The sequence below is a fragment of the Bacillus sp. MUM 13 genome, assembly GCF_001866725.1.
In the GTDB taxonomy this organism is placed as follows: Bacteria; Bacillota; Bacilli; order Bacillales; family DSM-1321; genus Peribacillus.
Map to the genome: position 1 here is coordinate 1 of NZ_MLYQ01000090.1, position 51,156 is coordinate 51,156.

General features: G+C 43.5%; 47 protein-coding genes, 1 rRNA gene, 2 pseudogenes and 1 riboswitch. Of the genes and pseudogenes, 10 read left to right on the top strand and 40 right to left on the bottom strand.

Annotation, left to right across the window (positions count from 1 at the left end):
* Positions 1 to 77: 77 nt before the first annotated feature.
* The gene (locus tag BIV59_RS18240; RefSeq protein ID WP_071352888.1) at positions 78 to 866 is read right to left on the bottom strand and encodes a hypothetical protein; all 789 of its coding nucleotides are present in this window, start codon (positions 864 to 866) and stop codon (positions 78 to 80) included.
* Positions 867 to 1,194: 328 nt separating this feature from the next.
* Between BIV59_RS18240 and BIV59_RS18245 the strand changes: the two genes are divergently transcribed.
* From BIV59_RS18245 to BIV59_RS18250, 3 genes are all read left to right on the top strand, one after another.
* Positions 1,195 to 1,497 (top strand): helix-turn-helix domain-containing protein, encoded by a 303-nt coding sequence (locus BIV59_RS18245; RefSeq protein WP_071352889.1) that lies wholly within the window; start codon positions 1,195 to 1,197, stop codon positions 1,495 to 1,497.
* A 708-nt stretch (positions 1,498 to 2,205) separates the two neighbouring features.
* On the top strand, positions 2,206 to 2,355 hold the full coding sequence (locus BIV59_RS23815) for a hypothetical protein (RefSeq protein WP_170846192.1): 150 nt from the start codon (positions 2,206 to 2,208) through the stop codon (positions 2,353 to 2,355).
* A complete protein-coding gene (locus BIV59_RS18250) occupies positions 2,355 to 3,902 on the top strand; it encodes a recombinase family protein (protein WP_071352890.1) in 1,548 nt (515 codons plus the stop codon). Before BIV59_RS23815 ends, BIV59_RS18250 begins: the two co-directional genes overlap by 1 nt.
* Here BIV59_RS18250 and rlmD read toward each other — a convergent pair.
* Positions 3,899 to 5,281, bottom strand: a complete 1,383-nt coding sequence (gene rlmD, locus BIV59_RS18255) for a 23S rRNA (uracil(1939)-C(5))-methyltransferase RlmD (protein ID WP_071352891.1) — start codon at positions 5,279 to 5,281, stop codon at positions 3,899 to 3,901. The genes BIV59_RS18250 and rlmD overlap by 4 nt on opposite strands.
* A 246-nt stretch (positions 5,282 to 5,527) precedes the next feature.
* Between rlmD and BIV59_RS18260 the strand changes: the two genes are divergently transcribed.
* Positions 5,528 to 5,743, top strand: coding sequence for a hypothetical protein (locus BIV59_RS18260; RefSeq protein WP_071352892.1), 216 nt, complete (start codon positions 5,528 to 5,530; stop codon positions 5,741 to 5,743).
* A gap of 55 nt (positions 5,744 to 5,798) precedes the next feature.
* On the opposite strand, the gene BIV59_RS18265 is transcribed toward BIV59_RS18260, so the two are convergent.
* The 7 genes from BIV59_RS18265 to BIV59_RS18295 all read right to left on the bottom strand — a co-directional run bounded on the left by BIV59_RS18265 (position 5,799) and on the right by BIV59_RS18295 (position 10,992).
* The gene (locus tag BIV59_RS18265) at positions 5,799 to 6,512 is read right to left on the bottom strand and encodes an alpha/beta fold hydrolase (RefSeq protein ID WP_071352893.1); all 714 of its coding nucleotides are present in this window, start codon (positions 6,510 to 6,512) and stop codon (positions 5,799 to 5,801) included.
* Between the two features lie 12 nt (positions 6,513 to 6,524).
* The gene (locus BIV59_RS18270; protein WP_071352894.1) at positions 6,525 to 7,082 is read right to left on the bottom strand and encodes a GNAT family N-acetyltransferase; all 558 of its coding nucleotides are present in this window, start codon (positions 7,080 to 7,082) and stop codon (positions 6,525 to 6,527) included.
* 169 nt (positions 7,083 to 7,251) lie between these two features.
* A complete protein-coding gene (locus BIV59_RS18275; RefSeq protein ID WP_071352895.1) occupies positions 7,252 to 7,809 on the bottom strand; it encodes a TVP38/TMEM64 family protein in 558 nt (185 codons plus the stop codon).
* Positions 7,810 to 7,893: 84 nt separating this feature from the next.
* Positions 7,894 to 8,694, bottom strand: a complete 801-nt coding sequence (locus BIV59_RS18280; protein WP_071352896.1) for a DUF4097 family beta strand repeat-containing protein — start codon at positions 8,692 to 8,694, stop codon at positions 7,894 to 7,896.
* Positions 8,687 to 9,247, bottom strand: a complete 561-nt coding sequence (locus tag BIV59_RS18285; protein ID WP_071352897.1) for an HAAS signaling domain-containing protein — start codon at positions 9,245 to 9,247, stop codon at positions 8,687 to 8,689. Before BIV59_RS18285 ends, BIV59_RS18280 begins: the two co-directional genes overlap by 8 nt.
* Positions 9,240 to 9,563, bottom strand: a complete 324-nt coding sequence (locus BIV59_RS18290) for a PadR family transcriptional regulator (RefSeq protein WP_071352898.1) — start codon at positions 9,561 to 9,563, stop codon at positions 9,240 to 9,242. The genes BIV59_RS18285 and BIV59_RS18290 overlap by 8 nt, the downstream gene beginning before the upstream one ends.
* Before the next feature lie 514 nt (positions 9,564 to 10,077).
* Entirely contained in the window at positions 10,078 to 10,992 is a 915-nt protein-coding gene (locus BIV59_RS18295; protein ID WP_071352899.1) for a diacylglycerol kinase, read from the bottom strand.
* 342 nt (positions 10,993 to 11,334) lie between these two features.
* Here BIV59_RS18295 and BIV59_RS18300 point away from each other — a divergent pair, with 342 nt between their 5' ends.
* Genes BIV59_RS18300 through BIV59_RS18310 form a run of 3 tightly spaced genes read left to right on the top strand, consistent with a single transcriptional unit; the run spans position 11,335 to position 14,563 of the window.
* Positions 11,335 to 12,618, top strand: coding sequence for an ABC transporter substrate-binding protein (locus BIV59_RS18300; RefSeq protein WP_071352929.1), 1,284 nt, complete (start codon positions 11,335 to 11,337; stop codon positions 12,616 to 12,618).
* Positions 12,619 to 12,677: 59 nt separating this feature from the next.
* Positions 12,678 to 13,703 (top strand): carbohydrate ABC transporter permease, encoded by a 1,026-nt coding sequence (locus tag BIV59_RS18305; protein WP_240501946.1) that lies wholly within the window; start codon positions 12,678 to 12,680, stop codon positions 13,701 to 13,703.
* Positions 13,700 to 14,563, top strand: a complete 864-nt coding sequence (locus tag BIV59_RS18310) for a carbohydrate ABC transporter permease (RefSeq protein ID WP_071352900.1) — start codon at positions 13,700 to 13,702, stop codon at positions 14,561 to 14,563. The genes BIV59_RS18305 and BIV59_RS18310 overlap by 4 nt, the downstream gene beginning before the upstream one ends.
* 58 nt (positions 14,564 to 14,621) lie before the next feature.
* Here BIV59_RS18310 and gatB read toward each other — a convergent pair whose 3' ends face one another.
* The 11 genes from gatB to BIV59_RS18365 all read right to left on the bottom strand — a co-directional run bounded on the left by gatB (position 14,622) and on the right by BIV59_RS18365 (position 30,126).
* Positions 14,622 to 16,052, bottom strand: a complete 1,431-nt coding sequence (gene gatB / locus BIV59_RS18315) for an Asp-tRNA(Asn)/Glu-tRNA(Gln) amidotransferase subunit GatB (protein WP_071352901.1) — start codon at positions 16,050 to 16,052, stop codon at positions 14,622 to 14,624.
* A gap of 12 nt (positions 16,053 to 16,064) precedes the next feature.
* Positions 16,065 to 17,522, bottom strand: a complete 1,458-nt coding sequence (gene gatA, locus BIV59_RS18320; RefSeq protein ID WP_071352902.1) for an Asp-tRNA(Asn)/Glu-tRNA(Gln) amidotransferase subunit GatA — start codon at positions 17,520 to 17,522, stop codon at positions 16,065 to 16,067.
* Positions 17,523 to 17,536: 14 nt separating this feature from the next.
* Positions 17,537 to 17,827, bottom strand: coding sequence for an Asp-tRNA(Asn)/Glu-tRNA(Gln) amidotransferase subunit GatC (gene gatC, locus BIV59_RS18325; RefSeq protein ID WP_071352931.1), 291 nt, complete (start codon positions 17,825 to 17,827; stop codon positions 17,537 to 17,539).
* Positions 17,828 to 18,485: 658 nt separating this feature from the next.
* Positions 18,486 to 20,033, bottom strand: coding sequence for an L-glutamate gamma-semialdehyde dehydrogenase (gene pruA, locus BIV59_RS18330; RefSeq protein ID WP_071352903.1), 1,548 nt, complete (start codon positions 20,031 to 20,033; stop codon positions 18,486 to 18,488).
* A 278-nt stretch (positions 20,034 to 20,311) separates the two neighbouring features.
* Entirely contained in the window at positions 20,312 to 21,481 is a 1,170-nt protein-coding gene (locus BIV59_RS18335) for a CamS family sex pheromone protein (RefSeq protein WP_071352904.1), read from the bottom strand.
* Positions 21,482 to 21,494: 13 nt separating this feature from the next.
* A complete protein-coding gene (ligA, locus tag BIV59_RS18340; protein WP_071352905.1) occupies positions 21,495 to 23,501 on the bottom strand; it encodes an NAD-dependent DNA ligase LigA in 2,007 nt (668 codons plus the stop codon).
* Between the two features lie 103 nt (positions 23,502 to 23,604).
* Entirely contained in the window at positions 23,605 to 25,845 is a 2,241-nt protein-coding gene (pcrA, locus tag BIV59_RS18345; RefSeq protein ID WP_071352906.1) for a DNA helicase PcrA, read from the bottom strand.
* Positions 25,846 to 26,017: 172 nt separating this feature from the next.
* The gene (gene pcrB, locus BIV59_RS18350; RefSeq protein ID WP_071352907.1) at positions 26,018 to 26,701 is read right to left on the bottom strand and encodes a heptaprenylglyceryl phosphate synthase; all 684 of its coding nucleotides are present in this window, start codon (positions 26,699 to 26,701) and stop codon (positions 26,018 to 26,020) included.
* 247 nt (positions 26,702 to 26,948) lie between these two features.
* Positions 26,949 to 27,242 (bottom strand): YerC/YecD family TrpR-related protein, encoded by a 294-nt coding sequence (locus BIV59_RS18355; RefSeq protein ID WP_071352908.1) that lies wholly within the window; start codon positions 27,240 to 27,242, stop codon positions 26,949 to 26,951.
* A gap of 31 nt (positions 27,243 to 27,273) precedes the next feature.
* Positions 27,274 to 28,311: a DUF3048 domain-containing protein gene (locus BIV59_RS18360; protein WP_071352909.1), complete on the bottom strand. Its 1,038-nt coding sequence runs from the start codon at positions 28,309 to 28,311 to the stop codon at positions 27,274 to 27,276.
* 72 nt (positions 28,312 to 28,383) lie between these two features.
* Positions 28,384 to 30,126 (bottom strand): adenine deaminase C-terminal domain-containing protein, encoded by a 1,743-nt coding sequence (locus BIV59_RS18365; RefSeq protein WP_170846193.1) that lies wholly within the window; start codon positions 30,124 to 30,126, stop codon positions 28,384 to 28,386.
* 179 nt (positions 30,127 to 30,305) lie between these two features.
* Between BIV59_RS18365 and BIV59_RS18370 the strand changes: the two genes are divergently transcribed.
* The gene (locus BIV59_RS18370; RefSeq protein WP_071352910.1) at positions 30,306 to 30,563 is read left to right on the top strand and encodes a YgaP family membrane protein; all 258 of its coding nucleotides are present in this window, start codon (positions 30,306 to 30,308) and stop codon (positions 30,561 to 30,563) included.
* A gap of 129 nt (positions 30,564 to 30,692) precedes the next feature.
* Here the strand turns inward: BIV59_RS18370 and BIV59_RS18375 are convergent, their stop codons facing one another.
* Entirely contained in the window at positions 30,693 to 31,535 is an 843-nt protein-coding gene (locus tag BIV59_RS18375) for an aldo/keto reductase (RefSeq protein WP_071352911.1), read from the bottom strand.
* 267 nt (positions 31,536 to 31,802) lie between these two features.
* Between BIV59_RS18375 and BIV59_RS18380 the strand changes: the two genes are divergently transcribed.
* Positions 31,803 to 32,423 (top strand): NAD(P)-dependent oxidoreductase, encoded by a 621-nt coding sequence (locus BIV59_RS18380; protein WP_071352912.1) that lies wholly within the window; start codon positions 31,803 to 31,805, stop codon positions 32,421 to 32,423.
* A gap of 34 nt (positions 32,424 to 32,457) precedes the next feature.
* Here BIV59_RS18380 and BIV59_RS18385 read toward each other — a convergent pair whose 3' ends face one another.
* From BIV59_RS18385 to BIV59_RS24540, 17 genes and pseudogenes are all read right to left on the bottom strand, one after another.
* Positions 32,458 to 32,727 carry an excalibur calcium-binding domain-containing protein gene (locus BIV59_RS18385; protein WP_071352913.1) on the bottom strand — a complete coding sequence of 90 codons (270 nt, stop codon included), beginning with the start codon at positions 32,725 to 32,727 and terminating at the stop codon, positions 32,458 to 32,460.
* A gap of 257 nt (positions 32,728 to 32,984) precedes the next feature.
* Positions 32,985 to 34,259, bottom strand: a complete 1,275-nt coding sequence (purD, locus tag BIV59_RS18390) for a phosphoribosylamine--glycine ligase (protein WP_071352914.1) — start codon at positions 34,257 to 34,259, stop codon at positions 32,985 to 32,987.
* A 402-nt stretch (positions 34,260 to 34,661) separates the two neighbouring features.
* The gene (gene purH / locus BIV59_RS18395) at positions 34,662 to 36,200 is read right to left on the bottom strand and encodes a bifunctional phosphoribosylaminoimidazolecarboxamide formyltransferase/IMP cyclohydrolase (RefSeq protein WP_083392252.1); all 1,539 of its coding nucleotides are present in this window, start codon (positions 36,198 to 36,200) and stop codon (positions 34,662 to 34,664) included.
* Positions 36,201 to 36,219: 19 nt separating this feature from the next.
* The gene (purN, locus tag BIV59_RS18400; protein ID WP_071352916.1) at positions 36,220 to 36,786 is read right to left on the bottom strand and encodes a phosphoribosylglycinamide formyltransferase; all 567 of its coding nucleotides are present in this window, start codon (positions 36,784 to 36,786) and stop codon (positions 36,220 to 36,222) included.
* A 101-nt stretch (positions 36,787 to 36,887) separates the two neighbouring features.
* Positions 36,888 to 37,916 (bottom strand): phosphoribosylformylglycinamidine cyclo-ligase, encoded by a 1,029-nt coding sequence (purM, locus tag BIV59_RS18405; RefSeq protein ID WP_071352917.1) that lies wholly within the window; start codon positions 37,914 to 37,916, stop codon positions 36,888 to 36,890.
* A gap of 100 nt (positions 37,917 to 38,016) precedes the next feature.
* Positions 38,017 to 39,432, bottom strand: coding sequence for an amidophosphoribosyltransferase (gene purF, locus BIV59_RS18410; protein ID WP_071352918.1), 1,416 nt, complete (start codon positions 39,430 to 39,432; stop codon positions 38,017 to 38,019).
* The gene (gene purL / locus BIV59_RS18415; protein ID WP_071352919.1) at positions 39,417 to 41,639 is read right to left on the bottom strand and encodes a phosphoribosylformylglycinamidine synthase subunit PurL; all 2,223 of its coding nucleotides are present in this window, start codon (positions 41,637 to 41,639) and stop codon (positions 39,417 to 39,419) included. Before purL ends, purF begins: the two co-directional genes overlap by 16 nt.
* A complete protein-coding gene (purQ, locus tag BIV59_RS18420; RefSeq protein WP_071352920.1) occupies positions 41,623 to 42,309 on the bottom strand; it encodes a phosphoribosylformylglycinamidine synthase subunit PurQ in 687 nt (228 codons plus the stop codon). The genes purL and purQ overlap by 17 nt, the downstream gene beginning before the upstream one ends.
* Entirely contained in the window at positions 42,306 to 42,560 is a 255-nt protein-coding gene (purS, locus tag BIV59_RS18425; protein ID WP_071352921.1) for a phosphoribosylformylglycinamidine synthase subunit PurS, read from the bottom strand. The genes purQ and purS overlap by 4 nt, the downstream gene beginning before the upstream one ends.
* The gene (gene purC / locus BIV59_RS18430) at positions 42,553 to 43,272 is read right to left on the bottom strand and encodes a phosphoribosylaminoimidazolesuccinocarboxamide synthase (protein WP_071352922.1); all 720 of its coding nucleotides are present in this window, start codon (positions 43,270 to 43,272) and stop codon (positions 42,553 to 42,555) included. The genes purS and purC overlap by 8 nt, the downstream gene beginning before the upstream one ends.
* 91 nt (positions 43,273 to 43,363) lie before the next feature.
* Positions 43,364 to 44,656, bottom strand: a complete 1,293-nt coding sequence (purB, locus tag BIV59_RS18435; RefSeq protein ID WP_071352923.1) for an adenylosuccinate lyase — start codon at positions 44,654 to 44,656, stop codon at positions 43,364 to 43,366.
* A complete protein-coding gene (gene purK, locus BIV59_RS18440; protein WP_071352924.1) occupies positions 44,653 to 45,813 on the bottom strand; it encodes a 5-(carboxyamino)imidazole ribonucleotide synthase in 1,161 nt (386 codons plus the stop codon). Before purK ends, purB begins: the two co-directional genes overlap by 4 nt.
* Positions 45,797 to 46,285 carry a 5-(carboxyamino)imidazole ribonucleotide mutase gene (gene purE, locus BIV59_RS18445; RefSeq protein WP_071352933.1) on the bottom strand — a complete coding sequence of 163 codons (489 nt, stop codon included), beginning with the start codon at positions 46,283 to 46,285 and terminating at the stop codon, positions 45,797 to 45,799. The genes purK and purE overlap by 17 nt, the downstream gene beginning before the upstream one ends.
* Before the next feature lie 133 nt (positions 46,286 to 46,418).
* Positions 46,419 to 46,521: riboswitch (purine riboswitch) on the bottom strand.
* Positions 46,522 to 46,599: 78 nt separating this feature from the next.
* Positions 46,600 to 46,782 (bottom strand): NETI motif-containing protein, encoded by a 183-nt coding sequence (locus tag BIV59_RS18450; protein ID WP_071352934.1) that lies wholly within the window; start codon positions 46,780 to 46,782, stop codon positions 46,600 to 46,602.
* 10 nt (positions 46,783 to 46,792) lie between these two features.
* A complete protein-coding gene (locus BIV59_RS18455; RefSeq protein ID WP_071352925.1) occupies positions 46,793 to 47,338 on the bottom strand; it encodes a DUF2179 domain-containing protein in 546 nt (181 codons plus the stop codon).
* Between the two features lie 758 nt (positions 47,339 to 48,096).
* Positions 48,097 to 48,435 (bottom strand): annotated as a pseudogene (locus tag BIV59_RS24535) (transposase); the annotation flags it as partial.
* Entirely contained in the window at positions 48,396 to 48,638 is a 243-nt protein-coding gene (locus tag BIV59_RS24540) for a hypothetical protein (protein WP_071352927.1), read from the bottom strand. The pseudogene BIV59_RS24535 and the gene BIV59_RS24540, both read right to left, overlap by 40 nt.
* A gap of 309 nt (positions 48,639 to 48,947) precedes the next feature.
* On the opposite strand from BIV59_RS24540, the gene BIV59_RS18470 reads away from it, so the two are divergent.
* A complete protein-coding gene (locus BIV59_RS18470) occupies positions 48,948 to 49,439 on the top strand; it encodes a GNAT family N-acetyltransferase (RefSeq protein ID WP_071352928.1) in 492 nt (163 codons plus the stop codon).
* A 452-nt stretch (positions 49,440 to 49,891) separates the two neighbouring features.
* Here BIV59_RS18470 and BIV59_RS23320 read toward each other — a convergent pair.
* Positions 49,892 to 50,812, bottom strand: a pseudogene (locus BIV59_RS23320) (IS1595 family transposase).
* A 153-nt stretch (positions 50,813 to 50,965) separates the two neighbouring features.
* A 5S ribosomal RNA gene (gene rrf, locus BIV59_RS18480) occupies positions 50,966 to 51,082 on the bottom strand.
* Positions 51,083 to 51,156: the final 74 nt, after the last annotated feature.

A 51,156-nucleotide genomic window follows, 5' to 3' on the forward strand; every position in this document is an offset into this window, starting at 1 on the left:
ATTTAGGGGTGTCAAAAACAATTGTCCTAGTAATCAATTATGAATAATATGTTATTTTTTAAGAACAAAGTGTTTCATCAAGGGGTTGGGAGTTGTTTGTCAATATTCTGTTGAGTAATATTGTACCAAGCTACATCCTTTTTCCCATCTTGAATCTTGCTAAATGAAGAGTAGGACGCCTCAGAAACTGATTTATTGTTTATGAAATAAGATAATTTCAAATTACCCTTTGTGTCGTAACTCGATTGACGATGTCCCAACTCAATTTCTTTATAGACGCCTGATGAATATCGTAGTTTTGAATAACCATTGTCCGCTGCACCATTTGACCAACTATAGGTGCCGTCGGTCTTTATTCCCATCAAGCCTCTGTAGTTATAGTTGAATCCATTAACTTTTCCATTACTATAATGCAATACTTCAACAAAATCAGGGTAAGGGTAGTCATTCCCGTAAGATAATTGAACAATTACTTCTGGAGTTTTATCTCCATCCATATCAAGAACGGTAAAGTTTATCACTTTTGATGGTGAATTTAATTTATTCAAATATACATTTTTATTATCATTCACGCTGAAAAAACTAACTTTATTTAAGAGAACTTTTTTATATGCATCGTACGAAGGTTTATAATCCTTTGATGTTATTGAATATTTATTTTTAGCTTTGTCATAAGATACTTTACCGCCGAACAAGGCGGTCAAATCATTTAACGCTACATAAGCTTTTTTGTTAATGATTTTTACATCCATGTTTTTTGCTTTACCATTAAAGTAGAATGAAAGTTTTGGAGAAGCCATGACTCCTAATCCAAAACTAAATGTTAATGCAAGTGCTGAAACCCCTGCAATTAGCTTCTTTTTCATTTGTGTTCCTCCTCATATTTTTAATAACCACAAGTTTAATTTTACTATTTTTTGTTATCTCAAAACATTAGAAATATATTAAATTTTCACGATTAGGAGGTTTGGCATAGACGGAAAACAAAAAAAGCTACCAATACCCATTTGGGTTGTATGGGGGCAAGAAAGAGATTGAGTAGTAATTATCTAAATCTCCCACAAAAATAAATACAACTTTTTTTGGAGCACAATAAATATTCCCTTAACCTCCGCAACTTATGTATGAGATGAAACGACTACTAGTTTGAGAGGTCAGATTGACCTACTAATCTTGATAAGTGAGGGAAATACTATGAACAAACTTGAAAAACTTTACACTGTACAACAAATTGGGGAAATGTTTTCAGTTAATACTGACACTGTATACGAATGGGTTTATATGCAATGTGTTGATGCTTATAATATCAATGGATTGATAAGAATATCGGAGAATAGCTTAAAAGAGTTAATGCAGGAGTGTATAATAATTGCTGATAGCATGTATGATTTTAGCAACGAGGATGTTGATTATTTTCCAGAGTTCCTAAAATGGGCTAAATTGTATGATAAAGAAAGTTTACAGTCGGATCCCCTTAAACTATGGGAAAAGGATTAAAAACCAGAGAGATTTTTGGACATGCAATCTATGGTATATACAACGTAGAAGGTTGCCGTTCTCTTGTTAGAGTGATTCATGATAATGAACATTTCAACATCCTTAATGTCAAAGAAAAATTCATCCAAGTTCAATTGGAGCTTAAAAATATGAATTGAACATGATACCAGGATGAATTGGTTGCTATTAATTAACTATCAGGCTGTCGATAAAGTCTCGATAGCCTTTTCGCCTTTATTTAGACACCATATAGAATCCCAATAGAGAAACCCAATTTTTTTAAAAGCTCATAGAGAAAATGGGGTTCTATTCATTCTGAGTAACAAGAAAAGTAATACAAAATAGAACTCTACACCGAGACCCCACCGGGTGCCTACCCGATAGATGAAGACTCTCATAGAATAGATTGCCTCTGTAAGACCAACGAGAAAAAATTTCAAATATATTTCAAGACGTACAGCTACTAAACCCATATAATCCTAATCGATATATACCCTAATTGGTATTTATTTTAACCAATCTAGATCATAGCTAGATACCACCATTTACTAGCTGTTTTACCATCATTCATTACCCTTACTTATAAAAATATTTTATTTTCAAAGTAGCTGCTTTAGGTGGAATTGTTACTAAGGCATGGACTTTCTTTCAGATTAATCGCAACTATCCCCCCACCTACAGCGACTACTAGGTTGAGGGGGATTTAGCATGATAATTGAAAGAGAATTTACAGGAACAGAAACAGTCGAAGGGGTTTTATTATCTTTTGTAGATTATGTAATTGACAAAATGTTAATTAATTCCTACGATAATGATAGAACTAATGTCACTTCTGAAAACAAGGGAGTGGCTGAATAATGAAATGTGTAATCTATGCTCGTGTAAGTACAACGAGAGAAGAACAACAAAACAGTTTACAAAATCAGATTTCTTTAGCTGAAAGTGTAGCTAAAGACAAAGGCTTTACCGTTGTTGATAAATACATTGATAATGGTATTAGTGGAGCAGGATTAAAAAATCGTTTAGGGCTTAACAAGTTATTAATTGACCTTGAAAAGAAGGACATTAATGTTGTTATTGCAAAATCAGTTTCAAGATTAGGAAGGAACACTGTTCAAAGTTTACAAACTGCGGAACAGATTGAAAAGCAAGGTGTTCGATTAATCCTGCCCGAAGATTTTTACGACTCTGCTACAAGTGATAGTTCAATGTCATTTGAACTAAAAGCTGTATTTGCTAAAGAAGAGGCGCTTAAATTATCTCAAAGGGTAAAACTCGGTTTATATGAAAGTGCAAAACGAGGGAAATACAAAGCGTCTATTGCGCCCTATGGGTACAAAATGAACCCTTATACACGACAATTAGAAATAGAAGAAATAACTGCTCCTACCATCAAAGAGATATTTCATCTTTACCTTTATGAAGGGTGGGGGATGTTTAAAATCACTAATGATTTAATGTCTAGAGGTATTCCCACTCCAAGAGCAGCAGCAGGAGCAATTAATGCAGGTACTAAGTGGCACCAAAATACTATTAAAGGTATTCTCAATAACCCAGCTTATATAGGAAATTTAGTGCATCATCGAGAGGAAACTACAAAGTTCCTTAGCGACTCCGAACTATTCAAGGTTAGAAAAAAGGTTGATCATGAGAAACAAATTGTTGTTGAGAATGCTCATCCCCCAATCATTTCAGAGGAAGACTTTAAAGCCGTTCAGGAACTCATGAAGAATAAGGGGAAACGAAAAAGCAACGGTAAAGAGAGTCTGTTTGCCCATATTGCCAAATGTCCTGATTGTGGAAGTGGAATGCATTTTAAGCCTGATAGAAGAAAAGGTGCTTACGTTTGTGGGGGCTATGTAAAATATAAGAGCACATATTGTTCCTCACATATTATTGAAGAACAAACACTTCTCCAAGCAGTCAAGGAAGACATCAGAGGTTTTATGAAAAGTAGTCTTAAACTCGATCAACTGTGTGGTATTGCTGAGAAAAAAGCTCGTTCATTCAATTCCTGTATTGAAAAGGAATTAAAGCAAATTGAAAGAAAACTAACGAAAGTTAATAAAAGGTTTGATAATATTTTATCGCTTCACATACAGGGTCACATTACTGTAGATCAGTTTAAGTCTCAAAATGAACGTATTGCCCAACAACAGCAGGAGCTAGCAAACAAAGAAGTTGAATTGAACTCCGCTTTAGAAATTAAAAAAGATACCTCCGAACAACTTCAAGTTTTTAAAAATGAAATAGCACGGTTTTTAAACCTTGATATAGACGATAGTAAGGTTTTAAAGCAAGTCCTACAAAGGCTAATTAATAAGATAGAAGTATTTGAGGAAGGAAAGATAAAAATACATTACAATCTTTCCCCCTCTCACTCATCTTTATCAGGTACAGTTTAATCGACTGTACCTTTCAAAATAAGTTTCACTATCACCTCTACATGTGTAGTCTGCGGAAACATATCCACAGGCTGCACTTCTATTGTTTTGTAGCCGCCGTCTTCGAGGATGCGCAGGTCGCGGGCGAGTGTGGCCGGGTTGCAGGAGACGTAGACGACTTTTTTGGGCTTCATTTGTATGATTGTGTTCAGAAGTGCCTCGTCACAGCCTTTGCGCGGCGGATCTACGACAAGGACATCTGCTGTGTTGCCTTCTTCATACCAAGCTGGGATGACCTTTTCTGCTTCGCCGACTGCAAATTCGGCATTTGTGATGCCATTTAGCTCAGCGTTTCTTTTTGCATCAGAGATGGCTTCCGGCACGATTTCCACACCGAAGACTTTCTTCGCTTTTTGGGCAAGGAAAAGAGAAATGGTGCCTATGCCGCAATAGGCGTCAATGACGGATTCTTCCCCTGTGAGCCCTGCGTATTCAAGGGCTTTACTGTAAAGAACCTTTGTCTGGTCCGGGTTCACCTGGTAAAAGGATCTTGCAGAGATAGCGAATTTCACGTCTCCGATATAATCGTAAATAACCTCGCTTCCCCAAAGCACCTTTGTTTTCTCGCCTAGAATGACGTTTGTTTTTTTGGAGTTGATGTTATGGACGATGGATTTTACCTTCGGCAGACGCTTGATGATTTCTTCGACGATTTTATTTCTTTGCAGAAGCTCTGTTGTTCTCGTGATAATCACGACCATGAGCTCGCCTGTTTCTTTGCCGTACCGGGCCATAATATGTCTAAGAACTCCTCTGTGGGTTTGTTCGTCATAGGCCGGAATTCCGAGTTCGCTGCAGATTTCCTTTACAGTCTGGACAGCCTCGTTAATGACAGAATCCTGGATCAGGCTTTCATTCGTATCCACGATTTCATGTGTGCGGGGTTTGTAGAAGCCTGCTATCAGCTCTCCGTCTTTTTCGCCGACCGGCACCTGGGCTTTGTTTCGGTAATGCCAGGGATGCTCCATGCCTAAGATGGGGTGAATGCTGACATCCTCAAGCTTGCCGATCCGGGTGAGGACCTGCTTCACCTGGTTTTCCTTGAACTTCAGCTGCCCTTCATAGCTGATGTGCTGAAGCTGGCTGCCGCCGTATTTATGGTTTTCCAAAGCGGGAATATGGACGCGGAATGGACTTTCTTCATGCAGCTCAAGAAGCCTGCCGAACGCATAGCCTTTGTTTACTTTGATAATCTTGATTTTTGCTTTTTCTCCGGGAAGTGTATTTGGAACAAATACCGGATACCCATCAATCTTGGCTACGCCTGCTCCGTCGTGCGTCAAATCTTCAAATACTGCATCTATTGTTTCATTTTTAGCAACTGGTGCTGTTTTTTTCATGTTATACGTCCTTTTCTATTGAAATGCAAAGCACCTCTTCTGTGCTCCAGCAAGTGTTTGTCTAGCTTCAAATAGTTTATCATAATTACCTGTTTGAAAACAAAATCCGCTTTATTTTCCTCACATGCGGCAGTAATTTTTCATAGGATAATAATAAGCCATTTTTTCAGCCATTCCTTAGTCCCAGCTTGTATAAATTGCTTATTTTTGAAACAAAATAAGAAAAAAACAGTTGAGGTGAACAGAATGGGATTATTCAGTGCGATTGCTTCATGGAATGCTGCCCGTCAGGCCAAATTTATCTCTGAGATGGAATCCAAAGGCTGGTGCCCGGATTGCCGTGGAAAAGGCTTTAGCGCCTATGCACCAAATGAGTATTACTATAACAGTGTATTAGACTGTCCAGGCTGTGACGGAACTGGCAGCTATGCCAGCTGGTCTGACACGAACGGGTTAAGCTAGAACGCAATCATGCCATGAAAAAAATACGGCCTTAAACCGTATTTTTTTGTTGCAGTCAGTTTTCTATTTCCTGAAAGAAATCATCCAATGCATGTACAAACTCCTCTGCCACAGGTTCTTCCCCATCTTCATCAAGTATACGGATCCGCCCGTCCGGCACCGCTGCAAGGTACTCTTTGGCCCCTTCTTCAGTAAGACCCGCTTTTCCGCTGCTGCTGCGCAGAATCAGCACGGGGAAGTCCATATTTTTCAAATCCTCAAGAAAGCTGACTTCTTCGGAATCCTTTTCTATTTCCTTTAATGTTTCCATCGTCATCCGGTCAAGCACATTTCCGTGGCGGCCTGGGATTTTAGCAAAAAACTCACTCCACCCCTCCTGGAAATCCAAAGACACTGCAGGATAATCTCCGATAATAATCCCGCTGATCCCGCTCATATGATCTGCGGCATAGCGAAGGCTGTAGATGACTCCGGCCCCATAGCCAAACAACACGAATTTTCCGATATCCACATGATTAATCACACTGCTGATATCCTCTGCATGGTCACGAAGGGTATACCCATGGGGAGGCGTATCGCTTTGGCCCCTGCCTCTCATTGTGATCACAATGACCCGCCTCGGCAGCAGCGCTTCAAGGACATCCCTGTAATCCTCTCCTGTTTCGGCCAAGCCGGGAACCATCACAAGCGGGATGTTTTCATTGGATGAACCAGTGTTATCCAGATAGTGAATCCGTACGTCTCCGTTTCTCACCCAGCCCTCAATCATGCTTTCTCCTCCTTAAAGAGTTTTTACCATATATTCATAACTGTGATGATTGATTGTAATAACCTTTGAAGCAGTGTAGCCGAGCCTGCTATAAAGCTTCCGTGCTCTTATATTGTCCTCTTCCACGTTTAAGGATATGGTTTTATAGCCTTTTTCCTTAGCCAGCTTTTCCGATTCCTCCACAAGGCATGTTCCTACCCTTTTCCCCCAATGCCCGGGGTTTACACTCAATGTATCAATATAATAATCTTCATCTTCCGCTTCCTTTTCAACAGCACCATTTGTGCTTCCTTCTGAATGTAAATAAGCGATAATCGGGGCATCGAGCACACTAGCCTCACTACCATGATAGGAGATAATAATGCCTGCGGCCATACCCTCAATTTCTGCAACAAGTGTATTGCGGTAACTCAGCCGGTTTACTTCCTGAGTGAAATAACGACGCAGTACACTTCTTATTTTCTCTTCCTCCGTTTCCCCTGTCAGTGCCTCCGCAATGTCCTTGATGGCCAGGTGGATCAGTTCTGCAGCCTGTGCTGCATCTTCTATTCTTGCTTGTCTGACTAGCATGTCCTTCTCTCCTTTTTATTCTTTTTCTCTACTTTACCATAGTTAAAATAGGAGAAAAAAATTTAATCAAACGTTTGATTAAATGTGCTGTAATCCTTTTATATAAAGAAACAGCCCTGCATCTTCTGCAGAGCTGCCCTTCTTCGAATCTTTATCACATTATAATATTTTAACGCTCGCCGATCACTTTACGAATTCTGGCCGCGGCCAAAAGTATGACAAGTAGATAAAGGCCAACAAGAACTAATATCGGCCAATTTCCTTTTTCGAGCTGATTTCCTGCAAGGGTAAATGTCAGCATGGCCGGCAGCTTCCCAAGCAAAGCAGCAAGAAGAAAGGTTCTCGTTTTAATTCCAGAGATTGCCGCTCCGAGATTAATCACAGCTGAAGGAAATATCGGCAAGAGCCTTACAATCATAAGAGAAAGAAAAGCATTATTCTCGATAAAATGAAGCAGGGCATCTGCTTTCTTATATTTTTTAATCATCCCATATGCTTTATTGCGGAATAGGAAACGTGACAGTATAAACATCAAAAGTGCGCCAAAAACAGCTCCGCCCCAGCTGATCAGAAAGGCAGGCCAGAATCCGAAAACAGCCCCAATTGCACCTGCTGCAGCTGGTATTGGCATAGCAGGAATGAAGGCAAGGACCACCATCAGCAAAAAGCTGAGCACTCCTGACAACAATGTTCCTTCCTGCAAAAACAGCAATATATCTTTATCCATTTTGTCTTCCTTTCTAACTGGGCAATAAATCCATTATACAAAAAAACTGCAGGCATATCCCGCAGTCTTTTCATTCTATGAAAATTACCGTTTCACTTCAATACTTCCATTATTCGTTGTTAACCTAATTTTATACTTTCCGCTGCCAAGTACAGCATCATGCTGATACTTATCAAGGATGTTGATTTTTCCGTTATCGGCTCTAACGTGGAAGGCTGCATTCCGGGGCTCTTTTTCTGTTTTGATAGAAATTTTGCCATTATCGCAGTCAAGTGTGATATTGCGTTCAAGGTCACTAGTAATCATCTTGATTTCCCCGTTATTTGCCGCTGCCTTCACATCGCCCGTTACTTTATCTAAAAACATCCTGCCATTGTCTGCAGAAATGGATGAGTGTTTTGATTGAATATTCTTCAGGTCGACATAGCCGTTATTTACAATTAAAGTCAGGCTGTCCGCCTTCATATCTTTTGCCTTAATAAGTCCATTATCATTATGAACGGTCAGTGATCTGTACTGCTTTTGCGGAATATACACCTTCAGCTTTAAAGAAGTAAAGGAAAAGTCAAAGTTATAGAACTTCCTCTGCTTTTCTTTTACTTTAATTTTCAGTGTGGAGCCTTCTTTTTTCATGGTAAAGTCCAGCTGCTTTTGTTCCGAGCTTTTGCCGCTCAGTACTGCTTTTGCCGGTCCTGAAGAAACAGGCTGAATCTCCACACCCGCATTGTCAGTATCAATGACCACGTTTTTGTAGTTTGAGTCTGCTGCAGTTTTGTTCTGTGAAATCCGTACTTCTTTTCCTGATTGATACGTTAAAAGTGCCCCTGTAATTCCAATGATCAAAAGAAGAGCTGCCAGTATACTTAGTTTTTTTATTTTACCCACGATTCAGACCGCCTTTCACAACAGAAGCATTGAATTTCAGATAACGGATCAGCCCGCGGACCAATGCATATGTGGCGTAGTACATGCCAATTAAAATGAAGAGCCCGGCTCCGCATAATCCTATGGAAAAGAATAAATCATACCATTCGAAGGTACCCCGGTTTACCGCTGAACCCACAAGTACCATAAGAGGGCTGAGGATAAAAGCTGCTCCTGAAATCCATCCTGTGGCCATTGCAGCTGCTATGCCGATGACAGGTCCCAGGATAAATACGATATTGAAAAATCCAAGCCCGAGCGCAGCCCATGTTGCCCGCAGGATATTTCCGGTTGTAACCTTCTTTTCAGCCTTTCCTATATGATAAGACGCAAGCAGCTCCTTGGCGTTTTGCTGGGGAGACCCAAGTGAAGCTGAAATCCGCTCCTCACTTTTGCCTTCCTCGATTCCGTTTGCGAAGTGTTCTTCATAATCCCAAAGGATATCCTTTCTCTCATGAGCAGGGAGACGCTTCAGGGCCACATCCAATTGATGCAGATATTGTTCTTTATTCATGGTTCACACCTTCTTTAATCAATGTATTGACTCCATTTGTAAATTCATTCCACTCTGCTATCAGTTCTCTCAAATAAATACGCCCTTTATCTGTAAGCTTGTAGTACTTACGTGACGGACCCTCGCTCGATTCCTGCAAATATGTCGTAAAATACTCTTCCTTTGTGAGCCTTCTAAGCAAGGGATACACAGAGCCCTCTGAAATTTCTATCTGATCGGATATTTTTTGCACAAGCTCATATCCATAGCGGTCTTTTTTATCTAAAAGCACGAGCACGCATAACTCCAAGACGCCTTTTTTAAATTGTACGTTCACCTTTCACACCCCTTATCGCCGTTTAACTACTATACATTGTATGGTACTGTTCCATAATATGTACCTCTGTTTCATAATATACCACCCGCTATTGTTTATTGCAAGGTACTGGCTTATATTTTTTCATATTTATTCCAACTATAACGTAAACGGCATGAGCCAGGCTCTAAGTGATGTTCTCACGCCTCGCCCATTCTTGCTTCCCAGCCATCATTTTTGGTGCAGTTTTATAAATATTGGCTCTTTTCTTAAAGATTGTTTTTTTTTATTGTTCTGTGAAGCAATCCTGTTGTTAAACCGGGTTGATTGGAGTGTAAGGTGCGAGACTCCTGTGGGATTAGCGGGAAGGTGAGACCCCGCAAGCTTTGCTTGTGAGGCTCACCGCCCGCCCCACGGAAAGCGAGCATCCTGGAGCGGAAATCAACCCCTTGTTCAGATAGCAATAAAGTTTACGAAAACAGCCTACATATAAAACACCCCTGAGACCGCTGTCCCAGGGGTGTAGTTTTCAGCATTATTGATTAGCCGGATCATCAGCAAGCTTGCCTTTAGGCACAAACACATTGAAATGGCGGTACTGGTTCACAAATTCTGCAGGTGCAAGCCCGCCGAATTCCCCATCCAGATTCAGCTGCATTTTGTCCTTAGTAATGACCTTGATTCTGTTGGCTTTGGCATAGATGACATTCCGGTCATTCACATGCTCGCCTCGGATGGCCAATGAAGCGATCCTGATGAAATCAGCCAGGTTCGTTTTCTTAAGAATCAGCATGGTGAACATTCCGTCATTCAGTGATGCATCCGGGGCAAGTCTTTCAAAACCGCCGACTGAATTTGTATTCGCCACTAAAAACAGCATGATTTCGCCTTCGAAGATCTTTCCGTCATATTCAATGCTAACTTCTGTCGGCTTGATAGATGGCAGCATCTCAATACCTTTTAAGTAGTATGCAAGCTGTCCGATCATTGTTTTCAACTTGCTTGGCACTTCATATGTGAGCTCAGTCAGGCGTCCTCCGCCAGCAATATTTATAAAGTATTTTTCGTTCATTTTCCCGATATCTATTGGCATGGTATGGCCAGCTGCAATAATATCCACAGCATTTTCAATGGACCTTGGCACATGGATGGCACGCGCAAAGTCATTGGTTGTCCCAACCGGAATGATTCCAAGATTAGGACGAACCTCAGCATCGGCTAGCCCATTAACAACCTCATAAATCGTGCCGTCACCGCCTGCTGCAATTACCGTATCATAGCCCCGCTCAATGGCAATCCGTGCAGCATTCGTGGCATCGCCCTCACACGTCGTGGCGTGGCAGGAGGCTTCATAGCCTGCCATTTCAAGCTTTGCCAATACTTGCGGCAGATGCTTCTTGATTGCTTCCCTGCCTGAAGTCGGATTGTAAATCAATCTTGCTCTTTTCATTTCCATCATCCTATTTTCAAAATCAAGACTTTGTCTTTTTATGGTAACGATTCACATCTAAAAATGCAATGTCCCGGTGGCAGCCAGTCCATCCTGGCGCCTATCTTTTCATATCCGCTCATATCCGCTTTTTTCAATCAGCATTCCCGCTAAAAATTATACTGCATTTCACTCCATAACTCCAGTTCAAGCAATGATTTATGGGTGCGGAGCCACTAACAGATTCCACAAAAAAACCTGCCGGATAAACTTAGCAGGTTTCATTTGTTTATATTTGTGGTAAATGCAAGGTTGGAATACTTTCTTGAAATATCAACTATGGAGGTACATATTGTGAGAAGAATGAAATGGGTTTTGCTGATGTCAGTCGCTGCCTGCTTGATGCTCTCTGCATGCTCAGGCGGATCGGGCGGTGCATCTGATAAAACAAAGGACGGAAAAGTGATCGTAAGCTTCCAGACTTTCTGGGGCTCTGAAACAAGAAAACCGGTAATTGAGAAAATTGTGAATGATTTCAATCAGTCACAAGATAAAATTGAAGTTAAACATACATATGTGCCATGGGGAGATATTTGGACAAAGAACCTGGCAGCAGTCGCAGCGGGAAATCCCGCAGATGTTATCGTCAATGACATAAACAGTGTTTCCCACCGGGCACAAAACAAGCAATCTGAGGACCTGTCTCCATACATAAATGAAAGCATCAAAAATGAGTTATATCCGAACCTTTGGAAGACCGTTGAATACAAAGGGAAATTCTACGGCGTTCCCTTTACAACAGATACACGTTTGCTTTTCTACAATAAAAAAGATTTCAAAGAAGCGGGACTCGACCCTAACCGCCCTCCTTCCACTTGGAAGGAGCTTGAAGAGTATGCTAAGAAACTCGATGTAAAAAAAGGCAGCAGCTATGAGCGCATCGGCTTTTATCCGACATGGGGAAGCTTTGGTGCAGGAAGCTGGATGGCCAATGCAGACAACGGAAAAGGCTTTATAGAAGGTGACAAGCTTGAGATTGCGACTCCAAGAAAGATAGAAACACTGAAATGGATCGCCGATTGGAGAAAACGCCTTGGAGATAAAAACCTGCAGAAATATGAAGCGGACTTCGGCAGCGGCCAATCCAACCCATTCATATCCGGCAAGGTTTCCATGTGGACAGATGTTGCCACATTCTATACGCAGATCCGCGACTCTAAAACAAATATGGACTTTGGCGTAGCTCCTATGCCTGCCTATGACAGCAGCAGCAGACACTGGAATGAAGGCGGCGGATTTGTACTGGAAATCCCTAAAGGCGCCAAGCATCCGAAAGAAGCAGCAGCCTTCATAAAATACATGGCTGGCGTAAAGGCACAGGAATACTGGGCAAAGAAAAACTATGATAACATCGCCAACATGCAGGCTGCCAAAAACGTGATTAAAGGTTTTAGCGGCAAGGAAAAAATGGTTTATCAACAGGCTGTGGATAATCTGAAGGATACCAGGCTTCATCCTGTACCGATTCATTACCCGGATTACCAGTCAAGAATCGACCCGCAGATAGACGCAGCCATCCATGGCAAGAAATCCGCGAAGAAGGCACTTGAAAAAGCAGAAAAAGACGTAAAGCAGCAAAGAAAATAAGAATGATAGAATGAGAGGCCATCTTGGCTTCTCTTCTTTCTAATGAAAAGAGGTCTGGCATGATGCGAGAAGCTGCACTTAAAAATGAAGCCGGTGCCATTGAATCAGCCCAGAAGAAAAAAACTGGTGCCGGTAAAAAAGGAAAACAAACAAAGCCAAACATATTGCTTTTTAAAAAATCAAGATCCAGCAACCGCAAATCTGATAACCTGATTGGATACATATTCATCTCTCCATGGCTTATCGGCCTGCTATTTTTGACGGCCGGCCCGCTCCTGTTTTCACTTTACGCGAGCTTCACAGATTACAACATTACCTCAAAGATGAACTTTATCGGACTCGCAAACTATAAAAGAATGTTCACAATGGATGACCTTTTTTGGACGTCCCTATGGAATACCTGCTATTTTGTCCTATTTTCCGTTCCGCTCACAACCGCAGGTGCCATCTTTGTCGCTGTTTTAATGAACCAGAGAATACCAGGCATGAAGATATTCCGTACCATCTTTTATCTGCCTGCGATCCTTTCAGGCGTGGCCGTTTATTTTTTATGGATGCAGCTGTTAAGCCCATCTTCAGGCCTTGTGAACACATTCCTTGGCTGGTTCGGCATCGAAGGGCCATCCTGGCTGTTCGACCCGGCATGGACAAAGCCCGCCCTTATCATGATGAAGCTTTGGAGTGTTGGAGGAGGCATGCTTCTGTATCTTGCACGTTTGCAAAGTATCTCTCCTTCCCTCTATGAAGCAGCCGATCTGGACGGTGCAAACAGTTTTCAGAAGTTCTTCCGCATCACACTGCCTATGTTATCGCCGATTATCTTCTTTGATCTGATAACAAGCACAATTGGAGCTTTCCAAATTTTCCAGGAGGCCTATGTGATGACGCAGAATGGAGACGGAGGGCCATCCAACTCCCTGCTGTTCTTTAATCTGCATATGTGGAACAATGCCTTTGAAGTATTCGATATGGGCTACGCATCCTCTATGGCCTGGTTCTTATTCATTATTATCATGGTTCTCACCTTCTTCAACATGAAGTTCAGTAAAAAGTGGGTGCATTATGATGGAGGTGAAAATAAATGAATACAGAAGTGAAGTTTTACAAAACAAATAAATTCCGGAGAAATACAAGGAATGCACTTATTTTTACGATACTTGTGCTTGGGAGCCTTGTTTTGCTGACGCCTCTTTGGTGGATGGTTTCTACCTCCCTGAAGTCGCCTGCTGAAATTATGCAGAACCCGCCCTCTTTCATTCCCAAGGTTTTTCATTTCTCAAATTATGCAAAAGCCTGGAATTCAGCTCCTTTTACAAAATGGGGGCTGAACACACTGTTCATCTCTGTAGTGTCTACAATTGGCAGTGTACTTGTGAATTCCTTTGTTGCATACGGATTTGCAAAAATCCGTTTTAAAGGCAGAAATATTCTATTTACACTTGTTCTTTCTACCATGCTGATTCCGGGATTTGTCACAATGGTCCCCCAGTATATCATGTTCTCAAAAATCGGCTGGGTAAATACCTATTTGCCTTTAATTGTTCCTGCTTTTCTAGGCAGCGCGTTTTTCATCTTCCTGCTCCGCCAATTCATGATGACCATACCGGACGAGTTCATCGAGGCGGCGATCATGGACGGTGCCAGCCACTTTAAAATCTGGTGGCACATTATGCTGCCGCTGACAAAGCCTGCACTGATCACAGTGGCTGTATTTTCCTTTAACGGCTCCTGGAATGACCTGTTAGGGCCGCTCTTGTATCTAAGCGATGAAAAGCTGTACACGCTGCAGCTTGGGCTTCAGACCTTCAAGGGCAGCATGCAGGTACAGTGGCACTATTTAATGTCGATGTCAGTAATGGTTTTGATTCCGACGCTGATTCTTTTCTTTATTTTTCAGCGTCATTTCATTGAAGGCTCAAATATATCATCCGGGACAAAAGGATAAGTGCAAAAAAAGCTGCCATGGAGGAAATCATACCTTCATGACAGCTTTTTTACTGCTTTTATCGTTTATTGATTTCCTCAACCAGAATCTTATTCACTAACGGCGGATTCGCCTGTCCTTTAGTCGCTTTCATGATTTGGCCGACAAGGAAGCCGATTGCTTTGTTTTTGCCATTCTTGAAGTCTTCAATCGATTGCGGATTGCTGTCGAGCGCCTCACCGACAATCTTGCGGAGGGCTCCTTCATCAGAAATCTGGACAAGTCCCTTTTCTTTTACGATTTCTTCTGCGTTTCCGCCTTTTTCGGCCAATTCCTTGAAGACCTGCTTGGCAATCTTTGTAGAAATTGTGCCATTTTCAATCAGCTTGATTAAGCCTGCAAGCGATTCAGAAGTCAGTGCAGCTTCATGCAGTTCTTTTCCTTCTGCATTCAAATATGCGGATAGTTCGCCCATGATCCAGTTGGAAGCAAGCTTCGGATCAGTTCCGAGCGCTACAGTTTCTTCAAAAAAGTCTGCTGTTTCCTTTGTTACGGTCAAAACTGCCGCATCATACACAGACAACCCGAATTCCTCTGTATAGCGTTTTTTCCGCTGATCTGGCAGCTCAGGAATTTCAGAGCGGATCCTGTTTTTCCAATCTTCATCAATAAAGATGGATAATAGATCTGGCTCCGGGAAGTACCGGTAATCATCTGACCCTTCCTTCACACGCATTAACAGGGTTTTGCCTGTGCTTTCATCAAAGCGTCGTGTTTCCTGTTCAATGACGCCTCCGGATGATAAGATCTCTTCCTGGCGCTTTTCCTCATACTCCAGCCCTTTACGGACGAAGCTGAAGGAGTTTAAGTTTTTAAGCTCTGTTTTGGTGCCAAGCTCAAGCTGGCCAACAGGGCGAAGAGAGATATTGGCATCACAGCGCAGGGAGCCTTCCTCCATTTTGCAGTCTGACACCCCAGTATACTGGATGATGGATTTTAGTTTTTCCAGATAAGCATACGCTTCTTCCGGTGTCGAAATGTCAGGTTCAGAAACAATTTCAACCAGCGGCGTCCCCTGGCGGTTATAATCACAAAGCGAATAACCGTCACCAGTATGTGTCAGCTTACCTGCATCTTCTTCCATATGGATCCTTGTGATGCCGATTTTCTTTTTCTTTCCGCCAGCTTCAATTTCGATCCAGCCATGCTCGCCGATCGGCTTATCAAATTGGGAAATCTGATATGCCTTCGGATTGTCCGGATAAAAGTAGTTTTTACGGTCGAATTTCGTTTCTTCGGCAATTTCACAGTTTAAAGCCATTGCAGCCTTCATTGAAAAGTCCACAGCTTTTTTATTGATGACTGGTAGCACGCCCGGATAGCCTAAGTCAATCACGCTTGTATTAGTGTTCGGTGCAGCGCCAAAGTGGTTTGGGCTGTCCGAGAAAATTTTTGAATCTGTTTTAAGCTCTACATGTACTTCAAGGCCAATCACTGTTTCAAATTTCATCACGTTCACCCCTTACAATTGCGGTAATTTTTTATAAAAGTCTCCTGCCTGTTCAAAGGCATGCGCCACTCGGTACACAGTGCTTTCATCAAAGTGCTTTCCGATAATCTGAAGCCCAAGTGGCAGTCCGCCGGCATTGCCGCACGGTACGGAAATGGCAGGAACTCCCGCCAAATTCACAGGGATGGTCAAAATATCATTGGCATACATGGTTAATGGATCATCCGTCTTTTCACCGATCTTAAAGGCCGGAGTCGGAGTGGTCGGCCCGACAATCACATCATATTTTTCAAATACATCTTCAAAATCTTTTTTAATCAGTGTGCGAACTTTTTGAGCCTTTTTATAATACGCATCATAGTACCCCGAGCTTAGGGAGAAGGTTCCAAGCATAATCCGGCGCTTCACCTCATCTCCAAAGCCTTCAGAACGTGTCTGCTTGTACATGTCCAGCAGGTTCTGTGCTCCATCTGTCCTGTAGCCGTATCTGACGCCGTCAAAACGGGACAGGTTGGCTGATGCCTCAGATGAGGAAAGCAGATAATAAGCGGACAGCGCATATTTAGAATGCGGCAGCGACACTTCCTCCCACTCGGCGCCAAGGCCCTCCAGCACCTTAAGAGCTGCTAAAACAGAATTTCTCGCTTCTTCTCCAACACCCTCACCCAAATATTCCTTAGGAACGGCGATTTTCAGTCCCCTGATATCTCCAGTCAAAGAAGAAGAGAAGCTTGGCACATCCACATTCGCAGAGGTTGAATCCATGTGGTCGATGCCTGAAATGGCTTCAAGCAAGTATGCATTATCCTCAACCGTCCTTGTAACAGGACCAATTTGGTCAAGGGAGGAAGCAAAGGCCACAAGGCCGAAACGCGACACTCTTCCGTATGTAGGCTTTAGGCCAACAACTCCGCAGTAGGCTGCAGGCTGGCGAATCGAGCCGCCCGTATCTGATCCTAAGGAAAATAGGACTTCTCCTGCTGCAACCGACGCTGCAGATCCGCCTGAAGAGCCACCAGGGACATAATCTGTATTCCATGGATTGCGTGTAACCTGGAAGGCGGAGTTTTCATTGGAGGAACCCATCGCAAACTCGTCCATATTCAGCTTCCCAATCGTGATCGTTTCCGCTTTTTTCAGCTTTTGAACGACTGTGGAATCATAAATCGGATTAAAGTTTTCAAGGATTCTGCTTCCGCTTGTAGTGCGCAGGTTTTCTGTCACGATATTGTCTTTAATCCCGATCGGCAAGCCGAATAGGTTTCCATGATCTTTTCCTGACGCTATTCTTTCATCTATTTCCTTCGCCTTGCTGCGGGCATTTTCTTCATCAAGTGTTAAAAAGGCCTTAATCTGACCATCCACCTGCCTGATTCTTTCAAAAGATTCATTCACAAGTTCAGAGGCTTTAATTTCTTTCCTATGTAAAAGCTTGTGAAGCTCTGGAACACCATGCTGAAACAATGACATCCTTCTTCCCCTCCTTAATCCATAATGGACGGAACCCTTATGTGTCCATCCTTGCTGTCTGGTGCATTTTTGAGCACCTTATCAATCGGCAAGCCTTCTTTCGCAATATCCTCTCTCATGACGTTGGACATTTTCAGCACATGTGAAGTTGGTTCGACATTTTCTGTATCCAGCTCATTCAGCTGCTCTGCAAAAGAAATCATAGTATCAAGCTGCTTCTGAAATTGTACAGCTTCTTCCTCAGAAATAGCGAGCCTTGCCAGATGTGCCACATGCTTGACCTGATCCATTGTAATCCGTGACATCTTTCCACCTCCGGAAATTAATAAAAACAGCACCTCAACCGTGCCGATACCCAATAAAGGGAAGGCTCCGCACCCCCTGATTGAAAAAATCGGCTCTTAATGAAAAGGGCCGATGATCATTCATAACGGTTCTGCAAAAGCCTGATTTTTATCTGTTTGAACATTCTTTTAAATCATATCAGACTATCTTGCATTAAAGCAACAATAGATAGTATAGGAAAACAGATCTTCACAATGCTTCCGCTTTCATTTTCAGCAATGAACGCTTTCATAATATGGGCATGTATAATTTTGCATGAATCTCCTTCCACAGTTCATTAAAAAACAGCAGTCTTTAAGAAAGGAGTCAAAATAATAGAAGGGAACGCGAATATTGTCCGGGAAATAGTCTCTTTTTGTAGTACAGCCGGGAAATATGGCAGTATACCACTTCACTCTGCACTAAAACCTTTTCTCCTTTCTAACATTCAGCAATAATCTATCTTTTTTTCGGAGGCACACCGGCCGCCCCGCCGAAAGTAGCATCCTGGAGCGGAAATCAGCCACCTTGTTCTATAGCAGCAAAGTTCACGAATATAGCCCAAAACAAAAAAGACTGCAGGCAAACCCGCTTTTTCGGGTTTGTCTGCAGTCTGAGACCTTCTATGAACAGAAGAGATTAATAGGCTTCTGACGTTGTTTTCCCTTGCATGTGAAGGGCGATGTAATCCGGTCCGCCTGCTTTGGAATCTGTACCTGACATGTTGAATCCGCCGAATGGCTGGTATCCGACAATAGCTCCTGTACAGCCGCGGTTAAAGTATAGATTTCCGACATGGAAATCCTCGCGCGCTTTTTCCATGTTTTCACGGTTGCTTGTGATAACTGCACCTGTCAAACCGTAATCTGTATTGTTGGCAATTTCAATAGCATGGTCGAAATCCTTTGCCTTAGCGAAAGCCACTACAGGACCAAAGATTTCTTCCTGCATCAAGCGGGCTTTCGGATCCAGGTCTGCAATGATTGTCGGCTGGACGAAATATCCTTTAGAGTCGTCGCCTTCTCCGCCGGCTAATAGCCTGCCTTCTCCTTTTCCGATTTCAATGTATTCAAGAATCTTATTATAAGCAGCCTGGTCAATTACAGGCCCCATGAAGTATGACTGGTCTTCCGGATTTCCGACAGTCAATTCCTTCGTTAATTCTACAGCACGGTTTAAGACTTGATCATACACATCTTCTACGATAACAGCACGGGAACATGCTGAACACTTTTGTCCAGAGAAGCCGAATGCCGATTTCACGATAGATTGCGCTGCCAATTCAAGATCTGCTTCTTTGTCGACGACAATTGTATCTTTGCCGCCCATTTCAGCGATCACACGCTTAAGCCATATTTGACCTTCGTTTACCTTAGAAGCACGCTCAAAAATGCGGATGCCGACTTCACGCGATCCTGTAAAGGAAACAAAGCGTGTGCGCGGATGGTCTACCAGGTAGTCTCCAACTTCTGCACCGCTTCCCGGCACGAAGTTCAGGACGCCCTTAGGAAGGCCTGCTTCTTCCATTACTTCTACAAACTTCGCTGCAACAATCGGTGTTGTTGAAGCCGGCTTTAACAGTACCGTGTTTCCGGCAACGATGGCAGCAACAGTCGTTCCAGCCATGATTGCAAATGGGAAGTTCCATGGTGAAATGATAATGCCGACACCAAGCGGTATATAATCAAAACGGTTGAACTCGTCCGGACGGCTTTGAACAGGAAGGCCATTTTTCAATTTCAGCATCTGGCGCGCATAAAATTCAAGGAAATCAATTGCTTCGGCAGTATCTGCATCTGCTTCATGCCAAGGCTTTCCTGCTTCCTTCGTCATAAGAGCCGAGAACTCGTGCTTACGGCGGCGGATGATGGCAGCTGCTTTAAAAAGAACATCAGCTCTTACCTCCGGCTTCACCTTGCGCCATGATTTAAATGCTTCATCAGCAGCCTCCATTGCCTTTTCAGCCAAGTCGCGGCTTGCTTTTGAAACGCTTCCAATTACTTCGTCTTTATTAGCAGGATTGTAAGAAACAATTTTATCTTCAGTGGAGATTCTTTCTCCTCCGATTAATAGGTCATAGTCTTTGCCAAGGTATTCCTTAACGGTTTTTAATCCTTCAAGGAACCCATTTTTATTGGAGTCTTGAGAAAAGTCAGTAAATGGTTCATGCTTGTATGCCTGTACCAAGATAATCCCTCCTATGTATAATTCTTTAACACCATCTATCATTTTAACTGATAAGTTCAAACTCTTCAAACATCTTCATATAGTATTTCTGAAAGAATTTTCTAAAAATCTTTTAATCTCTTCTTTTTACATCCATGTATGTTCTATTGCCAGGTGTTTTCGCTTCAGCCGCCTGATTTTTGCAGACAGTTGTACCCTGTTCCTTACGCTCAAGCCGGCATGAGGCAGATTCCCGCAAAAAATCCCGGTACAGCAGTACCGGGATTTCCTAAAGTCTATTAATCATAAATATGGACGGTTGGCTGGTCCTGATTCGCTTTTCGCACAATAAGTGCTTCCGGTCCATTTACCGATGTAATGGACACCTGGACGGAAACATACGCAGGGAAGCGCTCCATAACGAGTCCTGTTACATATTGGGTGAAGCCCACTGCTTCTGAGCTCCCATAAAATTGAATCGGAATATCAATATTTAAAGACTTCATTTGATCTTCTTCATAAAGAGCCCTTCCCATTACTCCATTGAAGTTAGGGAAATACTTTTCTACATCCTGTTTAAAGTTCAGGAATGCCACATTGTCATCTCTGTGATCTGTATTTGCAGTATCAGAGGGAAGGAGATAATACTTTTCATTCACCTTTTCCCATTTATCCACCTGACCGCTTCCTGCATCTACATTTGTATAATAAATGAAATTCCCCGGAATCACAGAAGATTTCTGCTTTTGCTCAAATAAAGCAATCGTAATTGGAATGTTTTTAAGCTTGTCCATCTTTCTAAGGCGCTGTAATACCTGCTGGGCGATTTGTTTACCATGTGAAACAACCTCCGCCTGAGGAACTTTTGTATTATAGGTAGCGCCGTACTCTTCTTTTTGATAATAGTGTACAGAATTGAGGGCAAGACCAATCACAACACCGCCAAGGCTCACCTTATTCTTTGAATCCTTAAGCAGATAATCCTGCTCAAGAATGTGGGCCAGGTATATCGGATATTTCTTATTTCGGGTATCAATATTGCCTTTACCCGGATCTAATGGATTCAAGCCAATATTATCGCCGGCCTTTATGCCATTTTCCTTGGCCTGTGCCTTAGTGAACTTGCGGTTCAGCCAAAGACTCACGGTATGTGAATCAAGGGATTGCCCTTCCTGGAAAAGATACTTATTCGGATCAAAATTATTCTGCGCTATTCTCATGAGCCCTGTTTCGAACTCTTTAATGTCATAGCGGGTATTTAAATTGGAAACTACAAGTCCTCTCGCTTTTGCCGGTTCAAATGGCAGTATCGTACGGTAGTATTCATCAGAAATTTTGTACTTTGGAATAATTGCTTTTTCTTTTGATTTTGATGAATCCTTCACCACTTCCTGCTGCTTGTCGAATTTCGGGGCACACCCCGCAAGAAACAGCATTATAATCAGCACGAGAAAGGGAACTTTCTTCATGGCTTACACCCTCTTACTTATTTAATTCTTCAATCAGCCGTTCCTCGTCCCAAACATCAATTCCTAAACTTTCAGCCTTGGCAAGCTTGGAGCCTGCATCTTCCCCCGCAATCAGGAGATCCGTTTTTTTGCTGACGCTTCCTGAAACCTTGGCTCCCAGTGCCTCAAGCTTCTCCTGGGCCTCGCCTCTTGTCAATATACTCAGTTTACCAGTGAGCACGATGGTTTTGCCAGCAAATATAGAGTCAGATTCTTCTGGAGAGACCGGCCTCGGCCCCTTATATTCAAAATTAACTCCTGCTGCTTGCAGCTCCTTCAGCAGTTCCTGCACCTCTTCCATCTCAAAATAGGAAACAACAGAATCAGCCATTTTCCCACCGATTTCATTGATGGAAGTCAATTCCTCTGCTGTTGCCTTGCTTAAGGCTTCCATGCTTCCGAGCTCCTGGGCAAGTGTTTTCGCCGCTTTCGATCCGACATGGCGGATCCCTAGGCCAAACAGCAGACGTTCAAGCGAATTGCTTTTAGATGCCTGTATGGCCTGCAGCAGATTTGAAGCGGATTTTTCTCCCATCCGTTCCAGTCCCAGAAGCTGTTCTTCTGTCAATTTATAAATATCGGCAACATCCTTTATCAGATGCTCACCGAACAATTGGCTGATTACCTTTTCCCCAAGTCCGTCAATATTCATCGCATTCCTGGATACAAAGTGGATCAGCCCTTCACGGATTTGTGCCGGGCATTTCGGATTAATGCAGCGAAGGGCCACTTCCCCCTCCAGCCTCACAAGCTCGCTATCGCACTCAGGGCAATGCGCAGGCATAAAGAAATCCCTCTCTTCGCCTGTCCTCTTCTCAGCAAGGACATTCACGACCTCTGGTATGATATCGCCGGCCTTTTTGACAACTACTTTATCGCCGATTTTAATATCCTTTTCGCGGATTAAGTCTTCATTATGAAGAGTGGCCCGCTGTACGGTCGTGCCTGCAACACGAACAGGATCCAGTATGGCAGTTGGGGTTACGACCCCTGTCCTGCCGACATTAAGCTCAATATCCCTGAGTGTGGTTATGACTTCCTCGGCAGGGAATTTATACGCTATGGACCAGCGGGGGCTTTTTGCCGTTCTTCCCAGCTCCTCTTGCTGATCAAGGGAATCCACCTTTACAACGATTCCGTCGATGTCATAGGCCAGATTCGGACGCTTTTCTCCCCATCCCGAGATATACTCAAGTACTTCCTCAATGCCTGCGCATTTTTTCCGTTCATGGTTGGTTTTAAAGCCAAGCCTATCCAGAAGGTTCAAGCCTTCGCTGTGAGACTTCACACCTGTTTCGCCAAGATCTGCAATGGCATATAGAAAAATATCAAGCTTTCTTTTCGCCGCAAGTTTGGGATCCAGCTGCCTTAGGGACCCTGCAGCCGCATTGCGCGGATTTGCGAATGGCTCCTCTCCGCGCTCTTCTTTCCCCTTGTTCAGAGCTTCAAATGATTTCTTCGGCATGAACGCTTCACCGCGGACCTCGAGTGTAACTGCTTCCTTAAGTTTAAGAGGAATGGTTTTAATGGTCTTCAGGTTTTCCGTGATATCCTCGCCGACCGTCCCGTCCCCCCGGGTCGCCCCGCGGGTAAAGTAGCCATTTTCATACTGCAGGGTCACGGCCAAACCGTCAATTTTCAATTCACAGACATAGGAATAGTCTTCTCCCACTGCCTGGCGGACCTTTCTGTCAAAGTCCCTTAAATCATCTTCGTTGAAGGCATTGGCAAGGCTGAGCATCGGACTGCTGTGCTCGACCTTTTCAAACATATCTAAAATCGCTCCGCCCACACGATGTGTCGGAGAATCAGGAGTGCGCAGCTCTGGAAATTGCTCTTCATATTCAATGAGCTCTCTTAAAAGCTTGTCATACTCTGAATCCGGCACAGAGGGCTTATCCATTACATAATATTCATAACTGTACTGATTCAGCAGATTCTGCAGGTCTGTGACAATTTTTTGCGCAGCCTTTATGTCCATAAATCCAGCCCTTTCTTTTTTACAGATAAATTCAGACTGACAGACCCTTCAGTCAGTCTGAATAGCTTCTATTTTATTTTAGACTGCGGGAGAATGCCCGCATTTATGCTTTTTCAATTGGTGCAAACTTGGCCAACAAGCGTTTGATGCCGGTAGGGCTCGGGAATGCAATATCAAGTTCCTTCCCTTCGCCTTCACCTTTCACACTGACGACCGTTCCGGTTCCCCACTTTTTATGTGAAGCCTTGTCGCCGACCTTCCAGCCGATTTCATCTCCGCCTGTTTTAGAAGGCGCCGATACAGCCCGCCCAAATGATGGGGTACGCTGGGTGCCGCCTGATTGAACAGGTTTTGAAGAATAGCTGCTTTGGCTGCTGAACCTTTTGGCCTTAGGCTTCGGCATCAGGTCTTCAAGCAGGTCTTCCGGAATTTCACTAATGAACCGGGAAACAGGATTCATGTTTGTCCGTCCGTATAGTGTCCTCATTTGGGCATTCGTGATGTAAAGCTCGGTTTCTGCACGCGTAATACCCACGTAAGCAAGACGCCGCTCTTCTTCCATTTCTTCTTCATCCATGAGTGAACGGCTGTGAGGAAACACGCCTTCCTCAAGCCCCAATAGGAACACTACAGGAAACTCCAGCCCCTTTGCAGAGTGCAGCGTCATTAATGTGACTGTCTCCTGTGCTTCATCTGTATCATCCAGTGAATCAATATCTGCCACTAGAGCAAGATCAGTCAGGAATCCAACTAGTGATTTATCATCATTTTTTTCCTCAAAGTTCTTTGTTACAGATAGAAATTCATCAATGTTTTCCAGCCTGCTTTGAGATTCGATTGTTTTTTCAGCCTCAAGCATTTCACGGTATCCTGACTTGCCGATGACCTCTTCCACCAGCTCTGTAACAGAAAGGTATTCCTGCATGTTGCTGTAGCCTTTGACAAGATCCCGGAACTCCCTTGCCGCCTTCATGATTTTCGGGCTGAGACCGATATGCTCAATCTCCTCCAGCGCCCCAAACATGGAAAGGTCCTGGCTTGCAGCATAGTCCGCGATTTTATCCAGGGAGGTAGAGCCTACTCCCCGTTTCGGCACATTAATCACCCTGCGCAGGCTGATATCATCATCCGGATTCGCAATCAGGCGCAAATAAGCTAAGATATCCTTGATTTCTTTGCGGTCATAGAACTTGATGCCGCCCACGATGCTGTACTGGATATTGGATTTCAGCAGCACTTCCTCCATGACACGTGACTGTGCATTTGTGCGGTACAATATGGCGAAGTCAGAGAGCTTTCTGCCAGAATCCCTGGATATTTCATTAATCTTTCCGGCTACAAACTGTGCTTCTCCCTGCTCGCTGTCTGCACGGAGATAAAAGATCTTATTTCCTTCAGAGTTTTCAGTCCAAAGATTCTTCGGCTTCCGGTTGCTGTTATTTCCAATGACACCGTTGGCTGCGGAAAGAATTCTTTTCGTCGAACGGTAGTTCTGCTCAAGGAAAATGACCGTTGCATTCGGATAATCCTTTTCAAAAGACAGGATGTTGGCTATATCAGCACCCCGCCAGCGGTAAATGGACTGATCGGAATCACCGACAACACAGATGTTCCTGAAGCGGGATGCCATCTGCTTTACAAGCATATATTGTGCCCGGTTTGTATCCTGGTACTCATCCACATGAATATACTGGAATTTGCGCTGATAATATTCAAGCACCTCAGGAACACGCTGAAACAGCAGGATCGTCATCATGATCAAATCATCAAAGTCGAGTGCCTGGTTCTTGCGGAGCCTTTTTTGATACTCTGTATAAACATCAGCAGTCACCTGGCTATAGTAATCGCCTGCTGTTTTTGCAAATTCTTCAGGGCTGACAAGTTCATTTTTTGCTGAACTGATGCTGCCGAGGATTGCCCGATAATCATATTTTTTCGTATCCATATTCTTATCTTTAAGAATCTGTTTAATCACCGATTGCTGATCAGTTGTATCGAGGATTGAAAAATTACGGTTAAAGCCGATCCGGTCAATGTCGCGCCTTAAGATCCGCACACACATCGAGTGAAAGGTGGATACCCAGATTTCATCTGCCGCTCCACCCAATATTGCCCGGATTCTCTCCTTCATTTCCCTTGCTGCTTTATTTGTAAAAGTGATCGCAAGAATATTCCATGGCGCCACTTCTTTTTCCACCATTAAATAAGCAATCCGGTGTGTCAGCACCCTGGTTTTTCCGCTCCCTGCGCCGGCCATGATCAAAAGGGGGCCATCCGTTGCTTTCACTGCCTTTTGCTGCTGTTCATTTAAACCATTTACTAATTTCTCAGATAAAAACTGCATGAAAACACCGCCTTTTTTCGAACGTTTGTTCCTAGTATATAAAAAATTCAAACCCCTTGTCCACTCCCGGAGAAAAGGCGCACAAGCAGAAAGGCCTTTTCCCCTTAACTCCCTGCTTGATATTGGCCTCATAGTGCCAGGTGCTTCGGGATTGAATCAGAACCTTCAAACTCTATTTAACAGCTTTTACTGTTTCCAGTGCCGCTTCCAGGTTATCATAAATAATATTTCCGACTACAATGACATCTGCATGAGCTGCCATTTCCTTAGCCTGCTCTGCTGAAGCAATGCCGCCCCCATAAAAAAAGACAGCTTCTTCCAAATTACTTTTTGCTTTTTCTGCGACAAGAGGATCTCCGTACATTCCGCTGTACTCCAGATAAAAAATAGGAAGATGAAACATTCTTTCGGCCATCATCGCATAGGCTCCAACATCCTCGGCATCCTTGTTTGCATCAGCCTTTGTTAAAAGCGCTGCCTTGCTGTAAGGATTAAGAATGCAGTATCCTTCTACAAATATTTCGTCCCAGTTCATGATTTCCCCGTATTCCTTCACAGCTTTATGATGCAGATTCATAATCCAATCCGGATCTGTGCTGTTTAAGACAGAGGGAATAAAGTACAGATCAAATCCTGGCGTTACCGTCTCTGCGTCAGAAATCTCCAGGACACATGGCACGGTATATCTGCGCACCCTTGCCATTAAATCCAATACTTTTTCAAGGGTGATGCCGTCAGATCCCCCCACCATGATGGCGTCTGTTCCGGATTCGCAGATCGCCTCCAGCGCCTCATCACTTATTTCCTTATCTGGATCGAGTTTGAACACATGCTTCCACTCGCGAAAATCGTACATCGTTATCCTCCATTCTAATTCCCATTACATTATAGCATTAAGATTTTTCAATAAAAAAGAGATGTATTTGCAAAAAATTTCTGAAACAAATACGAAAAGCTCATGTCCTGCCCAGGCAAGTATATGCAAGCAAGAACAGAAGGCCCGGACTCATAGCTATCATGAACCTGCCCAGTATCCCCTAAAAAACAAAAAGCCGGAATAGATAATCCGGCTGTCTGTGCTGATTTTATAAGCGTTCGGTAACTCAGTCTTCCGCAATTCGGTCAAGTGCCATTGTATAGGCATCGTTTCCGTAGTTTAAGCAGCGCTTAACCCGTGAAATCGTAGCTGTGCTTGCGCCTGTCTCCGTTTCGATTTTATGATAGGTTTTTCCTTCTTGAAGCATGCGTGCAACCTCAAGGCGCTGTGCAAGTGACTGAATTTCATTCACCGTGCACAAATCATCAAAAAACCGATAGCATTCATCCAAATCTTTTAAAGTCAAAACCGCTTTAAAAAGCTGGTCCAGTTCTTTTCCTCTTAATTTCTCTATTTGCATAGTGTATCTCCTTTAAATGTCTGATTCCCTATTACTTATAGGATAGGCTGCCAGCAAGCCCGGGATGATCCGGGATGATATTCACCCACGTTTTTCCGGGGACGAGGCCTGCCTCTTTGCCATTCCTGAAAGGAACGATTTCCCCGTGTACATTCTTCCACTCTACTTTGTTCACTTTCCCTTTTTGAAAGAGATATCCTTTGCCGCCTGAAGTAAAGTTAATATCACGGCGCCCGTAGCTGTCAATAATCTTGTGATGCGCCTCAATCACTAAAATATTGTCAAGCAGAATGGATGCACCTGTTTTATATTCCACCGTTTGCTGATTGTTTGTATACCGTTTATATTTTCCTTGGGCATTATCATACGCATAAGTATCATCGAATGATGCGGAACCATATGAAACGGAAATCGTTCCTGCCGGGTCTCCCTGCAATTCCTTCAGCTGCTTAGCGTTCAAAAATGAAAAGGCCCTGGGCGCGCCGGTTAAATTAAACGATTTCATTTTTGCTCCCTTTTCAATGCTGCTGTAGGTAATATAGGAATTATGCGGAGCTTTCCGGTCTGAAGATCGTTTGAACAGTGTGCCATCATACTGGATCCCATTCAGATTATCAATATAACCGCTTTTGAGCAGTTTTTTGGCATCAGGGCTATAACCATGTGCTATATAAATACTATTGAAGCCTTTGGCCAATTTTACAAAGTAATCCCGCGCACTGCGGACTGGACCTGCCTGCTCTGGCTTTTCACTTTGATATACAGCCAAGAACCTGGTTATACCTGCTTCAGCAAGCATTTCGTACACAACATCTGCTTTGGAAAGCCCTGTTTGCGGCCTTGCCTTCGGATGATTGTTAATCATGATGGCAATTGCCCTGCTGTCCGCAGAATTTTTCGTGCCTATACCCGTTAAAGGGTACTTATATGAACCTTGCTTTATATCTGTATCTTTAGTTTTAGTGCTATCCGTTGACCGAGGTTCCTGTTTGGGTTTGTCATCTTGTTTATGGCTGCAGCCAGCCACCAGAAGAAACGAAGACAGCAGGATTGAAAAAGTTTTACGCATGGTGACCGCACACTCCCTGACTAAATTTTCAGGCTCTTTCCCTCGAGGTTGAAAAACTTCTTCTTTTATATTTTAACGCATTATAGAAGGAAAGAGTATAGTTTTCTTCATAACATCGTATACTCCATTTTGAGTCACCCGGATATAAGGCAGGTGGGTGGATGAGAAGAACTGCATCGTATAAATCGGGTCAGAAAAAGGATATCCCCTCTCCTTCAATAACTGCTTTAATTCCTTTTCTTCCTTTATAAGCATCTCTACCGGTTTGTCTGACATCAATCCCTTTAGTTTCAGAGGAAGTTCGAAGATAATTTTACCATTTTCAGCAAGTACTATGCCCCCGCCTATTTCTTTCATTCTGTTAAAGGCAAGGATGATGTCTTCCTTCCGTTTGCCAATCGCCACAATATCACCCGTGTTGGAATAAGAGCTTACAATCCCGCACAGCCTGTCTGCAAATCCTTTTACAATTGTATTGATGCGCCACGTGCCGCCCCTGTCGAGCATGGAGAAAAAACACTCATTGTGATCAAAGGACAGCTCTCCATATGATACGTCGGAGGAGATGGAATAGGGCTTCGTAATCACGTCATTCACCATTTCGATCCCAAACGGCATGGAAAATTCGAGATCATCAAAATCCATCTTCCAGTCAAGCTTTAGCGGCTCAAAATCATATTCTGTCCAATCTATATCAGTATCGGCTTCAAGGTTTACGCCGTCTTTTTTCACCCACTTGCCCTTGGCGAGCACCGAAACAGGAACTGGGTTTTTCTCGTCAGATAAAAAATTGATGTTTGCCACCCGGCCGGTCGCAATGGTTCCATGCAGGTATTCAATGTTATAATACTTCGCTATGTTAATAGTCGCCATGTTATAAGCATCAATTACCGGTATTCCCCGGTCAATCGCCATTTTAATCATCACATCAATCAGTCCATTTTCATAGAAGGAAGGCGGAGACCCGTCTGTTGTAAAAAAGAACCTATCGAAATGGGATATGCCCATTTCCAAGATTTCATCGAGCAGCACAGGGAGATCCGGACGGATGGATGAATACCTGAGTGAAACGGTATATCCCTGCAGCAATCGTGTCATTACTTCTTTACCTGTCATGGCTTCATGATCACAGCCTGCGCCGAACAGCATCATCTTTGCAAGCGTTTTCTCTGAAGCGCCGGGAAAGTGCCCTTCAATCTGTTTCCTCATTCTCTTCGCTTCCTGAATCCAGTGCAGCATCATATCATCCCCTGCAAGCAGGGATGGCCAGCCAGTCAGTTCACCGCCCTGCAGGACCGCATCATGCTCAAGCCAGGACTTGATATCTTCATGAGTAAAAACCCTCTCATCATTCCTGAGCTCAGTCTGTGAATCAAAGCGGCACCACCAGTACATGGAAGACGGTATATTACGGAGCTCCCTCAACAAAGTAAACGCTTTCTTTTTATCTAATTGCAAAAAGAGCAAAAGGTTATCATTGATCAATGTGGTTGTCCCGTAGTATGACGAATAGCGGGCATACGTCTGGGGATTATATAACTGAAATGGATGGGAATGAGGTTCAATGTAACCCGGAACCAGAACCTGGCCCTTGCAATCCTGCACCTCACAGCCCGTGATATCGTCAGGAAGCTTTTCGCCTACGTAAATGATCCGGTCTTCATAGATCCAGATATTCGCTTTCATCCATTTACGCAGATACTGATTTAAATAAGTAGTATTTTTCAATAAGATATGCGGAGCCTTCATGCCATCCAGCACGTCAATATGCTCGCGCAGCTGCATATTTTTCCACCTGTAGCGCTGTTCCAGCAATTCTAATCCCTCCGTTTAATCGGGATATACATTTCATTGTATTATCAAAGGGGTTTTTTATGACCCGGACAAAAGGAAAATGCAACCCAATTTTCCTTAATAGTACCATATTCAGTATATTAACACATTAAAGTTTAGCAATTTAATGTTAAAACTTTATGAAGGGAGGGCAATAAGATATGAACGATAACCAAAATATTAGTATAATGAATGGCTTTGTAAGAATGACATGCGGACTAACCCTGCTCACATGGTCAACAGCCAAACTCGTCAGGAAACCTTGGAAACAATCTTACTTGCTGACTGCCATGCTTGCCTCCATGAAAGTTGCCAGCGGCGCCACACGTTATTGCCCAATAACAGATGCCATGGAAAGAAATCGAAACCTTGCGGATGCTTTAATGCCAGATGCCATCAAGCAGGAAATGCATAAGTGAATTAGGCCAAACATCAAGGCAGCGGAGATACCAGATAATCCTCGCTTAAACAGCCCGAATGCCTTACAAGAAAAAGAGGCTGTGCCGCTAGTCATGAATCTGACCAATGGCACAGCCTCTATTTAGGATTTAGAAATCAATATGGTCCGGGTCAGGACCGACACGCTTATTTTGATTCAATTCATCTATTTTTACCATTTCGTCTTCAGTCAGCTGGAAGTCAAATACCTTTGCATTTCCTGTAATCCTCTGCTCTTTCACAGACTTAGGGATTGTGATGACTTCATGCTGCAGATCCCAGCGCAAAATAACTTGAGCAACTGTTTTATTATGCTTATTGGCAATTTCAGCAAGCACAGGATGATCAAGCAGCTGCCCTTGCATTAATGGAGACCATGCCTCCACTTGAATGCCTTGTTCTTTACAATACGCCCGTACCTCTTCTTGAGTTAAACGCGGGTGAAGTTCAACTTGATTGATCACTGGCTTGACTTGCGCGTCCTTCATTAAATCTTTTAAGTGATGCACCTGGAAGTTGCTCACGCCAATAGCCTTCACTTTTCCGTCCTGATAAAGCTTTTCCAGGCCTCTCCAGGCGTCTTTATATTTTCCTTCAACAGGCCAATGAATCAGATATAAATCCAGGTAATCAAGACCCAGCTTTTTCAAGCTCAGCTCATATGCTGCCATGGCTGTCTCGTATCCTAAATCTGAATTCCAAACCTTAGATGTCACGAACAGCTCCTCGCGGGTGATGCCGGCTTCCTTCAACCCTTCTCTGATTCCCTGGCCTACTCCCTCTTCATTTTCATAAATAGCCGCTGTATCAATGCTGCGGTAGCCGTGCTTGATTGCTGTTTTAACCGCTTCAACAAGCTCTGGACCTTCTTCCACCTTAAACACACCAAGGCCGAACCAAGGCATTTTTGTTCCATTATTCAGCGTAACACGATCTTGTAATGAACTCGCCATTTAATAAACCCTCCCTATATTTATAAGTGCCTAACTTTGAGCGCACTAGTTATTCATGTAAATATCCTGCAAAACTAGTATGGGAGATATGCTTTCAGAAAAAAAGTACGCACTTTTTTGTAATATAGGAACCAAAAAGTTCTTCAGTCACTTTTTAGTTCCTGTAAACCCTGCACTCAAACTAGAATCCGCCAAGGCAATATGATACATTTTCATTATTATTGCAATACCTTTCTTACCGAAAATTATCTTATGAGGTGATGATTTTTGAATCTGCTAATATTAGGGGCAACAGGGCGAGTCGGCAGCCATTTAGTCACATATGCCCTTCAGGAAGGTCATCATGTAACAGCATTGGTCCGCTCTCCTGAAAAAATTGAGATTTCAGATGAAAAACTAGCTGTTCTGGAAGGAAATGTGCTGCAAATTAAGGATATACAAGCTGCCTTACACGGCTGTGATGCCGTGATCAGCGCATTGAACACAGATAAAACCACAACACTTTCAGATAGTATACCGCGTATATGCGATGCAATGAAAAAAGAGGGAATTACAAGGCTGGTTACAGTCGGTACCGCGGGGATCCTCCAAAGCAGGCTTGAGCCAGATAAGCTTCGCTACCAATCCAGCGAATCAAGACGAAGGTCTGCCGCTGCAGCAATTGAACATCATAAGGTTTACACCTTCCTTAAAGATAGCGGACTTGAGTGGACGATAGTCTGCCCTACCTATCTGCCTGATGGAATAAGGACAGGAAGCTATCGTACTGAACGGGATATGCTTCCTGAGGGAGGAACGGAAATATCGGTTCAGGATACAGCAGAGTTTGCCCTGTCTCAGCTAAAAAGCACGGAATTCATGAAGCTGCGTGCAGGGATTTGTTATTAAGCCACAGAGCATAAAAAAAAGAGCATTTCAGCTCTTATCTTTCACATGCAATTCCATCTTTGTCTCTGTCGCTATGGCTGTTTTTACTGTAAAGGGCGCTTGATACGTACGGCCTGTAGTGCGTTTTTCCGCCCTTGTTTTTAACCTTTGACGATTTTGCCACTCCGCCTTTGTATACCTTGTTTAATGCTGTACAATTTTTGTAGGTGATGATTTTTGTACTTGCTTTAGCGTTGTCTCCTGCGCTGAATGAAAAACCAAGCACCAAACCAAATGACAGTAAAATCACGGATAATTTCTTCATAACCATCCATCCTTTCCAATTAATTACTTTAAACCTTACATATCATAAAACATTTGATACAGGTTTTCTATTGGTATATAATTCCTTTTTCGCAGATTATTATTGAAAAATAGATAATCATCCGCTCCCGGAACAAAATTGCCCTCTATTTCTCTATGTATCTGTTTTTATTTACAGCAGCTGTTCGTGCGGCCTTCAGAGCTGTCAGGCTTATTGTTATTCCACTATAAAAGCCGCCCTTTAAGAGGCGGCTTATGCTATTTTAACGCTTCGGCCTTCAGCGCTTTATGTCCAATGTCCTTTCTCCAATAAAGCCCTTCGCTTTTTACGCGTCCCATTTCTTTATATACCTTATCCTGCGCTGCCGAGAGATTTGCACCTTTGGCAGCAACCAAAAGAACACGACCTCCTGCTGTGATCACCTGTCCAGAGCTGTTTATTCCAGTTCCGGCATGATATATATGAAGGTCTGATGAAAGATTGTCAATTCCCTCAATCACAGCGCCTTTTTTATAATTCCCCGGATAGCCCTTTGCAGCTGCTACCACTCCGATGACTGCATCTGAATCCCAATTCAGTTCATAATCACGACCCTCAAGGACTGCCTCAAGCGTTTCCGCAAAGTCGTTTTGGAGACGCGGCAGGACAACCTGTGTTTCCGGATCTCCGAAGCGGGCGTTGAATTCAATCACTTTTGTGCCTTTTTTTGTAGAAATCAAGCCGGCATACAGCACTCCGGTAAAAGAACGTCCCTCTTTTACCAGTGCAGCTGCTGCGGGTTTCAGCACCGTTTCAACTGCTTGCTCAACGGTTTCTGCAGAAATATGGGGTACTGGAGAATACGCACCCATGCCCCCTGTGTTCGGGCCTTCGTCTCCGTCATAAGCCCGCTTATGGTCCTGTGCGATAGCCATCGGATACACCTTTTCTCCGTTCACAAAGGCCATCAGAGAAAATTCCTCACCATCCAAAAACTCTTCAATAACAACTCTTGATGAGGCAGCCCCGAATTTTGAATCAATCAGCATGTCCTTAAGCGCGTAATTTGCTTCCTTAATGGAATGTGCCACCACGACACCCTTTCCGGCAGCAAGGCCATCCGCTTTAATGACAATTGGGGCACCGTTTTTCTCCAGATATGCTTGTGCTGAAGAAAGGTCTGAAAAAGTTCCATACTCTGCGGTCGGAATGCCGTATTTCTTCATCAGATCCTTGGCAAAGGATTTGCTGCCTTCTATTTCCGCAGCAGCCTTTTCAGGCCCGAATACCTTAAGGCCAGCCGCCTTAAAATCATCTGCCAGTCCGTTCAATAAAGGAGTTTCCGCTCCTATAAAGGTAAGATCAACATGGCGGGATTTTGCAAAAGCAATCAGCCCCTCATGGTCGGATTCATTAATGTCAGCCAAGACCGCTACGTCTGTCATTCCCGGATTGCCAGGAGCAGCATACACCGTATCCACCCGTTCACTTTCATAAAGCTTTCTCGCGATTGCATGCTCCCTGCCGCCGCGGCCAATAACTAATACATTCATGCCTGCTCACCTCTTTATTGGTTTTTTTGTAGTGCTTATATATAAATGCAGAAGGCAGTTTTCGTAAAATTTGCCGCATGGAACAAGGGGTTGATTTCCGCTCCAGGATGCTCGCTTTCCGTGGGGCGGGCGGTGAGCCTCCTCTGCTGCGCTTGCGGGGTCTCACCTTCCCGCTAATCCCACAGGAGTCTCGCACCTTACACTCCAATCAACCCGGTTTAACAACAGGATCGCTTCACAGAACAATTAAAAAACAACAAACTTTAAGTAAAGAGCCTTAAAAAAAGAAAATATTCCTTTCGTTCCCATTTAATTGGATAATAATATCCAATTCCTGCTTCATTCGAGCCAAATTGGCGTCAATTAGATCGAATGATTAATAGAAGACCTGGAAATGGGTGCTTAATGTTTAAAATGGCGCACTCCCGTGAAGACCATGGCAATTCCATATTCATCCGCTTTTTGGATAGAATCCTCATCGCGGACAGAACCCCCCGGCTGAATGATGGCTGTAACACCTGCTTGATGGGCAGCTTCTACAGTATCATCCATTGGGAAGAAAGCATCAGAAGCCAGGGCGCTTCCTTTGGCTTTTTCTCCCGCCTGCTCCAGGGCGATTTTAGCCGATCCGACCCTGTTCATTTGCCCGGCACCGACACCAAGCGTCATTTTGTCATCACAAACCACAATGGCGTTCGATTTAACATGCTTCACAATTTTCCATCCAAGCTTCAGGGCTTCCCATTCCTTTTCTGTTGGTTCCCGTTTAGTAGGCACTGAGATTTCTGCTTCTTCAAAGCCATAGGCATCACTATCCTGCACCAGCAAACCGCCTTGTACAGAAGAGAGCTTTTTCTCAAGCCTATTATCACCTTCAAAGGAAACCGTCAGAAGACGGATGTTCTTCTTACCAGTCAACACCCCAAATGCTTCTTCCGAGAAGGATGGTGCAATAATAATTTCCAGGAAGATTTCACGCAGCTTTTCTGCCGTTTCTTTATCCACTTCCCGGTTTAGCGCGATGATTCCGCCAAAAATCGAAGTAGGATCTGCTTCGTATGCTTTAGCAAATGCCTCTGAAATACTGGAACCAGTTCCGACACCGCATGGATTCATGTGCTTGACAGCCACAGCTGCGGGCTCACTGAATTCCTTCACGATCTGCAGGGCTGCATCGGCGTCATTGATGTTATTATAGGAAAGCTCTTTTCCGTGAAGCTGCTGAGCATGGGCAACGGAGAAGGATGCTCCTGATGGTTTGCTGTAAAAAGCAGCTTTTTGGTGCGGATTTTCTCCATATCTTAAAGATTGCTTCAGGTTATAAGTAACCGTAAGGCTCTCCGGGTTTTCTTCTTCAGCAAGCTCTGTCATATACTCGGATATTACGGCATCATATGCAGCTGTATGACGGAAGACCTTTGCGGCAAGCTTTCTTTTGAAGCTGAACGAAACATCTCCTTCATCTTTAAGCTGCGCAAGCACTGTATCATAATCAGCATGATCGACGACCACTGTAACAAACTCATGGTTTTTTGCAGCCGAGCGAAGCATGGTTGGTCCGCCGATATCAATATTTTCAATGGCATCCTCTGCCGTTACATTCTCTTTTGCAATCGTCTGCTGGAAAGGATAAAGATTTACGCAAACCAATGAAATTGGCTGGATCTGATTTTCCTCGAGCTGTGCTTTGTGGGAGGCATCATTCGGCCTTGCCAATAAACCGCCGTGAACATTCGGGTGAAGGGTCTTTACTCTTCCGTCCAGAATTTCAGGAAAGCCAGTCACCTCGCTAATTCCAGTTACTTCGATTCCATTTTCCTGAAGGGCCTTTTTCGTTCCCCCTGTAGAAATAAGTTCAAAGCCCGCTTCCTTTAATCCTTTAGCAAATTCAATGATTCCTGTTTTATCAGAAACGCTTAGCAATGCGCGTTTAGTCATCATGATCCCTCCGTATAATGTTTTATGTATGCAATATCTTATTTAACACTTTGGGATACAGTTCATGCTCCACAGCTTGGATCCTTTTTTGCAGAGCTTCCTTCGTATCTCCCGGTAAAATGAGAACCCTTTTTTGGGCAATGGCCGGACCGGTATCCATGCCTTCATCCACATAATGTATGGTCACCCCGGTTTCCTTCACGTCTGCATTAAACGCTTGTCCTATGGCATCCTTCCCGGGGAAAGCCGGCAAATAGGATGGATGGATATTTATGATTTTCTGCGGGAATTTTTGCAGCAGAGTAGGGCCGATCAGGCGCATATATCCGGCAAGAACAATGTATTCCGCTTCGTGCTCCGAAAGCTCCGATAAAATTTCCAGTTCAAACATTTCCTTGCTTTCATAATCTTTTGGCGAAAAACAAAAAACGTTAACTCCTTCGCCTGAAGCTCTTTCAAGGACTAGTGCGCCTGGACGGTCACAGACAAGCAAGGTGATTTCAGCCTTTAAACGCCCTGCTTTAATTTCGTCCGCAATAGCCTGAAAGTTGCTTCCGCTTCCTGAAGCGAAAACAGCAATTTTTTTCATAGTCTCCCCCTTAGAAAACTTGTCAAAAACGGAAAACCGCCACATCCTAAAGCATCTATTTAAAGCACGCCCGGGTGACGGTACTATCCATCTATCAGCACTTACTCATTAAACGAAACTCCCTTATCGCCTGTCACTTTTCCGATTACATATGCTTTTTCTCCGCATTCTTCAAAATGGCTGATAAGATCTGCTGCATCGTTTTCATCTGCAGCGAGTACCATTCCGATACCCATGTTAAAAATATTGAACATTTCAGCTTGGTTCAGATTGCCCCTTTTTTCAAGAAAGCTGAAAATAGCAGGAATAGCCCAGGAATTCTTTTGAATGTCCGCGCCTAGGTTTTCAGGCATCATCCGGGGAATGTTTTCAATAAATCCGCCGCCAGTGATATGGGCCATACCTTTTATCTGATATTTTTTCATAGCTGATAATAGAGGTTTAACGTAAATTTTTGTTGGAGTCAGCAATTCTTCTCCAAGTGTTGTGCCGAGTTCTTCGAAGTAGCTGTGTAAATCAAGCTTTTCATCTTCTAGAAGAATCTTGCGGACCAGCGAATAGCCGTTGCTGTGGATGCCGCTTGAAGCAAGGCCTATCAGCACATCTCCCGCTTTTATGCTGTTCCCGTTTACAAGTCCGGACTTCTCGCAGGCTCCTACCGTAAAGCCTGCCAAATCGTATTCATCATCATGATACATCCCAGGCATCTCAGCCGTTTCTCCGCCGATCAGCGCACACCCGGCATCCCTGCAGCCCTCTGCCACGCCTTTAACAATGCTTTCAATTACATCCGGCTTGGCTTTTCCGCATGCAATATAATCCATGAAAAAAAGCGGTTCTGCTCCTTGCACAACAATATCATTCACACACATTGCCACACAGTCGATGCCGATTGAATCATGCTTATCAAGCATAAATGCCAGCTTAAGCTTCGTACCAACACCATCCGTTCCTGAAACAAGAACAGGCTCCTTTAAACCTAATGCCGATAGGTCAAACATACCGCCAAATCCGCCCAAGCCATTCAGAACCTCAGGGCGCAGTGTCCGCTGAACGTGCTTTTTCATGCGGTCCACAGCCTCGTAGCCCGCTTCAATATCCACACCTGCATCTTTGTACGCATTGGCCATTTATATTTCAGTCCTCTCTATTGAAACCTCCGCCATCAACCGTAAAGATGGCAGAACCTTTGGCATTGCTTGCCTGAAACAAATTTAATCAAACGTTTGATTAACACTTTTGGCTAAGCTGGAGCTTGGTTTCCTCGAATATTTCAGTCGGATATTTACCCGTGAAGCAAGCCATGCACTGACCATGAAGCTCTCCCTCAAAAGGCCTTCCGATTCCAGCGACCGTTCTTTCCACGCTTAAGAACGTAAGCGTGTCCGCACCGATAATTTTGCGGATTTCTTCAACAGAATTGTCGGAGGCGATCAATTCCTCCGTTGTGGAAGTATCGATTCCGTAATAGCATGGATTTTTTATCGGCGGCGAGCTGATCAAAACATGAACTTCCTTTGCTCCGGCTTCCTTCAAAAGAGATACAATTCTTTTGCTGGTCGTCCCGCGCACAATGGAATCATCCACCATAACCACCCGTTTGCCCTCAACCACTCCCCGGACGGCAGAAAGCTTCATCTTCACACCCTGTTCACGAAGTGACTGTGAAGGCTGGATGAAGGTCCTTCCGACATAACGGTTTTTAATCAGGCCAAGCTCATAAGGAATACCTGTTGCTTCGGCATACCCAATAGCCACTGATATGCTGGAGTCAGGTACACCTGTTACTACATCCGCTTCTATAAAGGCTTCTAAAGCAAGCTGTTTGCCTAAATTTTTTCTCGCTGTATGAACATTGATACCATCAATATTGCTGTCCGGACGCGAAAAGTAAATATATTCCATCGTACACATCGAGCGCTGTGTGGAAAGCGAGAAACGTTCTGAGGCAATGCCGGAATCATCAATCACAAGAAGCTCTCCAGGCTGGATATCCCTGATAAACTCCGCTCCGACAATATCAAGGGCACATGTTTCTGAAGCAACCACATACGCCTCTCCAAGCTTTCCTAAAGAAAGCGGGCGCAGTCCATGCGGGTCAAGTGCGACAAGCATCTGGTTTTCATCCATAATAAGGAACGCGTAGGCGCCTTTTAACATGGAAAGGGCATTTTTCACCCGGCTCTTGAAGTCGGAGAAGCCGCCTTTTTTTATCAAGTGCGCAAGAACCTCGGTGTCAGAGGTAGTCTGGAAGATGCTTCCCTGTGCTTCAAGCTGCGCTTTTAGCTGGACGGCGTTAACCAGGTTTCCGTTATGGGCCAGGGCCATTCCCCCGCTCTGGGAATTAAACAGCAGCGGCTGGACATTTTCATATCCTCCGCCGCCAGATGTTGCATATCTCACATGGCCGATTGCCGCATTGCCGGAAAGACTTTGCATCTTGTCAGCTGTAAAAACTTCGGTAACAAGTCCTTCTCCCTTAATGCCGCTGAGGCGCCCGCCATCTGTCAAGACGATCCCTGCACCTTCCTGGCCGCGGTGCTGCAGGCTGTGAAGGCCGTAATACGTAATCTGCGCTGCATCCTCATGTCCCCAGACCCCAAACAATCCGCACTCTTCATTTAATCCTTTTAATTCAGCAAGCATGGTATCGCTCCTCTCCAGGCTGAAAACAGTTCTTCAGTATTTCCATCAACAATTGTATTGTTTTCGCTGTCCATAATCGTGAGGAAACCTGAATCATTCACTTCACCGATATGAATTGCATCTTTTATGCCTGCTTCAAATGACTCTTTATTTTCCGGTCTAACGGAAATAAGGAAGCGGGATTGTGTTTCACTGAATAATTCACAAACCGTATTTCCTTTTAACATCACGCTTGCCCCAAGACCGTTCCCTCCAAAAAGTGATTCAGCAAGTGCAACTGCCAATCCGCCTTCTGCAAGGTCATGTGCAGAAGAAACAAGTCCGCCCCGGATGGCATTCAGCAGCTGATTTTGGCGCTTTTTCTCAAGATCCAGATCAAGTTCCGGTGCTGTTCCAAAAATTTTCCCATGGATCATTTTCTGAAGCTCGCTGCCGCCGAATTCGTTTTCTGCCTGTCCGATTACATAAATGAGATCTCCCTCATTTTTAAAGTGTTGAGTAGTGATATGGGAAAGGTCCTTTACTAGGCCAACCATGCCGATAACCGGGGTCGGGTAAATCGCCATCCCATTTGTTTCGTTATATAAAGATACATTTCCGCCAATCACCGGGGTGCCCAGTGTGCGGCATGCCTCGCTCATTCCATCTGCTGCTTTTTCAATCTGCCAGAAAATCTCCGGCTTCTCAGGATTTCCGAAGTTAAGGCAATCCGTAATCGCCAGGGGTTCTGCACCGGAACAGACAATATTCCGTGCTGCTTCTGAAACTGCAATCCTTCCGCCTGCTTCAGGATCCAGGTAGAGATACCTGGAATTACAATCGGTTGTCATGGCAAGCGCCTTATTGGTATCCCTGATTCGGACAACCGCTGCGTCAGAACCCGGGGGAACAACCGTGGAGGTCCTGACCATATAATCATACTGATCATACACCCATTCCTTGCTGGCAATCGTCGGCTGCTTAAGCAGGTCTTTAAGGGTTTCTTTATAATCATCCACCTGCGGAACAGGCATTTCCATTTCCTGAAACTTACGGAAATACTCTGGCTCGCGGGAAGGTTTATGATATACCGGCGCTTCCTCTGCCAAAGCATCGGCAGGCACATTTGCCGCAATTGAGCCATTGTGGTAAAGCCTTAGCATTTTATCATCCGTTACTTTCCCGACTGCAACAGCTTCCAGATCGTACTTTTGGAACAGCTCAATAATTTCCTGCTCACGCCCTTTTTTTACGACGATCAGCATTCTCTCCTGTGACTCTGAAAGCATCATTTCATAAGCGGTCATCCCTGTTTCGCGCTGTGGCACAAGGTCTAGATTCATCTCGATTCCGGACCCCGCTTTACTGGCCATTTCAGCTGATGAGCTTGCAAGTCCTGCAGCGCCCATATCCTGAATTCCAACCAGTGCATCTGAACCAATCAATTCAAGGCATGCTTCAAGCAAAAGCTTTTCCATGAACGGATCCCCAACCTGTACAGCAGGGCGCTTTTCCTCAGATGCATCTGTAAGCTCTTCAGAAGCGAATGTCGCACCATGAATGCCATCACGCCCTGTTTTGGCTCCAACATACATAACCGTATTTCCCGTTCCGCGGGCCTGGCCCTTCTGGATTTCATCATGATTGATCAAACCGACGCACATCGCATTCACCAGGGGATTTCCTGCATAGCAAGGATCAAACTGGATCTCTCCCCCAACCGTCGGAATGCCGATGCAGTTTCCGTATCCTGCAATGCCGGCCACAACCTCTTTGAATAGATACTTCACACGGGGATTATCAAGCTCACCGAAACGAAGCGAGTTTAATAGAGCGATAGGGCGTGCCCCCATTGAAAATACATCACGGATGATCCCGCCAACTCCTGTTGCCGCTCCCTGGTAGGGTTCGATTGCAGAAGGATGGTTATGGCTCTCAATCTTAAAAACCACTGCCTGATTATCGCCAATATCCACAATCCCTGCTCCTTCACCAGGACCCTGGAGCACTTTTTCGCCTGTTACCGGAAATTTTTTCAGCACGGGTTTAGAGTTCTTGTACGAGCAATGCTCAGACCACATTACTGAAAACAATCCTGTTTCCGTATAGTTCGGTGTACGGCCGAGGATTTTTTCAACCATCGCAAATTCTTCATCACTAAGTCCCATTTCTGCATAAATCCGTTTATCCTTGATCGTTTCCGGACTTGGCTCAAGCATTAATTGCATATGATTCCCTCCAGTTTCTCACGATTGACTGAAATAACTTTATACCATCGGCGCTTCCAAGCAAGCTGTCTACAGCACGCTCCGGATGCGGCATCATTCCGAGTACATTTCCTCTTTCATTCACAATCCCGGCAATGTCCCCGAGGCTTCCATTAGGATTTTCTCCATTGTACGTGAACACGATTTGATTATTCTTTGTCAGTGACTGCAGGGTTTCTTGATCACAATAATAATTGCCTTCACCATGTGCAATGGGAATTGTGATGACTTCACCCTTTGAATAACCTGTTGTGAATAATGTTCCGGCGTTTGTAACCTTAAGGCTGGCAGGGCGGCAGATAAATTTCAGATCACTATTTCTTAGCATGGCTCCAGGTAAAAGCCCAGCCTCCAGGAGAATTTGGAATCCGTTGCAGACCCCAAGGACCGGCTTTCCTGCTTCCGCTGCTTTTATGACTTCAATCATGATCCTTGAAAAGCGTGCAATGGCACCTGAACGCAAATAATCTCCATATGAAAAGCCCCCTGGCAAAAGCACGGCGTCATATTCATCTAAACTGTCAGCAGTATGCCACACATATTCTGCTTCTTCTCCAAGCTCATCCTTTATGGCATGCAGCATGTCTATATCACAATTGGACCCCGGAAAAACAATGACGGCGAATTTCACTGTGATACGACCTCCTCGATTTCGCAGCGGTAATCTTCAATGACTGTATTCGCCAGAAGCCTTTCACACATATCTCTTACAAGCTGGTCCACATCATTTTCGCTTTTCTCGATCATAAGCTCCATGTATTTCCCTATTCGGACATCTTTCACCTCTTCATACGTTAAGCTGTGCAGTGAATGCATGACTGCTGTTCCCTGGGGATCCAGTACACTTTCCCTTAATGTGATATAGACTTTAACTTTATACATGCTGACGTCCTCCAAGCTTTGCTAAAATTTTTTCATATGCATCTGTGAGGCTTCCAAGGTCTCTGCGGAATACATCTTTATCGAGCTTTTCATTTGTTTCAGAATCCCATAAACGGCATGTATCTGGAGATATTTCATCAGCCAGCAGGATCTCATTGTCCCCTGTCTTGCCGAATTCAAGCTTGAAATCAATCAGATTCACACCCAGTTCTTTAAAAAAGCTTGATAAAAAGGTATTCACCTTGAGTGCCTGTTCCTTTAGCTGCACTAATTCTTCCTTAGATGCAAGACCAAGCTCCCAAATGTGGTCTTCAGTCAATAGCGGATCGCCCAGCTCGTCATCCTTATAATAAAATTCCACCAATGTTTTCTTTAACGGTGTGCCCTCTAAAAGCCCAAGGCGTTTAGACAAAGTCCCTGCTGCTGTATTCCGGACCACAACTTCAAGCGGGATGATGGCAACCTTTTTCACCAGCTGTTCGCTGTCCGATGTTTTTTTTATAAAATGAGACGGAATCCCCGCTTCATGAAGCTTTGAAAATATCAGACTGGAAATCTCATTATTGAGCCTGCCTTTGCCTTCTATTTCTTCCTTCTTCACACCATTAAAAGCTGTAGCAGAATTCTTATACGAAACCCATACTATATTTTCATCGTCTGTTGCATAAATTCTCTTGGCTTTACCTTCGTACAGCAATTCGCGCTTTTCCATTTCGAGGCCCCCATATACGGAATATTGGCAATTTTATTTTTAAAGAGATTGTTATGGAAGTCCCTGCCGCCAGACGGCAGCAGGGGAATTATCATAATCCCAGACGGTCAAAGATCACATCTGCATATTTCAGGTGGTAATGGTAATCAAAGCAGTCATCGAGCTCTTCCTTTGTTAACAGGCTGGTGATTTTATCATCCTGTTCAAGCAACGAGCGGAAAGGGACCTGCTCTTCCCAGGCAGCCATGGCATGCGGCTGGACCGTATCATACGCTTCTTCACGAACAAGGCCTTTGTCGATCAGCGCAAGCAGCACACGCTGTGAATAGATTAAGCCAAGTGTGCGGTCCATGTTCCGCTTCATATTCTCAGGGAATACGGTCAGGTTTTTCACAATATTCCCAAACCTGTTCAGCATATAATTCAAAGCGATTGTTGCATCAGGCAAAATGATCCGCTCTGCTGAAGAATGTGAAATATCACGCTCGTGCCAAAGGGCAACATTTTCATACGCTGTCATCATATAACCGCGGATGACGCGTGCCATACCTGTCATATTTTCCGAACCGATCGGATTGCGCTTATGAGGCATAGCAGAAGACCCTTTTTGGCCTTTTGCAAAAAATTCCTCAACCTCTCGTGTCTCACTTTTCTGAAGGCCGCGTATTTCTGTTGCAAACTTCTCAATTGATGTAGCAATCAAAGCAATTGTGCTGAGATAATGCGCATGGCGGTCCCGCTGCAGAGTTTGCGTCGAAATCGGTGCAGCCTCAAGGCCAAGCTTTTCGCATACATATTGCTCAACAAACGGGTCAATATTGGCGTACGTTCCGACAGCTCCGGAAATTTTGCCGAACTCGATATTCTTCCTGGCTTCCTTGAAACGATTTACATTCCGCTTCATTTCTTCGTACCAAAGAGCAAGCTTAAGGCCAAAGGTAGTAGGCTCGGCATGAACTCCGTGAGTACGCCCCATCATCACGGTATGCTTATGTTCACGGGCTTTGTTTTTCAAGATTTCCACAAAACGGTCCAGGTCTTTCTCAAGAATTTCATTTGCCTGCTTCAGGACATAAGAAAGGGCTGTGTCGACAACATCCGTAGAGGTAAGTCCATAATGGACCCATTTGCGCTCATCTCCCAATGTTTCTGAAACTGCTCTTGTAAAAGCAACCACATCATGGCGGGTTTCTTCTTCAATTTCCTGTATCCTTTTTGCATCAAAAGAAGCATTCTTGCGAAGAAGCTTCACATCTTCCTTTGGTATCACTCCAAGCTCTGACCATGCCTCACATGCCAGAATCTCCACTTCAAGCCATGCTTTAAAGCGGTTATCCTCTGTCCAGATCGCACCCATTTCCGGGCGTGTATAACGTTCAATCATGATTGGTCCTCCGTTTCGCTTTCTCTTAGCCAAATGCCGCTTTCACGTATCTCGGAAAGAGCTGCATCGATAGACTCCCGCAGCAGGGTAACATGCCCCATTTTCCGGTTGTGCTTAGCTTCTTTTTTTCCATAAAGATGTATGTTCCAATCCTTCAGGCCAGGAATCGCCTTCATAATCGGATCGATATGCTGTCCAAGTATGTTCACCATCACGGCCGGCTTCATTAATTCAGTACTTCCAAGAGGCCAGTTGCATATCGCACGTATATGCTGCTCAAACTGTGAAGTTTCGCACGCCTCTATCGTATAATGCCCGGAATTATGGGGCCGCGGTGCAAGCTCATTGATGAGAATGCTGTCGTCTTCTGTCAGAAACATTTCTACAGCAAGTGAACCGACAAGTCCGGCAGATTCGGCCAGTTTTCCGGCCATCTCCCGAGCCTTTTTCTCCGCTTCAGCGCTAATGCGCGCCGGTACAATAGTCTGATGTAAAATGTTTTCAACATGAAGGTTTTCCGCAACAGGAAAATAACTTATTTCGCCATTTTCTTTCCTTGCCACAATCACAGAGATCTCTTTTTTATATGGTACCCATGCCTCCAGCACACAAGCTCCATGCTTCAGCAAAGGGGCAGCCATTGCGATATCTTCCTGTTTCCGGATGACAAGCTGCCCTTTTCCGTCATAGCCGCCCCGTGATGTTTTAAGAACGCTTGGATAGCCCAGCTCGTCTATCTTATCATAAACGTCTTGAAGCTCATTAATTTCAAAATATGGAGCAAGCATCGCCCCTGCCTCACGTATCGCTTTCTTTTCCGTGATGCGGTCCTGTGTCATTTTTAACAGCTCGGAGCCTTGAGGAAGATATGCATGCCCCTTCAGCCAATCCAGTGCTTCTGAGCTAATATTTTCAAATTCATAGGTAATCACGTCACTGGCTTCAGCAAGCTTTTCAAGTGCCCGCATGTCATCATATTCCCCAATGATTTCAACATCTGCCACCTGTGCTAATGGTCCATTTTCTGCTGGATCGATAACAGCAATGTTCAGCCCGGCTGACTTTGCATACAGTGCCATCATTCTGCCTAATTGCCCTCCGCCGATAATGCCTACCGTCTGCCCCGGAAGGATCACTTTCTCATTTAAGCTGTTCATTGCTCAATAGCACCTTATCTCTGATTTCATCACGCATGGACTGAAGCCTTTGTGCAAGCTCCTTATCCTCGATGGCAAGCATCTGTGAGGCAAGCAGCCCGGCATTTGTGGCACCTGCTTTTCCTATGGCAACGGACGCGACCGGAATCCCGCCAGGCATCTGGACAATCGACAGCAATGAATCAATGCCCTTCAGTGCTTTAGACTGCACAGGCACCCCGATGACGGGCAATGTAGTTTTTGAAGCAACCATGCCTGGCAGGTGGGCAGCTCCCCCGGCACCCGCTATAATCACTTTAATATCCCTATCCCTCGCGCTTCCTGCATATTCGAACATCACATCCGGTGTCCTATGGGCTGATACAACCCTTTTTTCATACGGCACCTCTAGCTGATCTAATGCCTCGCACGCATATTTCATTGTTTCCCAATCCGAAATGCTTCCCATGATAACGCCAACAGATGGTTTCATATACTCTCCTCCAGCTTGCCGGTTTTCTATTATCTCAAATAAAAAAACCGGACAGACCTTCCTCATAAAGAGAAAGCAGTCTGTCCGGAATGCAGTCTGTCCAACATTAAGAAACAAGACATCAAATCCTGGAAGTTCATCTACTTTCTCTCATAGTCCAATAATTTACGGTTATTGGGTAGAAACTTTTGGGCCATATCCCCAAGTATTATATGAGAGATTTCATTTTCACTATCACCATAGTAACGCTCACCATGTTTCACTGTCAAGCAATAATCGAATATTATCTTAATATAAATTAAAATCGTTCGTGTTTAGTCAATCAGCTTTGCTTCAAATACGATTTTCCTCTTTACAGGCTCATATTTTACCAGCCCATCTATCTTTTTTTCTTCAAAAATCGGCTTTTCTGTCCGTTTCACCGGCATATAGCCTTCCTCTTTCATCCTATACAGGCAATCATCAATGCTCTCGCCTTCCTGCACTTCAAAAATCATTTTACTTTTTTTACTCACCAAACAGCTTTCCTTTCTTCACGGATTTCACCCAAAAGCCACCGTGTATCGTTTTAGGTTCATAAGTAATAATAAATGCTTTAGGATCAATCTGCTTAATGACGGAATACACCTTCAGCTCATATTTTCTTGGTGTTAAGATCTGAAGAGCCATACGGTTCCCCTCAAGTCCCTGAGCCTCCCAGTTCGTTACCCCGAAGCCTTTATCACGGAGCAGCTTAGGCAGGTTTTTATCCTGTTCCGTTGAAATGACATTTACAGTAATATACCCCAACGCCAGCTTTTCTTCAATCTTCATCCCTGCCAGCACACCGATTCCATAGCCCGCAGCATATGCAATCAAATTCTGTATCTGATCGAGGTTATCCAGCACAAGCCTCAGGCCTATCACATATATAATGACCTCAATCATGCTGATGAATGCGGCCAAATACTTCTGGCCCTTCAAGGTTAGAATCATCCGAATCGTATTAAAAGAAACATAAACAATATTAATGGCCAGTATGATGCCAATCATGATAATGCCGTTCTCAAGCATATCCGTCACTCCGATGCAATATGTAGTTAATTGTGCTGTATCTTCATGTATTATATACCCCATTGCAGCCAAAACACATGAAAAATAGGAAGGTAATTCCTTACAAATGGAAGATTGTTGGCGAATTTCACAGGGATTCATAGTTTTCAGGCCTAAAATAATGCCTTATTGGTAAAAAGCTTAGATTTTGGACGCATAAATTTCCAATTATTTGGATAATAAGTCCAAATAGGCTGTCATTCGAGCGAAATCTGCTCTGTTTAGAGCCAAATCATCTTCCATTCGAGCGAAATTGCAGTCTATTCGAGCGAATTAACCAGGACGGATTCTGCTGACCTTTCATTTGCTTTTGTGGTCCCGGCTCTGCATGGACTTGCACAGGACGTTGCAGATTAGAAGAACTTCCTTGTCACTGTCCTTTACCTTCCATCGGCGCACGTGCTTAACTGCCGTGTTCAAGCTTCTGAACGGCAATAACCGTTTATAGGGTGATTGACTGATTTTCTTTTTTAATTTTTGGCTATGTTAAAGGGAATGGTTGATTTTCAGTAAAATTGGATGGTGGCACCTACCTGTTAAAATTAGAATGAGATTGTGAAGTTTTACACTTAAACTAAACCAGCTAATAGTTTGTCAATATTTTTCATTAAAATAACGAAATCCAACGTGATATACTAAAAAAGGGTATACCAAATAACCAAATAACCTTCATGTTCTCTCAACTGGAAGGTTTTTCGTTATTTACTTAGATGTTGTTTCTATGCTATATCTTGGAAAGTTGTTCTGTTTCTTAATAAGGCAAATATCCAGTGTAAGAGCTTATTTACACAAGCAATTACTGCTACTTTAAATGGTTTTCCTTCCTCTCGTTTCTTATCATAGAACTCTCGTAATTTCTTATTTCGAGGAATGATTTCATCGCTTGTTTTGCTCTTGCGACAGTCACGTATAGCGCAACGAACAGCCATATATAAGGCGTGACGAAGTCTGCTAGATCCTCTTTTTGTGATTCGGTTTTTTGTGGCAGTAAACTTGCCAGATTCGAAAACACTAGGGTCTACACCAGCGACAGCCACGAGCTTTTTAGGGTCAGTAAATCATAGTGTCCAATTGCTTCTAGTATGACAGGGGGCTTCTTACCTGTTTCATTTTGCACAAGTTCTAGAAACTCCACAAGTAACCCAAGCCCCTCAAGGGTATGAGATACTTTAAAGCTCTTACGAAATGATTTGCCTTTATCTAAAAAAGCTTGAACCTGACTTTCCCCCTTTGAAATATCCAGACCTAAGACTGGATTCATCCTGTATCATCTCCTAATCTCTTATTTTGCCGGTACCCCTTTTTCTTCTTGCAGTATCACAGCTTCGCTTGTTATACGAGATCTATGTCCCAACCAGCCTCAATCATGTTTCTACAAGTAGGGGGCAAACTGTTTAGCTGACGGGATCCAGGTCCCACGGGCAGTTACGTTTTACCCCGGCTACCGTTATAATAAGACCATATAAAAATTGGTCAACCAGAAATATTTTCATATCTGGATGACCTTATAATACGAACGTGGCAGTTTAGTTGAGCAAGGAATTATAATTAATAATTGAGGTGAATCATTATGAAAATCTACACAATTGAGGAATTACCGCAAAATAAAATAATGGATTTTTTTGTGTTGCATTGGGGAAGTACAGAAATGGTTATTTCCACTGGGGTTTATGATTGCAGTACATTAGATGGCTTCGCTGTTATAAATGAAGAAGTTAAAATCATTGGCTTAATTACTTACATAATTAAAGAAAACGAATGCGAAATTATATCATTAGATAGTGTAGATGAAGGTAGAGGCATAGGTACATCGTTAGTACAGGAAGTAGAAAAACTTGCTACCAAGAAAAAATGTAAGCTCGTCAAACTGATAACAACAAACGATAATTTATTAGCTTTAAAATTTTATCAAAAACGTGGTTTCATCCTGTCCGAAATTATAAATAATGCTGTTGAGAAAGCGAGAAAATTTAAACCTGAGATACCTTTAATCGGTAATGATGGTATCCCAATCAGAGATGAAATTGAATTGGTAAAATTCTTAAACTCCCATGAAAATTAAAAAATACCCAAAATATATCCTTTTTTAAAAAAGGCTGAGCCTTCAGGATGCTTATATTAAATTTTGAGTTAAAAGTTAAATCAAGAATCAACCCCATTCTTCCTAAAATAAAGGCAAGGCTGGTGCAATAACCAGAGTAGGATTAATCTCCATGAGTGCTACTCGTATAGAGTGCGACAATGTGCGACAATTTGTGATGCACCGTGGTCGTTGGAGTTAGACTAACGGTTGGGCTCAATGGCACCATAGTTCATCGACCTCCTTCGCCAGCCATACTGAAATATACCCGTTCTGTAACAATTTTCATCCTCTGTGGTGCAGAGTTTTTTTGCTGCATGGATGGCTAACGGGGGCTTTAGTAAAAAATGGACATCAAAATGCAATGAGCTTGGAGATACAATTCCCAGCTCATTTTTATGTGCACTTTTTATTTAGAATGAATAGTCTCTCAGTCATAACTTGTCTGCGGTTTCCCATGTTCCTTGAACACTTGCCAAGATAAGCATTTGTTTTTTCTTGCTTAAATCGCTTTCCATTTTTTTATTGTCGAGGAATTGAAACCACACCAGATAAAGCTGTAAATACTTCGTAGAAACACCATTAATACGACTTATCCAATTCTTTAAATGAAATGGAAATTATTAATATTATTGAGGTGGTAGATACCTTTCTTTACATATTCTTTCTTACTGCCATTTATGATGACGTGTTCCAAATCGGTTTTAGATGTATATGATTTGTAAGAATTATGAGCATCGGAAATAAGCACCGCATCATTCATGAAATGGGGTGTAGGGGCAGTATCAAATTTGCTCCATTAGTATTCTGCCTGAGCCACCACGTTTTCTTGGCTTACGGTTCGCTATAACTCTTCGTCCTTTCTGGCTTTCTAAGAAGTATGTTTCATCTACTTCTACTAGTACTTCAAAAATACCGGTACTATCGGTACTATCTTTTGCAAGAGCAAACAACACTTTATGCCTCCAATAAAAAGCAGATACATGAGTGATGCCAATTTTTTCAGCGGTCTTACGAAGTGATAGACCATTTAACATGCACTCAATAAAAGGAATCCATTTGTCTGTCTTTTTCGAACGATACATTGGAGAATTGGTTAAATCGCTACTTAATTTATGGCAGTCTTTGCACTTATAATGTTGGCGACCATCTCGCTTGCCATGACGAACCACTGATGTACTGCCACAATGACGACAATGAAAACCATGTGAAAACATCCTCTCTCTTAATTCACCAATTAAAGCACCTTGTTGTGTAGCGGAGGGCGAGAAATAACGAGTAAGATACCCTAAAATCGTTTCTTTGTCTCTATCCTTTAAAGAAGAAATATCAGCGTTTATTTTTGCTAAAGTCATTTGGATTACCCCTCTTGTTAATGAATACAGTTAGGATAATACAAACGATAACGATTTAATCAAAAACAACCAATAACTTTAACATAGCCTAATTTTTTTATAAATTATTTCTGCACACAAAAAAAGACCAGCATCTCTGCTGGCCTTCCGCTTGCTTGGCGGCGTCCTACTCTCACAGGGGGAGAACCCCCAACTACCATCGGCGCTGAAGAGCTTAACTGCCGTGTTCGGAATGGGAACGGGTGTGACCTCTTCGCTATCGCCACCAAACTATGAGGAACGTTGTTCTTTCAAAACTAGATAATAGAAGAAATATATATCAGACGTCATTTTGGTTAAGTCCT

Excerpts from the sequence above, each read along its gene's own strand:
- BIV59_RS23815 (WP_170846192.1), top strand. The coding sequence starts at position 2,206 with ATGATAATTGAAAGAGAATTTACAGGAACAGAAACAGTCGAAGGGGTT.
- BIV59_RS18270 (WP_071352894.1), bottom strand. The coding sequence starts at position 7,082 with ATGCTAGTCAGACAAGCAAGAATAGAAGATGCAGCACAGGCTGCAGAA.
- ligA (WP_071352905.1), bottom strand. The coding sequence starts at position 23,501 with ATGGACATAAAGGCTGCGCAAAAAATTGTCACAGACCTGCAGAATCTG.
- BIV59_RS18295 (WP_071352899.1), bottom strand. The coding sequence starts at position 10,992 with ATGAAAAGAGCAAGATTGATTTACAATCCGACTTCAGGCAGGGAAGCA.
- BIV59_RS18375 (WP_071352911.1), bottom strand. The coding sequence starts at position 31,535 with ATGGCGAGTTCATTACAAGATCGTGTTACGCTGAATAATGGAACAAAA.
- BIV59_RS18305 (WP_240501946.1), top strand. The coding sequence starts at position 12,678 with ATGATGCGAGAAGCTGCACTTAAAAATGAAGCCGGTGCCATTGAATCA.
- BIV59_RS18450 (WP_071352934.1), bottom strand. The coding sequence starts at position 46,782 with ATGATTTTTGAAGTGCAGGAAGGCGAGAGCATTGATGATTGCCTGTAT.
- BIV59_RS18310 (WP_071352900.1), top strand. The coding sequence starts at position 13,700 with ATGAATACAGAAGTGAAGTTTTACAAAACAAATAAATTCCGGAGAAAT.
- BIV59_RS18245 (WP_071352889.1), top strand. The coding sequence starts at position 1,195 with ATGAACAAACTTGAAAAACTTTACACTGTACAACAAATTGGGGAAATG.
- BIV59_RS18455 (WP_071352925.1), bottom strand. The coding sequence starts at position 47,338 with ATGCTTGAGAACGGCATTATCATGATTGGCATCATACTGGCCATTAAT.
- purL (WP_071352919.1), bottom strand. The coding sequence starts at position 41,639 with ATGCAATTAATGCTTGAGCCAAGTCCGGAAACGATCAAGGATAAACGG.
- purC (WP_071352922.1), bottom strand. The coding sequence starts at position 43,272 with ATGGAAAAGCGCGAATTGCTGTACGAAGGTAAAGCCAAGAGAATTTAT.
- BIV59_RS18360 (WP_071352909.1), bottom strand. The coding sequence starts at position 28,311 with ATGCGTAAAACTTTTTCAATCCTGCTGTCTTCGTTTCTTCTGGTGGCT.
- gatB (WP_071352901.1), bottom strand. The coding sequence starts at position 16,052 with ATGAAATTTGAAACAGTGATTGGCCTTGAAGTACATGTAGAGCTTAAA.
- pcrB (WP_071352907.1), bottom strand. The coding sequence starts at position 26,701 with ATGTACGATTTTCGCGAGTGGAAGCATGTGTTCAAACTCGATCCAGAT.
- BIV59_RS18240 (WP_071352888.1), bottom strand. The coding sequence starts at position 866 with ATGAAAAAGAAGCTAATTGCAGGGGTTTCAGCACTTGCATTAACATTT.
- purM (WP_071352917.1), bottom strand. The coding sequence starts at position 37,916 with ATGGCCAATGCGTACAAAGATGCAGGTGTGGATATTGAAGCGGGCTAC.
- rlmD (WP_071352891.1), bottom strand. The coding sequence starts at position 5,281 with ATGAAAAAAACAGCACCAGTTGCTAAAAATGAAACAATAGATGCAGTA.
- BIV59_RS18370 (WP_071352910.1), top strand. The coding sequence starts at position 30,306 with ATGAACGATAACCAAAATATTAGTATAATGAATGGCTTTGTAAGAATG.
- BIV59_RS18385 (WP_071352913.1), bottom strand. The coding sequence starts at position 32,727 with ATGAAGAAATTATCCGTGATTTTACTGTCATTTGGTTTGGTGCTTGGT.
- purN (WP_071352916.1), bottom strand. The coding sequence starts at position 36,786 with ATGAAAAAAATTGCTGTTTTCGCTTCAGGAAGCGGAAGCAACTTTCAG.
- purK (WP_071352924.1), bottom strand. The coding sequence starts at position 45,813 with ATGAACAGCTTAAATGAGAAAGTGATCCTTCCGGGGCAGACGGTAGGC.
- BIV59_RS18300 (WP_071352929.1), top strand. The coding sequence starts at position 11,335 with ATGAAATGGGTTTTGCTGATGTCAGTCGCTGCCTGCTTGATGCTCTCT.
- BIV59_RS18335 (WP_071352904.1), bottom strand. The coding sequence starts at position 21,481 with ATGAAGAAAGTTCCCTTTCTCGTGCTGATTATAATGCTGTTTCTTGCG.
- purF (WP_071352918.1), bottom strand. The coding sequence starts at position 39,432 with ATGCTTGCTGAATTAAAAGGATTAAATGAAGAGTGCGGATTGTTTGGG.
- BIV59_RS18260 (WP_071352892.1), top strand. The coding sequence starts at position 5,528 with ATGGGATTATTCAGTGCGATTGCTTCATGGAATGCTGCCCGTCAGGCC.
- BIV59_RS18250 (WP_071352890.1), top strand. The coding sequence starts at position 2,355 with ATGAAATGTGTAATCTATGCTCGTGTAAGTACAACGAGAGAAGAACAA.
- gatC (WP_071352931.1), bottom strand. The coding sequence starts at position 17,827 with ATGTCACGGATTACAATGGATCAGGTCAAGCATGTGGCACATCTGGCA.
- BIV59_RS18355 (WP_071352908.1), bottom strand. The coding sequence starts at position 27,242 with ATGCAAATAGAGAAATTAAGAGGAAAAGAACTGGACCAGCTTTTTAAA.
- purS (WP_071352921.1), bottom strand. The coding sequence starts at position 42,560 with ATGTATAAAGTTAAAGTCTATATCACATTAAGGGAAAGTGTACTGGAT.
- purD (WP_071352914.1), bottom strand. The coding sequence starts at position 34,259 with ATGAATGTATTAGTTATTGGCCGCGGCGGCAGGGAGCATGCAATCGCG.
- gatA (WP_071352902.1), bottom strand. The coding sequence starts at position 17,522 with ATGTCATTGTTTCAGCATGGTGTTCCAGAGCTTCACAAGCTTTTACAT.
- purE (WP_071352933.1), bottom strand. The coding sequence starts at position 46,285 with ATGAAACCATCTGTTGGCGTTATCATGGGAAGCATTTCGGATTGGGAA.
- BIV59_RS18265 (WP_071352893.1), bottom strand. The coding sequence starts at position 6,512 with ATGATTGAGGGCTGGGTGAGAAACGGAGACGTACGGATTCACTATCTG.
- pcrA (WP_071352906.1), bottom strand. The coding sequence starts at position 25,845 with ATGCAGTTTTTATCTGAGAAATTAGTAAATGGTTTAAATGAACAGCAG.
- BIV59_RS18285 (WP_071352897.1), bottom strand. The coding sequence starts at position 9,247 with ATGAATAAAGAACAATATCTGCATCAATTGGATGTGGCCCTGAAGCGT.
- BIV59_RS24540 (WP_071352927.1), bottom strand. The coding sequence starts at position 48,638 with ATGAATCCAGTCTTAGGTCTGGATATTTCAAAGGGGGAAAGTCAGGTT.
- BIV59_RS18275 (WP_071352895.1), bottom strand. The coding sequence starts at position 7,809 with ATGGATAAAGATATATTGCTGTTTTTGCAGGAAGGAACATTGTTGTCA.
- purH (WP_083392252.1), bottom strand. The coding sequence starts at position 36,200 with ATGATGACTAAACGCGCATTGCTAAGCGTTTCTGATAAAACAGGAATC.
- BIV59_RS18470 (WP_071352928.1), top strand. The coding sequence starts at position 48,948 with ATGAAAATCTACACAATTGAGGAATTACCGCAAAATAAAATAATGGAT.
- purB (WP_071352923.1), bottom strand. The coding sequence starts at position 44,656 with ATGATTGAACGTTATACACGCCCGGAAATGGGTGCGATCTGGACAGAG.